This is a genomic window from Hamadaea sp. NPDC050747 (assembly GCF_040654195.1).
Classification (GTDB): domain Bacteria; phylum Actinomycetota; class Actinomycetes; order Mycobacteriales; family Micromonosporaceae; genus Hamadaea.
Genome location: NZ_JBFAHM010000019.1, coordinates 54996 through 97401, shown reverse-complemented (window position 1 = coordinate 97401; position 42406 = coordinate 54996). Strand labels below are relative to the sequence as shown.

34 protein-coding genes, 1 pseudogene and 1 riboswitch (1 of these 36 running past the window's edge) are annotated in these 42406 nt (G+C 69.9%); of the genes and pseudogenes, 25 read left to right on the top strand and 10 right to left on the bottom strand.

The genetic code is table 11. The annotated features are described in order from the left end of the window. Nucleotides 1-198 precede the first annotated feature (198 nt). Nucleotides 199-1464 (bottom strand): serine hydroxymethyltransferase, encoded by a 1266-nt coding sequence (gene glyA, locus AB0H43_RS35845; RefSeq protein ID WP_360007146.1) that lies wholly within the window; start codon nucleotides 1462-1464, stop codon nucleotides 199-201. 38 nt (nucleotides 1465-1502) lie between these two features. Then, a riboswitch (ZMP/ZTP riboswitch) is annotated at nucleotides 1503-1595 on the bottom strand. A 130-nt stretch (nucleotides 1596-1725) separates the two neighbouring features. On the opposite strand from glyA, the gene AB0H43_RS35840 reads away from it, so the two are divergent. Beyond that, nucleotides 1726-3699, top strand: a complete 1974-nt coding sequence (locus AB0H43_RS35840; protein WP_360007143.1) for a cellulase family glycosylhydrolase — start codon at nucleotides 1726-1728, stop codon at nucleotides 3697-3699. Nucleotides 3700-3861: 162 nt separating this feature from the next. Here AB0H43_RS35840 and AB0H43_RS35835 read toward each other — a convergent pair. The 3 genes and pseudogenes from AB0H43_RS35835 to ilvD all read right to left on the bottom strand — a co-directional run. Next, nucleotides 3862-4659, bottom strand: a pseudogene (locus AB0H43_RS35835) (dolichyl-phosphate beta-glucosyltransferase); the annotation flags it as partial. Between the two features lie 79 nt (nucleotides 4660-4738). Further along, on the bottom strand, nucleotides 4739-5323 hold the full coding sequence (locus AB0H43_RS35830) for a thioredoxin family protein (protein ID WP_360007140.1): 585 nt from the start codon (nucleotides 5321-5323) through the stop codon (nucleotides 4739-4741). A gap of 150 nt (nucleotides 5324-5473) precedes the next feature. Next, nucleotides 5474-7321: a dihydroxy-acid dehydratase gene (gene ilvD / locus AB0H43_RS35825; protein WP_360007137.1), complete on the bottom strand. Its 1848-nt coding sequence runs from the start codon at nucleotides 7319-7321 to the stop codon at nucleotides 5474-5476. Between the two features lie 152 nt (nucleotides 7322-7473). On the opposite strand from ilvD, the gene AB0H43_RS35820 reads away from it, so the two are divergent. The 6 genes from AB0H43_RS35820 to serA all read left to right on the top strand — a co-directional run bounded on the left by AB0H43_RS35820 (nucleotide 7474) and on the right by serA (nucleotide 16770). Further along, entirely contained in the window at nucleotides 7474-9783 is a 2310-nt protein-coding gene (locus AB0H43_RS35820; RefSeq protein ID WP_360007134.1) for an EAL domain-containing protein, read from the top strand. 143 nt (nucleotides 9784-9926) lie between these two features. Further along, nucleotides 9927-11747 carry an acetolactate synthase large subunit gene (locus tag AB0H43_RS35815; RefSeq protein WP_360007131.1) on the top strand — a complete coding sequence of 607 codons (1821 nt, stop codon included), beginning with the start codon at nucleotides 9927-9929 and terminating at the stop codon, nucleotides 11745-11747. Continuing rightward, complete coding sequence (gene ilvN / locus AB0H43_RS35810; protein WP_253760931.1) at nucleotides 11747-12268, top strand: acetolactate synthase small subunit; 522 nt, start codon at nucleotides 11747-11749, stop codon at nucleotides 12266-12268. Before AB0H43_RS35815 ends, ilvN begins: the two co-directional genes overlap by 1 nt. Before the next feature lie 169 nt (nucleotides 12269-12437). Beyond that, entirely contained in the window at nucleotides 12438-13448 is a 1011-nt protein-coding gene (ilvC, locus tag AB0H43_RS35805; RefSeq protein WP_360007128.1) for a ketol-acid reductoisomerase, read from the top strand. Nucleotides 13449-13614: 166 nt separating this feature from the next. Then, on the top strand, nucleotides 13615-14904 hold the full coding sequence (gene mpgS, locus AB0H43_RS35800; protein WP_360007125.1) for a mannosyl-3-phosphoglycerate synthase: 1290 nt from the start codon (nucleotides 13615-13617) through the stop codon (nucleotides 14902-14904). A gap of 267 nt (nucleotides 14905-15171) precedes the next feature. Continuing rightward, a complete protein-coding gene (gene serA, locus AB0H43_RS35795; RefSeq protein WP_360007122.1) occupies nucleotides 15172-16770 on the top strand; it encodes a phosphoglycerate dehydrogenase in 1599 nt (532 codons plus the stop codon). A gap of 681 nt (nucleotides 16771-17451) precedes the next feature. On the opposite strand, the gene AB0H43_RS35790 is transcribed toward serA, so the two are convergent. Then, nucleotides 17452-18363 (bottom strand): hypothetical protein, encoded by a 912-nt coding sequence (locus AB0H43_RS35790; RefSeq protein ID WP_360007119.1) that lies wholly within the window; start codon nucleotides 18361-18363, stop codon nucleotides 17452-17454. Beyond that, the gene (locus AB0H43_RS35785; protein ID WP_360007116.1) at nucleotides 18360-19124 is read right to left on the bottom strand and encodes a hypothetical protein; all 765 of its coding nucleotides are present in this window, start codon (nucleotides 19122-19124) and stop codon (nucleotides 18360-18362) included. Before AB0H43_RS35785 ends, AB0H43_RS35790 begins: the two co-directional genes overlap by 4 nt. A 118-nt stretch (nucleotides 19125-19242) precedes the next feature. Between AB0H43_RS35785 and AB0H43_RS35780 the strand changes: the two genes are divergently transcribed. Beyond that, complete coding sequence (locus tag AB0H43_RS35780; RefSeq protein WP_360007113.1) at nucleotides 19243-20274, top strand: 3-isopropylmalate dehydrogenase; 1032 nt, start codon at nucleotides 19243-19245, stop codon at nucleotides 20272-20274. Nucleotides 20275-20436: 162 nt separating this feature from the next. Next, nucleotides 20437-21522 (top strand): branched-chain amino acid aminotransferase, encoded by a 1086-nt coding sequence (locus tag AB0H43_RS35775; RefSeq protein ID WP_360007110.1) that lies wholly within the window; start codon nucleotides 20437-20439, stop codon nucleotides 21520-21522. Nucleotides 21523-21881: 359 nt separating this feature from the next. On the opposite strand, the gene AB0H43_RS35770 is transcribed toward AB0H43_RS35775, so the two are convergent. Beyond that, on the bottom strand, nucleotides 21882-22637 hold the full coding sequence (locus AB0H43_RS35770) for a bifunctional DNA primase/polymerase (protein WP_360007108.1): 756 nt from the start codon (nucleotides 22635-22637) through the stop codon (nucleotides 21882-21884). 240 nt (nucleotides 22638-22877) lie between these two features. Here AB0H43_RS35770 and AB0H43_RS35765 point away from each other — a divergent pair, with 240 nt between their 5' ends. The 12 genes from AB0H43_RS35765 to AB0H43_RS35710 all read left to right on the top strand — a co-directional run bounded on the left by AB0H43_RS35765 (nucleotide 22878) and on the right by AB0H43_RS35710 (nucleotide 34219). Next, the gene (locus AB0H43_RS35765; protein ID WP_360007105.1) at nucleotides 22878-24110 is read left to right on the top strand and encodes a helix-turn-helix domain-containing protein; all 1233 of its coding nucleotides are present in this window, start codon (nucleotides 22878-22880) and stop codon (nucleotides 24108-24110) included. After that, nucleotides 24107-24646: a flavoprotein gene (locus tag AB0H43_RS35760; protein ID WP_360007102.1), complete on the top strand. Its 540-nt coding sequence runs from the start codon at nucleotides 24107-24109 to the stop codon at nucleotides 24644-24646. Before AB0H43_RS35765 ends, AB0H43_RS35760 begins: the two co-directional genes overlap by 4 nt. 78 nt (nucleotides 24647-24724) lie before the next feature. Beyond that, nucleotides 24725-25726: a glyceraldehyde 3-phosphate dehydrogenase NAD-binding domain-containing protein gene (locus AB0H43_RS35755; protein ID WP_360007099.1), complete on the top strand. Its 1002-nt coding sequence runs from the start codon at nucleotides 24725-24727 to the stop codon at nucleotides 25724-25726. A gap of 115 nt (nucleotides 25727-25841) precedes the next feature. After that, the gene (locus AB0H43_RS35750; RefSeq protein ID WP_360007156.1) at nucleotides 25842-26678 is read left to right on the top strand and encodes a Nif3-like dinuclear metal center hexameric protein; all 837 of its coding nucleotides are present in this window, start codon (nucleotides 25842-25844) and stop codon (nucleotides 26676-26678) included. A gap of 104 nt (nucleotides 26679-26782) precedes the next feature. Continuing rightward, a complete protein-coding gene (locus tag AB0H43_RS35745; protein WP_360007096.1) occupies nucleotides 26783-27523 on the top strand; it encodes a C4-type zinc ribbon domain-containing protein in 741 nt (246 codons plus the stop codon). Next, nucleotides 27520-28605, top strand: coding sequence for a histidine phosphatase family protein (locus AB0H43_RS35740; protein WP_360007093.1), 1086 nt, complete (start codon nucleotides 27520-27522; stop codon nucleotides 28603-28605). The genes AB0H43_RS35745 and AB0H43_RS35740 overlap by 4 nt, the downstream gene beginning before the upstream one ends. 13 nt (nucleotides 28606-28618) lie before the next feature. Then, the gene (locus tag AB0H43_RS35735) at nucleotides 28619-30484 is read left to right on the top strand and encodes a DUF2142 domain-containing protein (RefSeq protein WP_360007090.1); all 1866 of its coding nucleotides are present in this window, start codon (nucleotides 28619-28621) and stop codon (nucleotides 30482-30484) included. 115 nt (nucleotides 30485-30599) lie between these two features. Then, nucleotides 30600-30845, top strand: coding sequence for a DUF3311 domain-containing protein (locus AB0H43_RS35730; RefSeq protein ID WP_360007087.1), 246 nt, complete (start codon nucleotides 30600-30602; stop codon nucleotides 30843-30845). Beyond that, entirely contained in the window at nucleotides 30845-32473 is a 1629-nt protein-coding gene (mctP, locus tag AB0H43_RS35725) for a monocarboxylate uptake permease MctP (protein ID WP_360007084.1), read from the top strand. The genes AB0H43_RS35730 and mctP overlap by 1 nt, the downstream gene beginning before the upstream one ends. A 167-nt stretch (nucleotides 32474-32640) precedes the next feature. After that, nucleotides 32641-33216, top strand: coding sequence for a nucleotidyltransferase (locus tag AB0H43_RS35720; protein ID WP_360007081.1), 576 nt, complete (start codon nucleotides 32641-32643; stop codon nucleotides 33214-33216). Next, entirely contained in the window at nucleotides 33216-33494 is a 279-nt protein-coding gene (locus AB0H43_RS35715; protein WP_360007078.1) for a hypothetical protein, read from the top strand. The genes AB0H43_RS35720 and AB0H43_RS35715 overlap by 1 nt, the downstream gene beginning before the upstream one ends. After that, entirely contained in the window at nucleotides 33494-34219 is a 726-nt protein-coding gene (locus AB0H43_RS35710; protein ID WP_360007076.1) for a metallophosphoesterase, read from the top strand. The genes AB0H43_RS35715 and AB0H43_RS35710 overlap by 1 nt, the downstream gene beginning before the upstream one ends. A gap of 77 nt (nucleotides 34220-34296) precedes the next feature. On the opposite strand, the gene AB0H43_RS35705 is transcribed toward AB0H43_RS35710, so the two are convergent. Beyond that, on the bottom strand, nucleotides 34297-35367 hold the full coding sequence (locus AB0H43_RS35705) for a glycosyltransferase family 4 protein (protein ID WP_360007074.1): 1071 nt from the start codon (nucleotides 35365-35367) through the stop codon (nucleotides 34297-34299). Nucleotides 35368-35632: 265 nt separating this feature from the next. Between AB0H43_RS35705 and AB0H43_RS35700 the strand changes: the two genes are divergently transcribed. Together AB0H43_RS35700 and AB0H43_RS35695 are read left to right on the top strand one after the other, a co-directional pair. Next, nucleotides 35633-36022, top strand: a complete 390-nt coding sequence (locus tag AB0H43_RS35700) for a heavy metal-binding domain-containing protein (protein WP_360007072.1) — start codon at nucleotides 35633-35635, stop codon at nucleotides 36020-36022. Nucleotides 36023-36050: 28 nt separating this feature from the next. Next, nucleotides 36051-36377, top strand: coding sequence for an STAS domain-containing protein (locus tag AB0H43_RS35695; protein ID WP_360007069.1), 327 nt, complete (start codon nucleotides 36051-36053; stop codon nucleotides 36375-36377). 2 nt (nucleotides 36378-36379) lie between these two features. Here AB0H43_RS35695 and AB0H43_RS35690 read toward each other — a convergent pair whose 3' ends face one another. Further along, complete coding sequence (locus tag AB0H43_RS35690) at nucleotides 36380-38485, bottom strand: glycogen debranching N-terminal domain-containing protein (protein ID WP_360007066.1); 2106 nt, start codon at nucleotides 38483-38485, stop codon at nucleotides 36380-36382. A 96-nt stretch (nucleotides 38486-38581) separates the two neighbouring features. On the opposite strand from AB0H43_RS35690, the gene AB0H43_RS35685 reads away from it, so the two are divergent. Further along, nucleotides 38582-39802 carry a glycosyltransferase gene (locus tag AB0H43_RS35685; protein WP_360007154.1) on the top strand — a complete coding sequence of 407 codons (1221 nt, stop codon included), beginning with the start codon at nucleotides 38582-38584 and terminating at the stop codon, nucleotides 39800-39802. A 173-nt stretch (nucleotides 39803-39975) separates the two neighbouring features. After that, nucleotides 39976-40803 carry a SigB/SigF/SigG family RNA polymerase sigma factor gene (locus tag AB0H43_RS35680; protein ID WP_360007065.1) on the top strand — a complete coding sequence of 276 codons (828 nt, stop codon included), beginning with the start codon at nucleotides 39976-39978 and terminating at the stop codon, nucleotides 40801-40803. A gap of 4 nt (nucleotides 40804-40807) precedes the next feature. Here AB0H43_RS35680 and AB0H43_RS35675 read toward each other — a convergent pair whose 3' ends face one another. Continuing rightward, on the bottom strand, nucleotides 40808-42406 hold the 3' portion of the coding sequence (locus tag AB0H43_RS35675) for a SpoIIE family protein phosphatase (RefSeq protein ID WP_360007063.1). Its footprint extends 798 nt past the window's final position; the window shows 1599 of its 2397 coding nt (coding positions 799-2397); the start codon falls outside the window, past its right edge; it ends in the stop codon at nucleotides 40808-40810.

Sequence of the window (42406 nt, the reverse complement as noted above, 5' to 3'; positions counted from 1 at the left end):
AGCACGCCCTACGACGAAGCCACCGCCTGGACCAGCAACCAGCAAGACCAACAACTCGCCGCTTGACAGTCCAGCCGCATGGGATGTCTAACCCATCTCAGATACCCCGGAGACGGCGCTGGATCAGGGATCCGGGTCGAATCTTGGGTCAAGATTCGGCCGAGATCCCTGATCCAGCGCCGAAAGAACGGAAAGCGGTCAGGCGGTGTAGCCGGGCATCGGGTACCCGGCGAGCAGGTCGCGTACCTCGCCGGCGATCCGGTCGAGGGCGGCGGTGTCCTCCTTGACGGCGGCCGTCACCGTCTGGTCCATCCACTCGGCGACCTGCGGCATCTGCGCCTCGGTGAGGCCCCGCGTGGTGAGCGCGGCGGTGCCGAGGCGGATGCCCGACGGGTCGAACGGGCGGCGCGTGTCGAACGGCACGCCGTTGAAGTTCAGCTCGATCCCGGCCGCGTCCAGCGCCTTGGCGGCCGGCTTGCCGGGGATGCCCTTGCTGGTCAGGTCGATGAGGATCAGGTGGTTGTCGGTGCCGCCGGAGACCAGGTCGAAGCCACGCTCGTTGAGCGCTGCCGCCAGGGCCGACGCGTTCGCGACGATCTGGTGGGCGTACCCCTTGAAGGACGGCTGGGCCGCCTCGTGGAGCGCGACCGCGATGCCGGCGGTGGTGTGGTTGTGCGGACCGCCCTGCAGGCCGGGGAAGACGGCCTTGTCCACCGCGGTGGCGTGCTCGGCCTTGGCCATGATCATGGCGCCGCGCGGGCCGCGCAGGGTCTTGTGCGTGGTGGTCGTGACGACGTCGGCCAGGCCGATCGGCGACGGGTGCGCGCCGCCCGCGATCAGGCCGGCGATGTGTGCGATGTCGGCCATCAGGATCGCGCCGACCTCCTGCGCGATCTCGGCGAACGCGGGGAAGTCGATGGTCCGCGGGATGGCGGTGCCGCCCGCGATGATCAGCTTCGGCCGCTCGGCCAGGGCCAGTTCACGGACCTTGGTCATGTCGACGCGACCGGTCTCGGGCTCGACGCCGTAGTGCACCGGGCGGAACCACTTGCCGGTGATGGAGACCGGCGAGCCGTGCGTGAGGTGGCCGCCGTGGGCCAGCGACATGCTCATCACGGTGTCGCCCGGCTGCAGGAAGGCGAGGTAGATCGCGAGGTTAGCCGGCGACCCGGAGTACGGCTGCACGTTGGCGTGCTCGGCGCCGAACACGGCCTTCGCGCGCTCGACCGCGAGGCTCTCGATCGGGTCGATGAGCTGCTGGCCCTCGTAGTACCGCTTGCCCGCGTAGCCCTCGGAGTACTTGTTGGTCAGGACCGTGCCGGTCGCCTCGAGGACGGCGGCGGAGACGTAGTTCTCGGAGGCGATCATGCGCAGCTTGTCGTGCTGGCGCTGGGCTTCCTGCTCGATCAGGTCGGCGAGGGCGGGGTCCTCGGCCGCGAGGTGCGAGATCTTCGGCTCGTGCATGGGTCAACCTCCTGGCAGGCTGCTGGCAGACGTAACTCGGCCCGCACCCAGGCGCACGGTGCGTTGTGGCCGATCGGATCGCTCCCCGGTGGTTCTCCACCCGAAGTTCCGCGCCAGTCGCGACCTGTCGAAGTTTAGGCCACCTGCCCAGCGGCCCCGTCGGCCGCCTCCTGGGCGGTTCGGTCGTGGTGTTGACACTTAACCGGTTCAGTGATGTGATGGCGCTCTCACGGACCACCCGACGCCTCAAGGAGTACGCCCATGCTCCGGCGCTTCTGCCTGCTGCTCGCGGCATGCCTCGCCGTCGTCCTGCCCGTCACCCCGGCGTACGCGTCGGACCCGGGCTACGTCACCCGTCAGGGGACCCAGCTGAAGCTGAACGGCAAGCCGTTCAAGTTCTACGGCAGCAACAACTACTACCTGATGTACCAGTCGCCGGCGATGGCCGACGACGTCTTCGCCGACGCGCAGGCGGCCGGGTTCACCGTGCTGCGTACGTGGGCCTGGCTGGACATCGGCAACGCCGACGGCAGCGACTCCGTCGCCGGCAAAGCCAACGGCGTGTACCTGCAGTACTGGGATCCGGTGACGGGCGCGCCCGCGTACAACGACGGGCCGGACGGGCTGCAGCGCCTCGACTACGTCCTCTACCGCGCGAAGCAGAGCGGGATCAAGCTCGTCCTCGCCTTCACCAACAACTGGAGCGACTTCGGCGGCATGGATCAGTACGTGCGCTGGGCCGGGCTGTCGCACCACGACGACTTCTACACCGACGCCCGGATCAAGGGCTGGTACAAGGACTGGATCAGCCACGTGCTGAACCGCACCAACAGCTTGACCGGCGTGAAGTACTCCGACGATCCGACGGTCATGACCTGGGAACTGGCGAACGAGCCACGCTGCCAGGGCTCGGGCGTCTACCCGACCTCCGACGCCTGCGGCATGCAGCACCCGGAGACGATCACCGCGTGGGCCGACGAGATGACCCGGCACGTGAAGTCGATCGACCCCAAGCACCTGGTCAGCGTCGGGGAGGAGGGCTTCACCTGCGCCAACCTCGGCACCGACGACTGGACCACCAACTGCGGGCCGGGCACCGACAGCGCGGCGCTCACCGCGTTACCCGCCGTCGACGTGATGTCCTTCCACCTCTACCCGGACGGGTGGGGCAAGACGGCGTCGTGGGGCACCCGGTGGATCTCGGACCACATCGCGACGGCTCACCGCCTCGGCAAGGCCGTGATGCTCGGCGAATTCGGCTACAAGGACAAGGCCACCCGCAACCCGGTCTATCGAGAGTGGACAGACACGGTGCGGGCCGCCGGTGGCAACGGCTTCCTCTACTGGATCCTCTCGGGCTCCCAGGACGACGGCACGCTCTACCCCGACTACGACGGGTTCACGGTCTACTGCCCGAGCCCCGTCTGCACGACGATCGCCAACGGCGGCGACGAACTCGTCCACGGGCAGAGCAGCCGTCCGCCGGTCGCCGACCACGACACCGCCGTCACCGAGTTCGACACTCCGGTCACGCTGCACCCGCTCGCCAACGATGTGGCGTACCGGACGTATCTGCGGGTGGCGTCGCTCGATCTCCAGCCCGACGTAGCCGGGGTCCAGGGCTCGGTCACGGTCGGCGGTGGCGTCTTCACCGCGGCCTCCGGCGACGTGAGCTTCGTGCCCACCTCCGGGTTCGTGGGCAAGACGACCGCGCACTATGTCGTACGCGACGCGGCGGGCCGCCTCTCGAACGTCGCCGACCTGGTGGTGACCGTCAAACCCGATCCGACGGCGGCGATCGCCATCGAGTCGTGGGAGTCCGGGGTGGACGGATGGGCCGCGGGGAGCTGGCAGGCCAACGCCGGAACCGTCGCGCAGACCGCCGACTTCCACACCGACGGGGCGTATGGGTTGCACGTGGCGGCCGCCGACGGCGGGTGGTTCGGCAACACCGCGGCCCAGCCGTTGAACATCGCAGGCAAGGCGACCCTGAAGTACGACATCCGCGCCGGGGCGGCCGCAGGCACCTCGACGACGGTCGCGTTGCAGGTCGGCGCGGGCTGGGCCTGGTGCCAGGGCTCGTGGACCTGGGTGCCGCAGGGTGCGTCCACCACGATCGAGATCGACCTGTTCAACGGGGTGTCGTGCGACCAGACCGCGCTGGGCGAGGTCCACGGCGTCCTGATCTACCTCAGCTCGGGCGACTTCGACCTGGACAACGTCCGGGCCGAGTGAGGCCGGGCGCTTCAGCGGCGCCGGCCGGCGTAGGAGTGGGAGCCGCCCGGCCGGCGCTTCCTGATCATTGCGTCAGCCATGCTGCTTCGGGCGGCGAAATGCCCGAAGCACCAGCATGGCTGACGCAATGATCACGCCTGGGCGGGGGGCGTATGGGCGACCCCGGCCGAGCCGTTCGCGGAGGTGCGCCAGCGGCAGCGCACCGGTCAGCAGGCTACGCCCGACGCGGGCGATCCCGCGCAGGTCGGCCTTGACGGTCGCGACGATGTCGACCCGGCTGTCGGGGTCGTCCACCCAGTCGACCGGCACCTCGTGGATCCGCATCCCCGCGTTCTGGGCGAGCACGAGCAGTTCGGTGTCGAAGAACCAGCCGGTGTCCTCGACCAGCGGCAGCAACTCCCGGGCCACGTCGGCCCGGATCGCCTTGAACCCGCATTGGGCGTCGGAGAACGACGCGGCCAGGGTTCCCCGGAGTAGCAGGTTGTAGCCCCGGGAGATCACTTCCCGCTTCGCGCCCCGCACGACGCGGGACTGCCGGGCCAGCCGGCTGCCGATCGCCACGTCGGAGTGGCCGGTGATCAGCGGCGCGATCAGCGGCAACAGGGCCGCCAAGTCGGTCGACAGATCCACGTCCATGTACGCCAGCACGGCGGCGTCCGAGGCGGACCAGACGTGGCGCAGGGCACGGCCCCGGCCCTTCTCCTCCAGGCGTACCACTCGGGTGTGCGGAAGGTCCGCCGCGAGCCCGGCGGCGACCAGCGGCGTCGAGTCGACGGACGCGTTGTCGGCGATCGTGATCCGGAAGGTGTAGGGCAGATGCCGGGTGAGGTACGCGTGCAGCCGCCGGACGCTGGGCCCGAGGTCGGCCTCCTCGTTGTAGACCGGGATGACCACGTCCAGGACGAGTTGCCGCTGGTCGGCGGGGTGCGCGATACCGGGTGCAAGGGTCGGGGCTGTCATGGCGTCCAGGCTGGCCGGGCCGGGTCAGCGGCGGATCGGCCTGGCCTGGACGGCACCTGTGAGTCGGGCTCGCCGGAGGTCAGGCGGGCTCGTTGCCCGGCTTCCACTTGATCGAGCAGCCGGTGCTCGGCCAGTGCGGCTCGGGCACGGACTCGCCTGCGAGCACCGCGTCGACTGCGGCGGCCAGCGACTCCCCGGTCGCCTGCGCGCCGTTCTTGGGTCGCGAGTCGTCGAACTGCCCCCGGTACGCCAGCGGCCGCCGTCCCTCGGCGTCTGCCGGACCGTAGAGGAACAGGTCCGGGGTGCAGGCGGCTCGATAGGCGGTCGCGACCTGCTGGCTCTCGTCGTGCAGGTACGCGAACTGGAAGCCGGCCCGCTCGGTCTGCTCCACGAGCTTCGCCGGGGCGTCGTCCGGATAGTTCTCGACGTCGTTCGCGCTGATCGCGACCGTGGCGAGACCGAGCTTGGCGTACCGGGTGGTCAGCTCGCCGAGCGCCGCCTCGATGTGCCGGACGTAGGGGCAGTGGTTGGACAGGAACGCCACGAGCAGCGCCGGGGACTCCCGGTAGTCGTCGAGCGAGACGGGCTCGCCGGTCGCGGCGGAGGGCAGAGTGAAGGCGGGCGCGGGGGTGCCCAGCTCCACCATGAAGGAGTTGACGGCCATGCGCCCCAACGTATCCCGCTCATGTGAACGCGGCCGCCTGGGCACCGGCCCGCTTGAGCGCTGGATCAGGGTTCTCGGTCGAATCTTGACCAAGATTCGACCCGGATCCCTGATCCAGCGCTCAAGGCTGGGCGGCGGGAAGGGGTCAGGTCAGTCGGGGACGCGCCGGTACGCCCCGTCGCTGGCGCTGGTCGTCATCGACGCGTACGCCCGCAGTGCCGCGCTGATCGGCCGGACCCGGTCGACCGGCGTGTACGGCTTGTCCCGCTTGTCCTGGGCGACCCGCCGGGCGTCGAGGACGTCCTGCGGTACCTCCAGGACGATGCTGCGGGCCGGGATGTCGATGCTGATGATGTCGCCGGGCTCGACGAGCGCGATGAGTCCGCCGCCGGCCGCCTCGGGCGAGATGTGCCCGATGGACAGCCCGCTGGTGCCGCCGGAGAACCGGCCGTCGGTGATCAGCGCGCAGCTCTTGCCCAGGCCCCGGCCCTTGAGGAAGGAGGTCGGGTAGAGCATCTCCTGCATGCCCGGCCCGCCCTTGGGGCCCTCGTAGCGGATGACCACGACGTCGCCGGGGACGATCTGGCCGGCGAGGATGCCGGTGACCGCGTCGTCCTGGGACTCGAACACCTTGGCCGGTCCGCTGAACCGCCAGACCTCCTCGGGCACGCCCGCCGTCTTGACCACGCAGCCGTCCTCGGCGAGGTTGCCGTGGAGCACGGCGAGCCCGCCGTCGGCGGTGTACGCGTGCTCGACCGAGCGGATGCAACCGCCCGCCGCGTCGGTGTCCAGCGTGGCCCACCGGTTCTGCGTCGAGAACGGCTCCGTCGTACGCACTCCGCCCGGAGCGGCGTGGAACAGTTCGATCGCCGCGTCGCTCGTGGATCCGCTGCGGATGTCCCACTCGGCCAGCCACGACGTCAGGTCGGGGGAGTGCACGGAGTGGACGTCGCGGTGCAGCATCCCGCCGCGGTCGAGTTCGCCGAGGATGGCGGGGATGCCGCCGGCCCGGTGGACGTCTTCCATGTGGTACTTCGGCGAGTTCGGCGCGACCTTGGCCAGGCAGGGCACCCGGCGGGAGACGGCGTCGATGTCGGCGACGCCGAAGTCCAGCTCGGCCTCCCGGGCCGCGGCCAGCAGGTGCAGCACGGTGTTCGTCGAGCCGCCCATCGCGACGTCGAGCGCCACGGCGTTCTCGAACGCCTCACGGGTGGCGATCGCCCGCGGGAGCACCGAGGCGTCGTCGCCGTCGTAATAGCGCTTGCACAGGTCGACGATCAGCGAACCCGCCCGCTCGAACAGCTCCTTACGGGCGGCGTGGGTGGCCAGCGTGGATCCGTTGCCGGGCAGGGCCAGGCCGATCGCCTCGGTCAGGCAGTTCATCGAGTTCGCGGTGAACATGCCGGAGCAGGAGCCGCAGGTCGGGCAGGCGGACCGCTCGATCCGGTCGAGGTCGGCCTCGCTGACGGAGTCGTTGGAGGCGGCGACCATCGCGTCGATCAGGTCGAGCTTCTCGTGGACGACGCCCTCGATCGCCACCGTCTTGCCGGCCTCCATGGGGCCGCCGGAGACGAAGACCGTCGGGATGTTGAGCCGCAGCGCGGCCAGCAGCATGCCCGGCGTGATCTTGTCGCAGTTGGAGATGCAGACCAGGGCGTCGGCGCAGTGCGCCTGCACCATGTACTCCACGGCGTCGGCGATCAGCTCGCGGCTGGGCAGCGAGTAGAGCATGCCGGCGTGGCCCATCGCGATGCCGTCGTCGACCGCGATGGTGTTGAACTCGCGGCCCACTCCGCCGGCCGCCGCCACCGCGTCGGCGACGAGGCCGCCGAGGTCCTTGAGGTGGACGTGACCCGGTACGAACTGGGTGTAGCTGTTGGCGATGGCGACGATCGGCTTGCCGAAATCGTCGTCGGTCATGCCGGTGGCGCGCCACAGCGCCCGTGCGCCCGCCATAGTCCGGCCGTGCGTGGAGGTCCTCGACCGCAGCTCAACCATGCTGAAAAGTCTGCCACCGCGATTCCGGAACGGCTCGCCGCGCACCCGGCCCGGTCCATCTGTCGGGAACCCGTCCCTCGAACGCCGAATTGTTAACTCCGAATCGCACAGCGGGTGCGGAAAGGATCTTTTCGGTACGGCAGAGTGGAATCGTGCTCCTCCCCCCGGGACTGCCGGCAGCCGCTCCGCTGGAGCGGCCGCTGGCGCTCGCGGCCACGGTGAGCGCCATCGTCGCGCTGCCGGGTGCCTGGTCCCTGTGGCGAGCGGCCCGCGCCAGCGGCCGGTCCTCCCGCGGCCCCCGGCTCCTCGCCGTCGGGGTCGTGGTGGTCCTGGCCGGGCCGCTCCTCGCAACCGTCGCCGCGCTCGCCTTCCTGGCCGACGGCTGGCAGGACGATCGGCACGGACGCATGATGCTCGGCGGGCTGATCGCCCTCGGCGCCATCCTCGGCGCTCCCATCCTCGGCTGGGGACTGCTCCGGCTGCCGGGCATCGGCGACACCCCGGGCGTACGCACGAGGCACCTGCTCGACGGGCTGACCATCGGCGCGGCGTTGTTCATCTGCGGCTGGGTGCTCGTGGTCAACCCGAACTCGGCCTTGTTCCCGCTGCCGAGCCGGGGCGGCTGCGTGCCGATCGCGGTCGCCGCGGTGCTGACCCCGTTGACCGCCGGGCTGGCCTTGACCTTGTCCACCCGCGTGCAGCCGCCCCGGCGGCCGATCGCGCGGGCGGCCCTCGGCGCGGCGCTGGCCGTGATCGCCGAGACCGCCCTCGGCACCGGCATCTGCTACGGGTTGAGCTGGATGATCCTGGTGGGCGGCGGGCTGCTGCCGCTCGGCGTCGGGCTGATGGCGTACCGCCCGCGCTGGCGCGACGTCCGGGCCGAACTCGAACTCCCCGCCCCGACCTCCGGCCTGCTCACCGCGCTGACCCCGGTGTTCGCCATCCTCGTGGCGACGACGTACCAGGCGTCGCGGAACGAGGGCACCCTCGACCTGCCGACCATCATCGCCGGCATGGTGGTCGGGCTGCTCCTGGTCGCCCGGCAGCAGCTCGGCTACCTCGATGTGAAGCGGTACGCCACCCGCCTGGCCGACAGCGAACGCCACTTCCGGGAGCTGGCCCACACCGATCCGCTGACCGGGCTCAGCAACCGGCGCGGCCTGCTGCGGACGCTGTTCGAGGACGCCGTCGGCGGCCCGCCGTGCACCCTGCTCGCCATCGACCTGGACGGCTTCAAGAACGTCAACGACATGCGCGGCCACGACGTCGGCGACGACGTGCTGGTCGAGGTCGGCCAGCGGCTGCGGCTCAACCTGCGCCCCGGCGACGTGGCGGCCCGGCTCGGCGGCGACGAGTTCGCGGTGCTCATGTGGGCGCGCCCGGCCGAGGCGATGCTCGTCGCCGAACGGCTGCTCGGCGTCTTGTGCCGGCCGTATCAGGCGCGGCAAGGCATGGTCTACCTCTCGGCCAGCATCGGGCTCGCCGGCTGCAAGGAGGCCGACAGCGTGCCGATGCTCATGCGCAACGCCGATCTGGCGTTGCGCTTCGCCAAGCAGCGGGGCAAGAACCGGGTCGAGGAGTACTCGCAGGAGTACGACGAATGGCTGCGGCGGCATACGACGCTCGAGCACGAGTTGCGGGGAGCGATCGAGCGCGACGAGTTGCGAGTGGTGTTCCAGCCGGTCGTGGCGCTGCCGTCGATGCGCCCGATCGGGGCGGAGGCCCTGATGCGGTGGCACCATCCGGAGCTGGGCGCCATCCGGCCCGACGAGTTCATCCCGATCGCCGAGGAGTCCGGGCAGATCGTCCAGCTCGGCACGTGGGTGCTCAACGAGGCGTGCCGCCAGCTGTCCCGGTGGCTCGCCGACGGCCACGACGTCTGGGTGTCGGTCAACGTCTCGCCGCGCGAACTGCACCCCGCGGAGTACGTGACGCGCGTCGCCGAGGTGTTGCGGGCGCATCGCGTACCGGCGTCGCGGCTCGTCTTCGAGGTCACCGAGCAGGCCGTCGCGACCGACCTCGACGAGCTGAAGGCCCGGCTCGCGGCGCTGCGCGACATGGGCGCGCGGATCGCGCTCGACGACTTCGGCTCCGGCTACTCCTCGCTCGGGCAGCTGCGCCATCTGCCCGTCGACATCCTCAAGATCGACCACAGCCTGGTCTGGGACACCGGCGTCCGCGAGTCGCAGCCCGCTCCGATGGTGGACGTGGTGGTACGCATGGGGCACCGGCTCGGGCTGGAGGTCATCGCCGAGGGGATCACCGACAAGGGTCAGCGCGCGACGGTGGAGCGCGCCGGGTGCCGATTCGGACAGGGCAGCCTCTTCGGCTGGGGAGTGCCGGCGGAGCATATGGAAGCGCTGCTCGCCTCGGCTCAGCCGTCGATGCTGCCGGCACAGCCGACACCGTTGTCCCAGAAGCTGGGAGAAGTTGACTCAGCGGCTGAGATGCGTAAGAGTTGACGCCATGTCGACCCGGCACGTCGCCCGAGTACTTACCTGAGCGCACTCTCAGCAAGATCGAGAGTGCGCTAGCCCCGTGCATACAGCACGAGGGCTTTTTTATTGGGTTCAGACGGCCGTTGGGGTTACCGAGAGGCAGAGGAATGACCAGACCCACACCGGAGGCGCTCGCTCAGCGGGCCGCCGCCCATCGCACGGCGGCCACCCCGCCGCCGCCCGCACCCGTCTCGGTGACCGGCGCGCAGAGCCTGGTCAAGTCGCTGGAGGCGCTCGGAGTAGAGGTGATGTTCGGGATTCCGGGCGGCGCCATCCTCCCGGCGTACGACCCGATCTTCGACTCCTCCGTCCGGCACATCCTCGTCCGCCACGAGCAGGGCGCGGGGCACGCGGCGACCGGGTACGCACAGGCCACCGGCAAGGTGGGCGTCTGCATCGCGACGTCCGGCCCGGGTGCGACCAACCTCGTCACGCCGATCGCCGACGCGTACATGGACTCGGTGCCGATCGTCGCGATCACCGGGCAGGTGGCGCGGCCCTCGATCGGGTCGGACGCCTTCCAGGAGGCCGACATCCAGGGCATCACGCTGCCGATCACCAAGCACAACTTCCTCGTGCAGGAAGGCGAGGACATCCCCCGCATCCTGGCCGAGGCGTTCCACCTCGCCGCGACCGGCCGGCCGGGCCCGGTGCTGGTCGACATCCCCAAGGACGTGCTGACCAACCAGACCACCTTCAGCTGGCCCCCGGTCCTGGACCTGCCCGGCTACCGGCCGACCCTGCACCCGCACGGCAAGCAGATCCGCGAGGCCGCCCGGCTGATCGGCCAGGCCAAGCGCCCGGTTCTGTATGTGGGCGGCGGCGTGCTGAAGGCGCAGGCGACCGACGCGCTGAAGGAGCTGGCCGAGCTGACCGGCGCGCCGGTGGTGACCACCCTGATGGCGCGCGGCGCGTTCCCCGACTCGCACCCCCAGCACCTGGGCATGCCCGGCATGCACGGCACCGTCGCGGCGGTGTACGCCCTCCAGCGCTCGGACCTGCTGATCGCCCTGGGCGCGCGGTTCGACGACCGGGTGACCGGCAAGCTGGAGACCTTCGCGCCGGACGCGCAGATCATCCACGCCGACATCGACCCCGCCGAGATCGGCAAGAACCGCACGGTGGACGTGCCGATCGTGGGCGACGCCAAGCACGTCATCGAGGAGCTGTTGACCGCGCTCGCCGGGCAGGACGAGGCGAGCCGCAAGCGGCTGGCCGAGTGGTGGAGCCAGCTCGACCAGATGCGAACCACCTATCCGCTGGGCTACGACGAGCCCAGTGACGGCACCCTCGCCCCGCAGTACGTCATCCAGCGCATCGGTGAGATCGCCGGACCCGAGGCGATCTACGTCGCCGGTGTCGGCCAGCACCAGATGTGGGCCAGCCAGTTCATCAAGTACGAGAAGCCGGGCACCTGGCTGAACTCCGGCGGCCTGGGGACCATGGGGTACGCCGTTCCCGCCGCCATGGGCGCGAAGGTCGGCCGGCCCGGGACCGTGGTCTGGGCGATCGACGGCGACGGCTGCTTCCAGATGACCAACCAGGAACTCGCGACCTGCGCCCTCGAAGGCATCCCGGTCAAGATCGCCGTGATCAACAACGGCAACCTGGGCATGGTCCGGCAGTGGCAGACGCTGTTCTACGGCGAGCGCTACTCCAACACCGACCTCGGTACGCACAAGCACCGCATCCCGGATTTCGTGAAGCTCGCGGAGGCGCTCGGCTGCATCGGGATGCGCTGCGAGAGCGCGGCCGACGTCGACAAGACGATCGAGGCCGCGATGGCGATCGACGACGCCCCCGTCGTGGTGGAGTTCGTGGTCGGCAAGGATGCCATGGTGTGGCCGATGGTGGCCGCGGGCACGAGCAACGACGAGATCATGTTCGCCCGGGGCGTGCGCCCCATCTTCGACGAGGACGACCTGTGATGGCCACGAAGCACACGCTGTCGGTTCTGGTGGAGAACAAGCCGGGCGTGCTCGCCCGGGTCTCGGGGCTGTTCTCCCGGCGCGGGTTCAACATCGACTCGCTCGCGGTGGGGGAGACCGAGCATCCCGAGATCTCCCGGATCACCATCGTGGTGGACGCGGAGACCCAGCCGTTGGAGCAGGTCACCAAGCAGCTCAACAAGCTGATCAACGTGCTGAAGATCGTGGAGCTGGAGCCGGCCGCCTCGGTGCAGCGCGAACTGCTGCTCGTGAAGGTGCGGGCGGACCGGCCGATCCGGTCGCAGGTGCTGGAGACGGTGCAGCTGTTCCGGGCGCGCGTCGTGGACGTCGCGGCGGACGCTCTCACCATCGAGGCGACCGGGACCTCGGAGAAGCTCGACGCGCTGCTCCGGGACCTGGAGCCGTTCGGGATCAAGGAGATGGTGCAGTCGGGCCGGGTCGCGATCGGCCGGGGCTCGCGCTCCATCACCGCCGCTCCGGCACTCCGCTCCGCCGCCTGACCCGTGTCGTTTGCGCTGGATCAGGGTTCTCGGTCGAATCTTGGACCAAGATTCGACCCGGAACCCTGATCCAGCGGGTTCACATTGTGAGACGTCCCGTCCCACCGTACGGGCCAGCGACGGCCCGGCGGCAGGATGAGCAAGGTTTGCCCAGGAAGGAAGAGTTCAAGTGACCGAGGTTTTCTACGACGACAACGCCGACCTCTCGGTGATCGCCGGCCGCAAGGTCGCGGTGATCGGCTACGGCAGCCAGGGGCACGCGCACGCGCTGTCGCTCCGTGACTCGGGCGTCGACGTCCGGGTGGGCCTGCCCGAGGGCTCGAAGAGCCGGGCCAAGGCGGAGGAGCAGGGTCTGCGGGTCGTCACCCCGTTCGAGGCGGCCGCCGAGGCCGACGTCATCATGATCCTCGCGCCGGACACCGCCCAGCGGAAGATCTACGCCGAGTCCATCGAGCCGAACCTGACCGCCGGCAAGGCGCTCTTCTTCGGGCACGGGCTCAACATCCGGTACGGCCTGATCAAGCCGCCCGCCGACGTCGACGTGGCGATGGTCGCGCCGAAGGGCCCGGGTCACCTGGTCCGGCGGCAGTACGTCGACGGCAAGGGCGTGCCGTGTCTGGTCGCCGTCGAGCAGGACGCCACCGGCGGCGCGCTCGCCCTGGCCCTGTCGTACGCCAAGGGCATCGGCGGCACCCGCGCCGGCGTCATCCAGACCACCTTCACCGAGGAGACCGAGACCGACCTCTTCGGCGAGCAGGCTGTCCTCTGCGGCGGTACGGCGGCGCTGGTGCAGACCGGCTTCGAGGTGCTCACCGAGGCCGGCTACGCGCCCGAGATCGCGTACTTCGAGTGCCTGCACGAGCTGAAGCTCATCGTGGACCTGATGTACGAGGGCGGCATCGCCCGGATGCGGTACAGCGTCTCCGACACCGCCGAGTACGGCGATGTGACCCGCGGCCCGCGCGTCATCAACTCCGCCGTCAAGGAGGAGATGAAGAAGATCCTGGGCGAGATCCAGTCGGGCGAGTTCGCTCGCGAGTGGATCGCCGAGGACGACGCCGGTCGCCCGAACTTCACCAAGCTGCAGCAGCAGGGCGCGGACCACCCCATCGAGGAGGTCGGCAAGAAGCTGCGCGGAATGATGAGCTGGGTCGACCGGCCGATCACCGAGACCGCCTGAGAAATTCGGGACCACCGAACCTTCAGGTAAGAGACGGGCCACGCCGGGGCGATCCCTCGAAGCGTGGCCCGTTTTGTCGGTCTGCGTCACAGAGTGTTCATCCGCTTGGCGTCAACTGAAACCGCAAGGGTGGGTGCTTTATCGTCCGTTCAGGTATCGTCCGGCCATGCGGTTGGAGTATTCGTACCGAACGGAGCGGTTCGGCGCCGTCCGAATCAGCCCGTTGCAGCGAGTCGTCGAGATCGACGCCTCCGCGGCCGATGACGAGGTCGAGCGGGTCCAAGGGGACGGCTCGACCCGAGTGGTCGGCCGGGACACGCTCCGGGGAATCGAACGCGACATGGTCATCGTCGTCCCCTGCATGAACGAGCCGCGCCGGGTGATCGAGGGAGTCCTCGCGGGCATTCCGCACGACTGCCTGATCGTCCTCGTCTCGAACAGCGACCGGACCCCCGTGGACCGGTACGACATCGAGCTGCGCTCACTGGAGGAGTACTGCCGGTTGGCCAATCGGCCGGCGTTGGCGGTGCATCAGAGCGATCCCGGGGTGGGCGCCGCCATGAAGGCGGCGGGCATGCCCGAGATCGTCGACGAGACCACCGGCGGCGTACGCGGCGGCAAGGGCGAGGCGATGATCCTGGCCATGGCCCTGGCCGCGATGAGCGGCCGTCGCTACATCGGCTACGTGGACGCCGACAACTACGTCCCCGGGTCGGTCCACGAGTACTGCAAGGTCTACGCGGCCGGGCTGGCGTTGGCCGACAGTCCTTACTCGATGGTCCGCATCGCCTGGGACTCCAAGCCGAAGGTCCGTGACGGGCGGCTGTTCTTCAGCAAGCGCGGGCGGACGTCGGAGGTCACCAACGACTTCCTCAACCGGCTGCTCGCCGAGTACTCCGGGTTCGGCACCGACGCGATCGTCACCGGCAACGCCGGTGAGCACGCGCTGAGCCTGGAGCTGGGGCTGCGGATGCGGATGGCCGGCGGCTTCGCCGTCGAGCCGTTCCAGTTCGTCGAGCTGTTCGAACAGTTCGGCGGCGTGCTGCCGGACGCCTCCCCGGTCCCGCCCGAGGTCGGCGTGCCGATGCTCCAGATCGGCACCTGCAATCCCCACTTCCACGACAACAAGGGCGACGAGCACGTCCAGTCGATGCGCTTCCAGGCGCTCAACGTGCTCTACCACTCCCCGGTGTGCCCGCCCTCCCTGCGTACGGAGATCCTGGATTTCCTGATCCTTCAGGGGGCGCTGGAGCCGGGCCAGGAGCCGCCGCGGGAACGCGTCTACCCGCCGGTCGGCACGCTCGCCCTCGATCGCCTCTACGACGTCCTGGCCGGTGGGGCGACGTCGTTCCGTCAGTTCGGTCACAAGGTGACCGCTGTGACTCCGCGCACGGTCGTGCCGATCGAGCGGGGTGTCGTACGCGACACGGTTCGGGAGACATCGGTGCTCGCATAGGCCGTTGCCCGCCCGGGACGCGCCCGATAGCGTCCCGGGACCCGGGTGACGTGATGACCGTCACGCCGTGCCAGCCCAGCGCCGGATGCCCGGCAAGCCGTACGATTCGCCTGGTAGAGCCCGAGCGCGGCGTTGCGTTCCGGCGGTCCTCCCCACCCGGAGCGGCCGTCTGCGGCGTGCCACCATCACACGTCATGTCGCGGGCCGGTTCTCTCTTTTCTGCCCTGGCCCGTCCGGCCTGGATCACAAGAATCCCGTGAGGCAACAGTGACTCCCGTCGTTCTCATCGCCGAAGAGCTCGCTCCTGCGGCCCTCGACGTCCTCGCTCACGACTTCGACGTCCGCCACGTCGACGGCACCGACCGCCCGGCCCTGCTCGCCGCGCTGGCCGAAGCCGACGCCGTGATCGTCCGAAGTGCCACCAAGATCGACGCCGAGGCGATCGCGGCCGGTTCCCGGCTCAAGGTCGTGGCCCGTGCCGGGGTCGGCCTGGACAACGTCGACTCCGCCGCCGCGACCGCGCGGGGCGTGATGGTCGTCAACGCGCCGACCTCCAACATCGTCTCCGCCGCGGAGCAGGCCGTCGCGCTGCTGCTCGCGGTCGCCCGGCACACCGCCGCCGCGAGCGCCTCGCTCAAGAAGGGCGAGTGGAAGCGCTCGAAGTTCACCGGCGTCGAGATCCAGGGCAAGACGGTCGGCGTGGTCGGCCTCGGCCGGATCGGCGTCCTCTTCGCGCAGCGGATGGCCGCGTTCGGCACCCGGCTCATCGCGTACGACCCCTACGTCCAGCCGGCCCGCGCCGCTCAGCTCGGCGTCCGCCTGGTGGGCCTGGAGGAGCTGCTCCGCGAGTCCGACTTCATCTCGATCCACCTGCCGAAGACCCCGGAGACGCTCGGCCTCATCGGCGTCAACGAACTCAAGATGGTCAAGCCGGGCGTACGCATCGTCAACGCCGCGCGCGGCGGGCTCATCGACGAGGCCGCCCTGGCCGACGCGGTCGCCGACGGCCGGGTCGCCGGCGTGGGCCTGGACGTCTTCGCCAAGGAGCCGTGCACCGACTCGCCGCTGTTCGCCTTCGACAACGTCGTGGCCGTCCCGCACCTGGGCGCGTCCACTGCGGAGGCACAGGACAAGGCGGGCCTGGCCGTGGCCAAGAGCGTGAAGCTCGCCCTCCAGGGCGAGTTCGTGCCGGACGCCGTCAACGTGCAGGCCGGCGGGGTCGTGGCCGAGGAGGTCCGCCCGCTGCTGCCGCTCGCGGAGAAGCTCGGCAAGGTCTTCACCGCGGTCGCCGGCGGGGTCGCCGCCAGCGTCACGGTCGACGTCCGCGGCGAGATCATCGCCCACGACGTGTCGGTCCTCAAGCTCGCCGCGACCAAGGGCCTCTTCGGCGCCGTCGTGGAGGAGCAGGTCACCTACGTCAACGCGCCGCTGCTGGCGGCGGACCGGGGCGTCGAGGTCGAGCTGGTCACCGCAGCCGAGGTCGTGGGGCACAAGAATCTCGTGACGGTACGCGGAGCGAAGCCGAACGGTCGCGTCGTCACCGTCTCGGGCACGGTCGTGTCGAACGGTCTCCGCGACCAGGTGAAGCTGACCGCAGTCGACGACTTCGACCTGGAGCTGGACGCGGAGGGCGTGCTCCTCTTCTTCCGGTACGCCGACCGCCCCGGCATCGTCGGCACCATCGGCACCTTCCTCGGCCAGGCCGGGGTCAACATCGCCTCGATGCAGGTCGCCCGGCGGGCTGCCGGTGGCGAGGCGCTGATGACCCTGACCGTCGACAGCGGAATCGGCGCCGAGCTGCTGCAGCAGGCGGCCGCGTCCATCGGCGCGACTGCGGCGGCGGCGGTCGACCTCACCGAAGAGTGACCGGATGCTTGCTTTGCGTTGCGACGCCCGCTAACCTGCTGAAGTCCCCAGTGGACTTCGGGTCCGTCTTCGGGTGACGCGACCCGCATGTGCTCAAAACCGATGGCCGGGACGATTGCCGCGTCCCGGCCATCGGCGCACCTTCCCCGGGTCCGCCTCCCGCGCTTTCCCGCTCCCCGTTCTTTCGGCGCGCTCTCCCGCCCCGCTCTTTCCGCGCGATCATGAACCTTCGGTCGTGATCGGCCGGCGTGTCGTGTCCCGAGCGCCCTGATCGATCCCGCGGCGTACTGATCAACTCACCGTCGCGGCCGGTCTCGATAAGCGCTCGATTCGGAAGCGCGCTGCGGCGAGATCAAGTGCCCTGGGTCTGCGATCTCCGGCTCGAATCGGAGATCATGTTCCCGTGGTATGCGCTGGAGGGGCCCATTCCGCATACCACCGGAGCATGATCTTGGAAATCGGCGTCGCAGAGCTGCCCACGGGCACTTGATCATGCGCTGCGACCGCGCCACCGCGACCGTGCGCGACTGCGACCGCGCGCCACCGCGACCGCGCGCGACTGCGACCGCGCGCGACTGCGACCGCGCGCGACTGCGACCCCGCGCGACTGCGACCCCGCGCCACCGCGACCGGGACCGCGGTGACCGGGGCGACCTGTGCGGCGACTGCGCCGGGTAAGGGCTAGCGCGCGGCCGTGCCGGCGAGGGACGCCGAGTGCAGTGCACGCGCCTTCGCCACGACCTCGCTGATCGGCTCCCGCATCGAAACCGCCGGGATGGACAGCACGCCCTGGAGGTGGCGTACTTGCCAGCGCCGCCACGGCTTCGGCTGGGCCCGCCGCAGGACGCCGTCCGCGTCGCGTAGGCGGAAGGCCAGCGACATCCCGTGGCCGAATTCCACTCGGTCGACCTCGGCCCAGCCGAAGGCCAGCCCGAGGTGGGGGATCGTCACCCCGTCGGCGTCCAGCGCCACCAAGGCGCCCCGCCCGCGGGGAATCATGGCGGCGGTCGCGAGATGGATCGCGCCGAGTGAGACGCCGAAGGTGATGACGACGCTTTCCGCCCAGGGGGTCAGCGTACGCAGGATGGCGGGGCTGTCCTCGGCCGTCATTTCGCCGACGCTGTCGAGCATGCTCAGCGTCATCGTGGCGGCGAAGACGCCCCAGGTGACCACGCCGAGGTCGTAGCCCGGGACGAGCAGCCGCCGGTGTGCGGTGAAGGGTTCGGTCGCCGGACGATGTACCGCGTTGAGCAGCGCCTCGGTGTTCACCCGTTCGACCCGCTCGGAGTGCCGGACGCTGACCGTGAACCAGATCGCCCCGACGAGGACGAGGATCTCGGCGCCCCGTATCCAGGCACCGAGGAGGAAGTCGACGACGCCCGACGCTCCGTATCGCCACGACGAGGGCAGGAAGGTCGGCAGCACCGCCACCGCCATGAGGGGAAACAGCCAGACGAGGAGGCGGCGGACGCGTACGCCCCAGTCGGCCGCCGCCCGCTGGATCGCGGGATCCGGGTGCGGGTAACCCTTCTGGGCGAGCCGTCGAACTTCGTCCCGCGTCGTCCGCGGAAGTTCACCCCACCGCATCGTCAACTGCCCTCCATCGACGCTCTTTTGAACGCGTGCGCTGTTCGGAGCAGGTCCACCAGCGGGGCCTGAAGCCAGTTCTCCCGCAGCAAGACGCAGCCGCCGTTCCGGGCGACGGCGCGGCGCTGCCGGCGGCCGGGCAGGGTGGTTTGCGGGTCCGCCAGGTGCAGAGCCAGTCCCAGGCGACGGGTGCCGGAGTCGGGGATCGGCCAGATCGCGTCGATCTCCGGCCAGCGCAGTGTGAGCCGGGCCTTGGGGAGTTCGACCCCGGCCGGGGTCAATCGCATCGCCACTCCAGGCAGTCGGGGCATGAACGGGTTGGCGTACGCCTCCGCCGCGACGAAGACGGCGATGACAGCGATCGTGATCGCAGTGACCGGGAGGCTGGCCGCCTGGTTGCCGACCCATGCGAAGACGGCGGTGTAGGCCAGCCAGATCGGCGGAAACGTGTTGTCCAGATGCCACCAGCGCGTTCGCACCTCGGACCGGACCGTCGCCGGGTCGGCGACCGCGGGACCACCGGCGAGGCCCAGCGTATGCAGCGCCTCGACCACCCGGGGGAGGCTGGAATCGCGTTTGACGCCGACGGCGAGGCTGCCCAGCACCAGCGCGAGGAGCGCTATCCCGAGATAGAGCGGGGCTTCCAGCCACCACATCAGGACGAGGCCGGCCATGCCGGCGGCCGCGACGAGGGAACCACGGCGCTCGATCGTCCGATAGGCGTGGATGGCTTCCTCGGGGGCCAGCGACTGCGGGGACAGCGGCATGGCGTCATTGTGCGGGCTGCCCGCCACGCGCGGGGGGCGTATCAATTAGTGAGACGCGAGTACCGCTTTGTAGGACGGAGCCCGTACAGTCGAGCGTACCCAACGGAGTGGAGACGTCGTGCGCATCGCAGTCGTGGCTGGTGACGGCATCGGGACCGAGGTGGTCGCCGAGGGACTCAAGGTGCTGCGCGCCTTGCTGCCCTCCGTCGAGACCACCGAATACGATCTCGGCGCGGCACGATACCACCGGACCGGCGAGGTGCTGCCGGCCAGTGTCCAGGAGGAGCTGGCCCAGCACGACGCGATCCTGCTCGGCGCGGTAGGCGACCCCAGTGTGCCGCCGGGCGTCCTGGAGCGCGGCCTGCTGCTGAAGCTCCGGTTCGACTTCGACCAGTACGTGAACCTGCGGCCCAGCCGGCTGTGGCCGGGCACCGCCGGGCCGCTGGCCGGAGTGAAGCCGGGCGAAATCGACTTCGTCGTGGTCCGGGAGGGGACCGAGGGTCTCTACACCGGTGCGGGCGGCTCCATGCACCGTGGCACGCCGGCCGAGGTGGCGACCGAGGAGAGCCTGAACACCCGCCACGGCGTCGAGCGCGTCATCCGCGACGCCTTCGAGCGGGCCACCCGGCGGGAGCGCCGCAAGGTCACGATGGTCCACAAGACGAACGTGCTGACCCACGCCGGCGGGCTGTGGGCGCGTGCCTTCGACGCGGTCAAGGCGGAGTACCCGGACGTCGCCACTGAATACCAGCACGTCGACGCGGCTTCGATGTTCATGGTGACGAATCCGCAGCGCTATGACGTGATCGTCACGGACAACCTGTTCGGCGACATCCTGACCGACATCGCCGCCGCCGTCACCGGTGGCATCGGCCTCGCCGCCAGCGGCTGCATCAACCCGCCTTCGGCGTACCCCTCGATGTTCGAACCGGTTCACGGCTCGGCGCCGGACATCGCGGGCAAGGGCATCGCGGACCCGGTGGCCGCGATCCTGTCGGTGGCCCTGTGCCTGGACCACCTCGGTCACCCCGAGGCGGCCCAGAAGATCAACGCCGCGGTGGCGGCGGAGCTCACGCAGCGCACCGGCACCGCGGTCGTGACCGCCGAGGTCGGGGACCGAGTAGCCGGCGCCGTAGTAGGCGCGCAGTAAAACCACGGCCCGGCCGTGGCCGGGCACGAGCATTCTCCCGTTGTCCGGCACAGCCCGGGTCTGCAGTTGAACGACCGTTAGAGGTAAGTTTCAGCCAGACCACGGTGACGCCCGCAGCGCGGCCGCGTCACCCCAGTGGCATCAGATGGAGGGCACGCCGCCATGGGAGACCTGTTCGAGATCCACCCCAACCCCCACCCGGTCGCGCGGGCGGAGCGTGAGGCGCTCCTGGCCAACCCAGGCTTCGGCCGGGTATTCACCGACCACATGGTGACCATCAAGTACGCGGAGGGCAAGGGCTGGTACGACGCACGCGTCGAGGCGCGCGGACCCCTCCCGCTCGATCCCGCGACGGCAGTGCTCCATTACGCGCAGGAGATCTTCGAAGGGCTCAAGGCCTATAAGCTCGCCGACGGCGGCGTGAGCCTGTTCCGCGCCGACGCCAACGCCGCCCGGTTCGTCGACTCGGCCCAGCGGATGGCGATGGCGCCGTTGCCGCCGGAGCTGTTCCTCGGCGCGATCCGCGAACTCGTCACCATCGACCGCGACTGGATCCCGGGCACCGAGGAGGCCAGCCTCTACCTGCGGCCGTTCCAGATCGCCAGCGAGGTGTTCCTCGGCGTGCGGCCGGCCAAGGAGTACATCTTCTGCGTCATCGCCTCGCCGGTCGGCGCGTACTTCACGGGCGGCGTCAAGCCGGTCTCGCTGTGGGTCTCCAGTGAGTACACCCGGGCCGCGCCCGGCGGCACCGGCGCGGCCAAGTGCGGCGGCAACTACGCCGCCTCGCTCGCGCCCATGCTCGAGGCGGCGGAGAAGGGCTGCGACCAGGTCGTCTTCCTCGACGCGGTGGAGCGCAAGTATGTCGACGAACTGGGCGGCATGAACGTCTTCCTCGTCCTTGACGACGGCACGCTGGTGACGCCGCCGCTGACGGGCACCATCCTGCCGGGCATCACGCGTGACTCGCTCATGACGCTGGCGCGCGCCGACGGCCGGGTCATCGAGGAGCGGCCGATCAGCATGGACGAGTGGCGCGACGGGGCGCTGAGCGGCCGCGTGGTGGAGTCGTTCGCCTGCGGCACCGCGGCCGTGGTCACGCCGATCGGCACCATCCGGTCCGAGGCCGGGGACTTCACCATCGCCGACGGCGGCACCGGGCCGGTCACCGCCGAACTGCGCAAGCGCATCCTGGACATCCAGTGGGGCCGGGCCGCGGACCCCTACGGCTGGTCGGCACGCATTCTCTGAGCCAGACCTCAGATTCAGGGATACGCGGAAAGCCCGCGTATCCCTGATCTGTTTTGGACAGGCGGCAGGGTGTGACAGGGAGACGGCAGTCAGCGACGCGGCGGACGGGACGACGTCGGCCGCGCGCCCGCCGGGCGGGATCCGACCGGCCGGGACCCGGCGGGACGGGTTCCGGCCCAGCTCATCGAACGGGTGACCCCCGTCAGGGTGTCGACGTCGGGGCCGGGGAGTCCTAGGTTTGCGGGAGTGCTGTGGTGTGCCATGTCAAACTCCTTCGATACCCCGACCAACGACAGCAGACGGGGCCGGACACTGGCACACCCTCCGCAATCGGACATTCTGCAGGGCATCGCGGACGTTCAGGCGGCACGGCGTAGAACTTCCACAGCGGCGTCCGCAGTAGACCGTGCGGATCTCCGCAGTGTCATGGGGTACACGGTGGCCGCGGGAGCGTGCGGCGCGGGTGTGATCGTCCGGCTGTGCCGGGAGTCCAGCAACGAGGCGTCCAACGCCACCATCGCCGCGATCAGCGCCTGCTGCGCCTGGTCGCTGGTCGGCAACCGCCAGCCCACGTCATCCGGGGAGACCTCCCAGCGGACGGGGCCGCTGCGCAGGCGGGTCGGCGGCAGCGGCACCCACGAATTCGCGGCATGGCACAGGACGTCGTCTCGGCAGGACAGTTCCGGGCGCAACCGTGCGGTCCGCCCCCGGCCGGTACGCACGAAGAACATCCAGCGGTCCTGGGGAGTGACGGCGACGGGGCCGCGCAACGAACCGGTGACCGACGGCCGGCCGGGCCCGGTGACCGGACCGCAGACGGCCCGCGCGCCGAGCAGCGCCGGAACCTCGATGACCTCGATGCCGTGCCCGGTGGCCAGCAGCAACGAATACGGCGCGTCTTGCCACCACTCCTCGATCTGCGCCGGATCGGTCGTCGCGTCGGCGTCCCAGTGGGCCAGTGCCGGATGGCACGAACTGGTGACGCAACCGGGCCGTCCACATTCGAATCGGGACGGCGCCTCGTCGCCCGCGGGTTCGAGCCAGGCCCCCGGAGTGACGGTCCAGTTCTCCTCCGCGAAGCGCATCGCGGCCCGCCGCAGTCGGAAGTGGGACACCCATCTGTCGATGGCCCAGTGCATCTCGTCGAACCCCCTATCCGTTGACCTGCTGTGCTTTCACCTGGTGTTTCCGACGTTGCCGCACTGCCGAACTTCACTATGCGGTATGGCGTCACCGGTACGGCGTACATCTCGTTGGACCAGGCAACAGCTTGTGCAACTTGCATCGAAAATTACGAGCGAGAGCGGTAACCTCAGCGCACATGGTGTGCGACTAGCCCCGGGGAGGTCGAGCACGTGGACGAGCTGCCGATAGGAAGACGGGTCGCCTACTGGCGCAACCGCCGGAAGATGTCCCAGCAGGTCTTCGCCGATCGCCTGGGCAAGTCCAAGAGTTGGGTCGACAAGGTCGAGCGCGGCGTACGCCGGCTGGACAAGTTCTCCGTGGTCTACGAGATCGCCGATGTGCTTCAGGTCGACGTGCAACTGTTGCTGGGCAAGGAACCTGAGCGCCGGCCGGAGTCCGTCAACTGCGTCGACGCCGTCGAGGTCGCCGAGATCCGCGCCGCGTTGGAGCGTTACGACGCGTTCAGCGCGTTCTTCTCGCCGGCTGCCGAACCGCCGCCCGTCGCGGAGATGCACAAGGCGGTCAATCACGCCTGGCTGACCTTCCAGCACGCGCGTTACGGCGTACTGGCCCGGAGTCTGCCGAAGCTGCTGCGGGACGCGCAGGCCGCCGACACCGCGTACGCGACGACGGACCAGGCGCGCGACGTGGCGAAGCTGCTCGGGCAGGTCTACCAGATCTCCTCGTCGGTGCTCCGCAAGCTCGGCGAGCTGGAGCTGGCCTGGCTGGCCGCCGACCGGTCGATCGCCGTGGCGCAGCGTGCCGGCGATCCGTTGCTCGCGGGCACCGCGACCTATCGGGTGGGCTCGGCCTTGCTGGCGCTCGGGCGGGCGCGCCCGGCGTTGGAGATCAACGTCAACGTGGCGAATCGTCTCGCTCCCGGTGGCGGTGGCGACACCACCCCCGAACAGCTGTCCGTCTACGGCATGCTGCTGCTCCAGGGCGCGATGGCGGCCGCCCGGATCGGCGACAGCGCCACGATGCGCGACCTGCTCGACGGGGCGGCCGACGCCGGTCAGGCCGTCGGCGAGGATCAGAACCACTACTGGAGCTGCTTCGGCCCCACGAACGTGCTGCTGCACCGCGCGGCGGCCAGTGTCGAACTCGGCGAGGGCGGCCTCGCGGTCAACGTGCACGAGCAGAGCATTCCGACGTCGTCGTTCACGACGCTGATGCCGGAACGGCGTGCGCATCACTACCTCGACATGGCTCGTGGCTTCGCCCAGGTCGGCGACGTCGACCGCGCGGGGGAGATGCTGCTGGAGGGTGACCGTCTCGCAGCCGCCGAGATCCGCTGCCGTCCCATCGCGCACGAGGTACTCTCGGACGTCCTCCGCCGCACCAAGGGCACCCCGACGGCGCCCATCGCGGAACTGGCCGAGCACATGGGAGTCGGCGTTTGACCGTCCTATATGTAGTCACGTGCGGCTCACCCGCCGCACGGGACGTGGCACGCCTGGTGACCGGCGCGCAGGAGATCGGCTGGGAGGTCTGTGTCGTCGCGACCCCGGACGGCCGCAAGTTCATCGACGTGCCGGCGCTCGCCGAGCTGACCGGATACGCCGTCCGCAGCACCTTCAAGAACCCCGGTGAGCCGGACCTGCTCCCGGCCGCCGACGCGATGATCGTCGCGCCCGCGACCGCCAACACCGTCGCGAAGTGGGCCGCCGGCATCGCCGACACCCTCGCCCTCGGGCTGCTCTGCGAAGGGCTCGGCCGCGGTCTGCCGATCGTCGCCGTGCCTTTCACGAACTCCGGCATGGCCGGGCACCCGGCGTTCGCCGAGGCGCTCGACCGGCTCCGCGGTTGGGGCGTGACCGTCCTCTGGGGACAAGACGTCCTGCCCGCCTTCCGCCCTGGTGAGGGGGAGGCGCATTTCGAGGCGATGCCGTGGGACCTCGCGCTGAGCGAGATCCGCAAACGCCTTGATGTGGCCTAGTCTGCGACGATCCCTCTCGGATACTGTGGGGTCGCTGAGCGTTAACGCCGGCGTCGACACTCCAAGGGGGACGATCTGGTGGCGGTCAGGGTCGGCATCAACGGCATGGGCCGCATCGGGCGAACCTTCTGGCGTGTGAGTCTGTCCCGGCCCGAGCTGGACGTGGTCGCGATCAACGACATCGCGCCCGCCGCCAACCTGGCGTACCTCATGAAATACGACTCCGTCCGGGGCCGGCTCCCGGCCGACATCACCAGCACGCCCCGGGCCGTCATGGTCGACGGGCTGCCGATGGCGGCGTACCAGGAGGCGGAGCCCGACCGGGTGCCCTGGGGCGACCTCGGCGTCGACGTCGTCCTCGAGGCGACCGGGCAGTTCTACTCGGCCGATCTCGCCGCCGCCCACCTGCGCGCCGGCGCCGGTCGGGTGCTCGTCTCAACGGCCACTGTGGACGCTGACGCGACCGTCCTCATGGGAGTCAACGAGGAGGGCTTCGACCGCGATCGGCACCGGATCGTGTCGCCCGCCTGCTGCACGAGCAGCGCCGTCGTCCCGATCCTCGCCGTCCTGCGTCATCTCGGCGAGCTGAAGGAAGGCACGCTGACCACCGTCCACGCGTACGACGCGACCAAGAGCGCGCTGCTGGACTCGCCGCACTGGAACCCGCGGATGGGCCGGGCGGCGGCCGCCAACCTGATCCCGGTGCCGCTCAAGCCGGGGAGTCTGCACGCCATGGGACTGGCCGTTCCGGAGATCGCCGGGCGGCTCGACGGGCTCCACGTCCGGGTGCCCGCGATCATCGGCTGCCTCGCCGACCTCGTCGTACGCATGCCGAACGCGCCCTCGGCGGAGATGGTCAACGCCGCCCTCGCCGCCGCGGCGGCCGGGCACTTCAAGGGCGTCCTCGGCTACACCGAGGAGCCGGTGGTCTCCTCCGACATCGTCGGGGCGGCCGAGTCGAGCATCGTCGACGGGCAGTTCACCACCGTCGTCGGCGACACGGTGAAGGTCGTGGCCTGGTACGACAACGAGTGGGGTTTCGCCCACCGCCTGGCCGACGTCACCGGGCTGCTCGGGTAGCGTCATCCGGATGAGTCCCGAAAACGGGTCGCCCAGCGACGCCGCCGACCGCGAGAACACGGTTCCCGGTCGAATCTTGGCCCAAGATTCGACCCAGAACCCTGATCCAGCCGGTATGGCGACGGCCGCTGCGGCGGGACCGCCGACGGTCGGCGCGGTGATCGCCGCACTGGACGGGTGGTATCCGCCCGTGACCGCCGCGAGCTGGGATCGAGTCGGTCTGGTGCTCGGCGAGCCGACGGCCGTCGTCGAGCGGGTGCTCTGCGTCGTCGACGTCGTGCCGGAAACCGCTCAGCAGGCTCTCGACCTGGGCGTACAGCTCATCGTGTCGCATCATCCGCTGCTCTTCCGGGGTGTCTCCTCCGTCGCGCCGACCACGTACGCCGGTCGCATCGTGCACGACCTGATCCGCGGCGGCGTCGCGCTGCACGTGGCGCACACCAACGCCGATGTGGCGCCGGACGGGGTGAACGAGGCACTCGCCGACCTGTTCGGGCTGACCGACCGGGAGCTCATGACGCCGGAGGGCATCGGCCGGGTCGGCACGCTCCCGGCACCGCTGTCGCTGCGCGAGCTGACCCAGCGGACGGCGCAGGTGCTGCCGGTGACCGCGTGGGGCGTACGCGCCGCCGGCGATCCGGATCGGGTGATCACCCGGCTCGCGGTCAGCTCGGGTTCGGGCGCCGAGCACCTCGCCGACGCCGTCGCGAAGGGGGCCGACGCGGTCGTCACCTCCGACGTGAAGCACCACTACGCGAGCGAGCACATCGCCGCCGGCGGCCCGGCGATCGTCGAGGCGGCCCACTGGGCGACCGAGTGGCCGTGGCTGCCCAGGGTGGCCGGGTTGCTGCGAAACGCCTTCGGTATTGAGACGATCGTCTCCCAGATCCGGACCGACCCGTGGAACCTGTACGCCTCCGGCGGAGAATTGATCAGTGAGCCACGTGGTTGATCATGGCGCTGCGGACACGACACACCGGCCGATCATGGCGATAAGTTCATGATCGGCGCACCAGAGCGGGACCAGCGCGACAAGCGGGCGAAGAGAGGGAACGTATGAAGGCCGACCCGGAAGACCAGCGCCGCCTGCTCGACCTGCAGGCCATCGACACGACCCTGGCCCAGCTCGCGCACCGGCGTAAGACGCTGCCGGAACTGGCCGAGCTGGACCGGCTGGCCCGGGAGATCTCGTCGTTGTCGGACGAGCGGGTGCGGGCGCAGGTGGACGTCGACGACCTCGATCGGGACATCAGCAAGCAGGAGCGCGAGGTCGACACCGTACGCCAGCGGCTGACCAAGGATCAGCAGCGGCTCGACGACGGCCGGCTGCCGGCCCGCGAACTGACCGCGATCGAGCATGAGATCACGGCGCTGAAGCGTCGCCAGTCGGATCTCGAGGACGTCGAGATCGAGCTGATGGAACGCCGGGAGCAGGCACAGAGCACGCTCGACGGCGTCGAGCAGCGGCTCGCCCAGGCCAGGCAGGACCGCGCGGCGACCGAGACGAAGCGGGACGAGGCGGTGGCTGAGATCGCCAAGGAGGCGGAGTGGAAGGCGGCGGCCCGCAAGCCGCTCGCCGCCGATCTTCCGGCCGATCTGGTCACGCTCTACGACAAGATCCGTGAGGTCTCCGGTGGTCTCGGCGCGGCCCTCGTCCAGCACGGCCGCTGCGGCGGCTGCCGGATCGAACTGGCCGGGGCGGACCGCGTACGGGTGAAGTCCGCTCCGCCGGACGAGGTGGTGCGCTGCGAGGAGTGCCGCCGGATCATGGTGCGGACCAGCGAGAGCGGGCTGTGAAGGTCATCGTCGAGGCCGACGGCGGGTCCCGGGGCAATCCCGGCCCGGCGGGCTACGGTGCGGTCGTCCGCGACGCGGGGACCGGAGCGGTGCTCGCGGAACGGTCGGCGTCGCTCGGGATCGCGACCAACAACGCGGCCGAGTACGCCGGGCTCATCGCGGGCCTGACGGCGGCGGCCGAGCTGGGTGCGACCGAGGTCGACGTCCGGATGGACAGCAAACTCGTCATCGAGCAGATGGCCGGACGCTGGCAGATCAAGCATCCCGGGCTGCGCCCGCTCGCGGCGCAGGCGGCCGACCTGGTCCGTGGCTTCGCGTCCGTCCGCTACCAGTGGATCCCGCGCGAACGCAACCAGCACGCCGACCGGCTCGCCAACCAGGCGATGGACGCCGCGACGCAGACCGAGCTCGCCGAGGCGGCGACCGAGCAGAGCTGGGAGCCGCGCGAGGATCCGCCGACCCGGCTCATCCTCGTCCGGCACGGCGAAACCCCGCTGACCGCCGAGAAGCGCTACAGCGGTCGCGGTGACGTGCCGCTCGCGCCGGTGGGCGAGGCACAGGCCCGGGCGGCCGCCGTCCGGCTCCAGGCGCTCGGCCCGCTCTCGGCCGTGGTCTCCTCGCCACTCCAGAGATGTACGCAGACCGCCGCGTACATCGCGGAGACGGCTGACGCGGAGATCCCGGTCGAGGTGATGCCGGACCTGATCGAAGTCGACTTCGGACAGTGGGAGGCGCTGACCTTCGCCGAGGCCCGGGAGCGGGATCCGGCGGCGATGCAGGCGTGGCTGAAGTCCACCGCTGTCGCCCCGCCGGGCGGGGAGTCCTTCCAGCGGGTCGCCCACCGGGTGCGCCGCGCCGTCGCCGAGGTACGCCAGAAGCACACTGGACAGACGGTGGCCGTCGTCTCGCACGTCTCGCCGATCAAGCTGATCCTCCGGGACGCGCTCGCGGCCGGGGACGCCTTCCTCTATCGGCTGTATCTGGATCCGGCCGGGATCAGCGTGGTGGACCTCTACCCGGACGGCGGCGTGGCAGTGCGTTCGGTGAACGAGACCGGTCACCTACCGCCCAGGGAGGCGTGATTCACTTCCCTGCGTGACAGGGGAGACCGTTGCGCCGCTTCGCCTTCGGGCCGTCCACGCCGCCCTGCTCCTCGGGGCGTACGCCGTGGTCACCTTGGAGCTGCTGAGTGCTTTCGACGCGCTGAACCGCTGGTCGATCGCGCTCGTGTGGCTGCTCTTCCTCGCCGGGTTCCTCGGCTGGTGGGTGCGCCGGGGCCGGCCTGTGATGCAGCCCGCGCGCCGGTGGTCCATGGCTCGCGCGTGGTGGTCTGCGGCACCCAGAGTGGAGCGTCTGCTCGTCGCGGTCATCGGCGGACTACTGCTGATCGAGTTGGTCATGGCGATTCTGGCCGAGCCGAACAACTTCGACTCGCAGACCTATCACCTGTCCCGGATCGAGCACTGGGTCGCCGACGGCAACCTGCAGGCGTACCCGACGGCGATCCAGCGACAGATCAGTCTCGCTCCGGGCGCAGAGTACCTGCTGGCCCATCTGCGTCTGCTGACCGGCGGGGACGCCCTCTACAACCTCGTGCAGTGGAGCGCCGGGGCGTTGTGCGTCTTCGCCGCGTCCCGGATCGCGGCTCAGTTCGGCGGCGGCCGTCGCGCTCAACTCCTGACCGCGTTCGTCGTCGCGACCACGCCGATGGTGACCCTCCAGGCGAGCAGTACGCAGGTCGACCTGATCGTCGCCGGCTGGGTCGTCTCGGTGGCGACGCTCGTGCTCGACGACGCCAACCGCAAGGCGACGCTGCGTACGGCGGCCTGGATCGGGCTGGGCTTCGGGCTGGCCGCCGTCACGAAGGCGACGGGTCTGCTGGGCGCCGCGCCGATGCTCGTCCTCTGGGGACTCGCCCAAATCCGCCTCGCCAAGGTACGTGGCCTCGCCCGCGTCGCCGGGACGTCGGTGGCCGTCCTCGCCGTCGCGGCCGTGCTCTGCGCTCCCTTCTACTACCGGAACTACCAGGAGTTCGGCAGCCCGCTCGGCTCGTCCCGGCTGACCGACTCCGTCCCGATGCAGCGGCACGACCCGGCGGCGATCCTGGTCAACGGGCTGCGCATCGGCCAGACCGCGTTGGATACGCCCATCCCACCGCTCAGCCACGCGGTCGCGTCGGCGATCGAGGGGATCTCCCGGGCCGTCGGCGTCGACCCGCAGGATCGGGACATCACGTTCGGGGTCACCCACTTCCCGGTCGTCGCCTGGTATCCCGACGAAGACCGGGTCTCGCTGCCCATTCAGGGCACGCTGGCGCTGCTCGGGCTGCTCTTCTGCGCGATCCGGCCCCGTCGCTTCACCGAATCCGCCGGGCTGCTCCGGGCGTATGTCTTAGTGGTCGCGTTCGCCGGGTTCCTCTATGTCGCGACCGTGAAATGGCAGCCCTGGGGCAATCGCCTGATCGTCTTCGCGCTGGTCCTGGCGGCGCCGCTCGCGGGCCTGTGGCTCGACAAGGCGCTGGCGCGGCGCTTTCCCGCGCGCTTCGTGGTCGTGACCGTCGTCGTGGCCGCGTTGTCCGCGACCCTGGCCGTGGGGTACGGCTTCCCGCGGCGTCTGGTCGGGAAGGGGTCGCTGTTCACGACGAGCCCGGTCGACACGCGATTCCTGCGCCGTCCGCAGTGGACCGGCGACTTCCTGTGGGCACGCGACCAGATCGAGGCGTCCGGAGCGCAGCGGATCGGGCTGGTCCAGCAGAACGACAACTGGGAATACCCGTGGTGGGTCCTACTGCCCGGACGCGAGTTCGTGGCGCTGCAGTCGGTGATCCCGAAGCGGCCGCCGGCCCGCCCGGCCGACGTCGACGCCATCGTCTGCACCGGTGACCTGACCGTCTGCCGCAAGATCGTCCCCAAGGACTGGACGCTCACCACACACGGTTACGTGGCGTACGCACACCGCTGACAACCGTTCGGCGCAGCGGGGTGACCGTTCGGCGCTCAGCGGCGTACGCGCGACTGTCGGCCCCTCTCAAGATCTGGTCTCCTTCGCGCGACCCGCGATTCCAAGGAGGCGCTCCATGGGTGAACCTGCCCAGCCCACCACCGATTCGGCAGGCGATCGCAGCGTCTGGAACTGGCTGCTGATCATCCCGATCGTGGTGCCGCTCATCCCCGCCCTGTTCAACGCGAAGGAGCCGGAACTACTCGGCTTTCCCCTTTTCTACTGGCTCCAGCTCGCCTTCATCGTGCTGGGCGTGACCACCACCACCGTCGTCTACCAGATGACCAAGCGTCGCGGCACCGTGTCTGGAGGTGACCGCTGATGTGGAAGAACATCCACGTAGTGGAGCTGGTCGTCTTCGCGGTGCTGTTCGTCGCGGTGAGCGCGATGGGTTTCGTCGCGGCCCGCTGGCGCCGCCCGGCCACCATGGAGCACCTCGACGAATGGGGTCTCGGCGGCCGTAACTTCGGCTCCTGGATCACCTGGTTCCTCATCGGCGGTGACCTATACACGGCGTACACCTTCGTCGCCGTCCCGGCCCTGGTCTTCGGCGCGGGCGCGCTGGGCTTCTACGCCGTGCCGTACACCATCGTCCTGTACCCGATCTTCTTCCTGATCCTGATCCGGCTCTGGTCGGTGTCGCACAAGCACCGGCTGGTCACCCCGGCCGACTTCGTCCGGGTGCGGTTCGGCTCGCCGACGCTGGCGCTGCTGGTCGCGATCACCGGCATCGTCGCCACCATGCCGTACATCGCGTTGCAGCTCGTCGGCATCGAGGCGGTGCTCAAGACGATCGGCCTCACCGGCGACTCCACGGTCGCCCGGCACCTGCCGATCATCATCGCGTTCGCCATCCTGGCGGCGTACACGTATCAGTCGGGTCTGCGGGCGCCGGCCCTGATAGCCTTCGTCAAGGACTCGCTGATCTACGTCGTGATCCTTGCGGCGATCTTCATCCTGCCGAGCAAGCTCGGCGGCTGGGACGGCATCTTCGCCGCCGCCGACGCGAAGTTCCAGGCTTCGGCCAACCCGGCCGACGGCATCCTGCTGAACGCCAACAATCAGCTGCAATACATCAGCCTCGCGTTGGGTTCGGCGTTGGCGCTGTTCCTCTACCCGCACTCGGTGACCGGGGTGCTGGCGTCGAAGAACCGCAACGTGATCAAGCGGAACATGTCGGCGCTGCCGGCGTACTCGCTGCTGCTCGGGCTGCTGGCGTTGCTCGGGTTCGCCGCGATCGCCGCCAAGGTGACGCCGCTGCCCGGGACGAAGACGCCGGACACGAACACGGTCGTGCCGCTGCTGTTCCAGGGCCAGTTCCCGGCCTGGTTCGCGGGCGTCGCGTTCGCCGCGATCGGGATCGGCGCGCTCGTCCCGGCCGCCATCATGTCGATCGCCGCGGCGAACCTGTTCACCCGCAACATCTACAAGGAGTACCTCAACAAGGAGGCCACGCCCGCGCAGGAGGCGAAGGTCAGCAAGATCACCTCGCTGGTGGTCAAGGTCGGCGCACTGCTCTGCATCGTCCTGCTGGACCCGCAGTTCTCCATCGACCTTCAGCTCATCGGCGGCGTGATCATCCTGCAGACCCTGCCGTCCGTCGCGATCGGACTGTTCACCCGGTGGTTCCACAAGGGAGCTTTGATCGCGGGCTGGGTTGCCGGAATGGCGTTCGGCATGTGGATGTTGTACAACGTCAGCAACGCCACTAGGGACCACTTCGCCGGATCGAACTTCCCGTTGTCGAAGCTCGGCTTCGACACGAAGATGACGATCTACGCGGGGCTCGTCGCGGTCGCGGTGAACCTCCTGGTGGCGGCGCTCGGCACGGTTCTGCTACGGGCGTTCAAGGTGGCCGACGGAACGGACGGCACGGCCAGGCCGGACTACTTCGTCGACGAGGACGAGCCGCAGGGCTCGGTCACGCCGACCGAGGCGGCCGTGGCCTGACCTGCCGCTGAAGACTCGACCTGGGGAGGTCGATCAGGGGCCGGTGCTCTTCGGGGCGCCGGCCCCTTCGCTCGCGCAGCGGCGCTCACCGGCGCTCACGGGTGCTGGTCGGCGGTCGCTGGTGCTGCCGCGTGTACCCCGCCCGTGATCAGGGTATGCCAGCCGATGTGACCAGAGCCGAAGACGAGGTGCTGATCGAGGCCCTGAAAGTGGCGGCGAGCGTGCTCAAGAGCGCGGAGATCCCGTTCGTGCTGGCCGGGGGGTACGCCGTCTACGCACACGGTGGCGCGTCCAGCGACCATGACGTCGATTTCCTGATCAAGGCGGAGGACGTCGACCGGTCCCTGGAGGCGATGACGGCCGCCGGTCTGAAGACCCACCGTCCCCCGGAGGACTGGCTGGTCAAGGCGTACCACGAGGGCACTCTGGTGGACCTGATCCACCGTCCGGTCGACCGCGAGGTCGACGACGACACCCTCGCCGACTCGACCGTGATGAAGGTCGCCGCGCTCAGCATGCCGGTGCTCTCGCCGACCACGCTGATGGTGCACAAGCTGCTGACCTTCAACGAGCACTACTGCGACTACTCCAAAGGGCTGCCGCTGGCCCGCTCGCTGCGCGAGCGGATCGACTGGAGCCGCGTACGCCGGGAGACCAAGGAATCTCCCTACGCGGCGGCCTTCATCCGCCTGGCGGAGCTGCTGGAGATCACCCCGCCGCAGTTGGAGACGGGAGACGCCTGATGAAGGACGAATATCTGCTGGCCCAGGTGCAACGCCTGCTCGCCGAGGACGGTGGCGAGCTGGGCATCGACGCCGTCCGCCGGGACGACGTGCTCGTGCTGCGGGGCGAGGTGGAAAGCGAGGAGCGGTGCCGCGAGGCCGAGCTGCGGATCGCCGAGGCCTTTCCGGAGCTGACCATCCGCAACGAGCTGACCGTGCCGCGGGTGCACAAGCCGCAGGAGTCGGAGGAACTGACCGGCCGCCCGGTCGCGGGCGCGACCAGTGAGGATCGGCACTGATGGGACGCGTACGAGTTGGAGCGGTCGGTGACGTACACATCGACAAGGACGTCGTCGGCCGGTTCCGGCCGGCGTTGGACGATGTGGCCGAGCATGCCGACGTCCTGCTGCTCGCGGGCGACCTGACCCGGCACGGTACGCCGGAGGAGGCCGAGTGCGTGGCCCAGGAGTTTGGCGGGCTGGACGTTCCGGTGGTGGCGGTCCTGGGCAACCACGACTACCACAGCGACCGGGTCACTGATGTCACCGGGATTCTGCAGGCCGCCGGGCTGACCGTGCTGGAGGGGGAGGCGACCGTCGTCGACACCCAGAACGGACGGCTGGGCGTCGCCGGGGCCAAGGGCTTCGGCGGCGGCTTCGCCGGTCGGTGCGCGACGGCGTTCGGCGAACCGGAGATGAAGGACTTCGTACGGCATACGGAGTTCAGTGCCAGCTTGCTCACGAAGGCGCTGGAGTCGCTTGAATGCGACGTACGCGTAGCGCTGACGCACTATTCACCCGTGCCGGACACGCTGCAGGGCGAACCGCTGGAGATCTACCCGTTCCTCGGCTCCTACCTGCTGGCGGAGGCGATCGACGCGGTGCCGACTCAGCTGGCCGTTCACGGGCACGCCCACGCCGGCGTGGAACGCGGAGTGACCCCGGGCGGCGTACGCGTGCGGAACGTGGCCCACCCGGTCATCCGGCAGGCGTACAGCGTGTTCACGATCGACCAGACCTGCTGAGTTCACCGGACAACCACAGCGACACAGAACGCGGCCCGCGGTGTGCACCTCCGCGGGCCGCGTGCATCAAGGGAACGTCAGACGAGGGCGAGCCGGTTGGCCGACTCCACCGCCTGCTGGTACACCTGCGCGTACCCGCGGGCCATCGCCTTGGCGCTGAACATCTCCGACACCCGGCGGCGGCAGGCGGCCGGGTCGATCCGGGTCACGTCGTGCAACGCCTCGGGCAGTTCGTCCGGGTCCTCGCAGATGAGGCCGGTGACCCCGTGCTCCACGACTTCGGGAACCGACCCGGAGCGGAGCGCGACGACTGGCGTGCCGCAGACCATGGACTCGATCATCACCATGCCGAACGGCTCCTGCCAGGTGATGGGGAACAGCAGGCAACGGGCGTTGACCAGCAGTTCCCGCTTCTGTGCGGCGTCGGCGACGCCCATGGCGACGTCGTCCGGGCCCAGCATCGGCTCGATGACCTCCTCGAAGTACTCCTTCTCGACGGCCTCCATCTTCTTGCCCGCCATGATGAGCGGCAGGCCGGCCCGGTGCGCGGCCTCGATCGCGAGGTGCGCGCCCTTGGTCGGGTGATAGCGGCCGAGGAAGAGCGCGTAGTCCTGTTTGCGCTCGGAGTACGGCCAGTCGTTCGGGCGTAGTCCGTTGTAGACCGTGCCGACCCAGTTCAGCTCGGGCGCGAGCCGCCGTTGCTGACCGCTGATGGAGATCAGCCCCACGTCGGTGCCCAGTGCCCGGTAGAACCGGCGGTTCTGCTCGTGGGCCGGACCGTGCACCGTGGTCAGCGCCGGTACGCCGAGGTCGGCGTAGATCGCCCCGTTGAGCGGGCCCGAGAAGGTGTGGTCATGCACCACGTCGACCGCCCGGCGGGCGATCAGTTTCTGCACGGCCCGGCGGGTCATCAGCGCGATCTCCACCTCGACCGCCGAATCCCCGAGCCGGTCGCCGAGCGTGCCCGGCCAGACGGGGATCAGTTCCCCGAGTGTGCCGTTCCGCCCCGCGCCGACCAGTGTCACCTTGTGTCCGGCGGCCATCAGGCCGTCCGTCAGATCGGCCACGACCGCCTCGATCCCGCCGTATCCGGCGGGCGGTAGATCGAAATAGGGCGGCGCGACCATCACTATGCTGAGCGATTCCACGACGGCGTCCATACCCAGGTAAAACGCCGGTATGCAAATTGCCCCTATTGCGAATTGGACCCATGTCTGTCACGGCGTGTCGCGCTGGAAACGCCGAACGACGGTCACCCGAACGGGGTGGCACGCGTAGCGGGGGCGTCACTCACTCGGGCGGTTTGCGTCAGCCGCCGGTGGGTATTGGCCGTTTTTCCCTAGAGCGGTGCTTTTCCGCAGTTCGTAAGCGTCCCCGGGGCGATGGGCAGGTTTGGCGATGGAAGTGGCTGGGATGCGATCCGGGATCGTCGTCGTGACGACCGAGTGGATCGCCGGATACGAGGTCGAGACGATTCTGGGCGCCGTCGTCGGGGTATCCCCGCATTCGATCAGCCCGTACCTGGAAGGCATGCGATCGCTGGCGGATGGGCAAGGGGTCTCCAACACCGAACGTATGGACCTCATGCGGCGATGCCGGGAGGAGGCGATCGAGATGATGGCGTACCACGCCCGCCAGATCGGGGCGAACGCCGTGATCGCGATGCGGATGGACCACCGGCAGGTCACCGAGGTCTGGAACGAGATCTGCGCATACGGCACTGCGGTTCGTGCGGTTCCGGCGGTTCCGGCTCCCGCTTCCCGGCGCAAGCGGGTAAGTTCGGTCGAGACTATGCGCCTCTAGAAGAAACGGATGTGCGCCGATTGCGGCGATGCGTATGGATGACCTGGATTTCGCGGTAGAACGAAAGTCGGAACCGGACGCCACCGCGGTGATCGTCCGGGGTGACGTCGACCTGACCACCGTCGCCCAACTGGCCGACGAACTGCACTCGGCGACCGAGGAACGACGCGATGTCGTCATCGACCTGGCCGGCGTCACGTTCATCGACTCCACCGGCGTACGCGCGCTCGTCGAGGCGTACCGGTCGGCCCGGCAAGCCGGACTGCAGCTGTCGGTCCGGGGCGCGCGGCACTGGGTGGCCCGGGTGCTGGAGGTCACCGGAGTCGCGACGATGCTGTCACCGCAGACGCGCTGACCTCACGACCGGACCACCGTCCACTCGCGAGGCAGTCCGCTGATGTGCGCTCCGCTCGCCGAAGCGCCCACTCGTAGGTTGTAGTCGCCGAGGCGCAACCGCCCCAGGCTGACCCGGCCCCAAGACGGCGGCAACGCCGGGGCCAGGCGCAGCCGCCGATTCGGCACGTCCGGGTCCAGGCCGAGGAACGAGCGCACCAGCAGCAGGGGAGCCGCACTCGCCCACGCCTGCGGCGAGCACGAGGTCGGGTAGGGGATCGGCGGGCTGAAGGCGTCGGCGGAGAACCCGCAGAACAACTCCGGCAGCCGTCCGCCGAACGCCTGGCCAGCCCGGACGAGGCCGTCGGCGAGCCGGTGGGCGAGCGTGACGGCGCCCGGGATGTGGGCGTACCGCATGAGGCCGGCGACCGCGATCGCGGTGTCGTGCGGCCAGATCGAGCCGTTGTGATAGCTCATCGGGTTGTACGCCCCCATGCGCTCCGACAGCGTCCGCAGCCCGAAACCGGAGTCCAGCTCGGCCAGGCCGGACACGATGCGTTCGGCGTGCTCGTCCGGCACGATGCCGCTCCACAGGCAGTGCGCCGGGTTGCTGGTGATCGAGTCGACCGGGCGTTTGTGCCCGTCCAGGGCGATCGCGTAGAACCCGTCCTCGGGCAGCCAGAACCGCTCGGTGAACAGCTGCTGCAGCTTCTCCGCCTTGGCTCGGCAGGCCGACGCGGTGGCCCGTTCGCCGACCGCCTCGGCCAGCTCGGCTCGTGCCAGCCACGCCGCGTATGCGTACCCCTGCGCTTCCGCGAGCGCGATCGGCGGCTCGGCGAGCCGGCCGGTGGCGTCGTTGATGCCGTCCCAGCTGTCCTTCCAGCCCTGGTTCTCCAGGCCGCGATCGGTGGCGCGCTGATATTCGAGGAAGCCGTCGCCGTCCCGGTCGCCGTGCCGCTCCATCCAGGACAGTGCCGCGTCGGCCGCCGGGAGCAGCGCGCGGACCGTGCTCTCCGCGGCGCCCCACCGCCAAACCTCGCCCAGCAGCGCGACGAACAGCGGCGTCGCGTCGACCGTGCCGTAGTAGTTCATGCCGCCGAGCGTCTCGACGTTCTGCGGCCCGAGTCGCATCTCGTGCAGGATGCGCCCGGGCTGCTCCTCGGTGCGCGGATCATGTTGGGTGCCCTGGAGGGCGGCGAGCGTCTGCAGCGTGCCGACCGCCAGGGTCGGGTCGAGCGGCAGGGTCATCCAGCTGGTCAGCAGGCTGTCGCGGCCGAACAGGGTCATGAACCAGGGTGCTCCGGCGGCCACGTAGATCCGTTGCGGCTCGTCCTGGTCGATCATGCGCAGCGCTTCCAGGTCATGCACCGTCCGCCGGAGGATCCGAGCCAGCCCCGGATGATCGACTCGCAGCTCGGTGGCGCGGTCGCGCCAGCCCGGCTCGTCCTGCTCGGCCGGCAGGTCGCGAAAGCGCGGCTCGATCCGGCAGTTCGCCACCACCGGCTGCGCGATCAGCTCCACCGTCCAGCTCTCCCGCGGCGGGATCACCACCTGCCACACCAGGCCCGCGGCGCTCACCGTCGGCTCGCCGGCCGCGTGCACCAACAGGCCGCGCGACCCGTCCTCCCGGCTGAAGAACAGCTCCATGCCAGATCTAGTCGTACGCGGAGAGGGCGCGCCGGGGCGACCTTCCTTGACGGCGAACAGGTCGGCGAAGTCGGTGTCCACCTGCAGCTCGACGCCGACGGCGGTGGCCTCCCGCGCGACGTTGGTCAGGGTGATCACCTCACGCATCCCCCGGCCGAGCCAGCGCTGGCGATCCACCAACATGGTGCTGTCGTGCTTGCCCGGCACGGCGGGACGGCGGCCGATGAACCGGGCGGTGAAGGCGTCGCTGTCGACCACCGACAACGGCTGCGGAGCCTGCCCGTCGAGCCGCAATAGCCACCTCGACAAGATCCGGGCGTCGCGGAAGTAGAGCCCTTGCAGGCCGTTGCCGACGATGTCGCCGGTCGCTTCGCTGATGCAGAACGTGGTCCCCTCAACCAAGGTCACGACTCCGCGTACGCCGCTGAGCACGGGCGGTTCGGATGCGTCGAACGGGTCCGGAGCTGCCAGGCCTTCGGTCACAGATCCGGGCGTACCCGGGCGTGTCGGGGTTTATGCCCCGAGGACCGGGGTACGCCGCCGAACATGCCGATCTCGACCCGATCGGGGCCGCGTGCCTTGCGCGTTGCCCTGGTCTCGGAGCACGCGAGCCCGCTCGCCCAGCTCGGCGGGGTGGACGCCGGCGGGCAGAACATCCATGTCGCCGCGCTGGCCACCGCGCTGGCGCGCCGGGGCCACGAGGTCGAGGTCTTCACCCGCCGGGATGATCCGGAGCCGCCGGAGACGGTGGAGGCCGGCGGGTTCCGGGTGGTACACGTCCCGGCCGGACCGCCGCATCCGGTGCCCCGCGACGATCTTCTGCCGTACATGACCGAGTTCGGCGAATGGTTGGCCGCGCGCTGGACCGGCGCCCCACCGGACGTCGTGCACTCGCACTACTGGATGAGCGGAGTGGCCGCCATGCGAGCCGGGGCGGGCGCTCCCGAAGAAGGCCGGCTCCCGCTGGTCACCACGTTTCACGCGCTGGGCACCGTCAAGCGGCGGCTGCCGGGGCTGGCCGACACCAGCCCGGTCGAACGCGAGGAGCTGGAGCCCCTGGTCGCCCACCGCGCCGACCGGGTCATCGCCCAGTCCGCTGACGAGGTCGGTGAGCTGCTGAAGATCGGCCTCGGGCGGGGGCAGATCGCGGTCGTCCCCTCGGGCGTCGATCTCGACCGGTTCCGGCCCGGCCCCGGCGGCCCCCGGCTGCGGTCACCGGAGGAAACGCCCCGAATCCTGTCGGTCGGGCGGATGGTCCCCCGAAAGGGCTTTCTCGACCTGATCAAGGCGCTTCGCCGGGTTCCGGGGGCGTACCTGACGATCGCGGGCGGACCGCCGAAGGAACGGCTGCGGGAGGACGCCGTCGCGCGGCGGCTCGTCGAGACGGCCGAGGGGCTCGGCGTGGCGGACCGGGTCGAGCTGCTCGGCGGCGTACCCAACGATCGGATGCCGGAGCTGTATCGGTCGCACGATCTGCTCGCCTGCACACCGGCGTACGAGACCTTCGGGATGACTCCGCTGGAGGCGATGGCTTGCGGCACACCGGTTGTGGCGTACGCCGTCGGCGGGCTCGCGGACTCGGTGGCGCACGGCGTGTCCGGGCTGCTGGTGGCGCCCGGCGACGTCGACGGCCTGGCCAAGGCCATCCGCGAGCTGCTGACCGTCGAGCCCCGGCGGTACGCGTACGCGGTGGCCGGGATGAGTCAGGCACAGGCCCGCTATCCCTGGCCGAGGGTAGCCGAACAGGTGGAGGCGGTATACCGATCGGTGATCGCCCGTCAGCTGGTCAGCTTGCGCTGACAGCTGAGGGGACTAGACTGTGGTCGCGTCAAAACGCCTGACGCGACAGCGGCGCGGTGAGCCGTGGCGCTGTGCGGCACTCAAGCAGTCGGGTGCCACCGTTTCTGGACACCGAAGGTGCCACCGGGAGGCCAAGGGCTTTTCGCGTGGGACCGGCGCAGGTGACAGCAGTCATGTCCATGACCCAGGAGAAGGTCAGGTTCCAGCACAGCACGCACAACTCCGAGTCGACGGTGGCCTCGGGCGACTTCGAGGAGATGACCTCGGACGCCTTGGCTCGGATGCAGAAACTCGACGCCGACGACCCTGAGCGGGCGCGACTTCGCGAGTCGGTTATCGAGGCGTGCGTTCCCCTCGCGCGGCGCATCGCGCTGCGCTTCGGCAACCGCGGTGAGGAGATGGACGACCTGACACAGGTCGCCCTGGTCGCCGCGATCAAGGCCGTCGATCGGTACGACACCGATCGCGGTGAGTCGTTCCTGCACTACGTCGTGCCCACCATGGTGGGTGAGCTGAAGCGGCACTTCCGTGACCGGGGTTGGATGATCCGGGTGCGCCGTCAGCTCCAGGAGCTGCACATGGAGATCAGCCGCACGATTCCGACGCTGAGCCAGTCTCTGCGCCGGGTGCCGACCGTGGCCGATCTCGCCGAACACCTGAAACTGAGCACCGATCAGGTGAGCGCCGGTCTCGAGTGCGCGCGGGCCTACCGTGCCTACTCGCTCAACGCGCCGGTGCGGGGAGCGGACGTCGACGTCGAACTCGGCGACCTCGTCGGGGGAGTCGACAACGAGCTGGAACTCGTTCCGGAGCGCCAGGCTCTCTGGCAGGCGGTCTCCGCACTGCCGGCCCGGGAGCAGAAGATCCTGGTGCTGCGGTACTTCGGAAACATGACCCAAGCGGAGATCGCCAAGATCGTCGGCGTCTCCCAGATGCATGTCTCCCGGTTGCTCACCCAGTCGCTCAACCGGCTGAAGAACGTCCTGCTCGAAGACGCGTGACGCGTCAGCTCTCCGCGTAGGACAGAGCAACGAGGCATGCCTCGTCGGTGCGAGCCGGAGTCGGCACAGTCAACGCCGACTCCGGCTCGCCCGCGCGTACGCCCCGGCCGAGCTTGTTGCTGAGGTTCTTCAACGGGTCCCGAGCCCGCCGGTCCAGCACGCCGTCGGTATAGAACACCAAGGTGTCGCCCGGCTCCAGCTGGGCGGTGTTGCTGCTGAACACCGCCTCGGGCAGCAGGCCCAACGCCGGGCCCTCCGGCGACTTCAGCGGCGTCGCGGTGGCGGTGCGGCGGCGTACCAGGATCGGGGGCAGGTGACCGGCCTGCGCCCAGGTCGCGATCTTCGTCTCGTGATCCACCCGGGCCAACGCGAGGCTGGCCAGCGGCGGATCGGGCAACCGGTGCAGCTCGGTGTTGAGCACGGCCAGGATCGCCTCCGGCGCCAGCCCGGCGATGCCCAGTGCGACGACCGGCGACATCAGCCGTGCCACAGCGGAAGCGGCGGTCAGCCCCGAGCCGAACATGTCGCCGACCACCAGCAGCAGGTCGCCGTTCGGCAGCAGTTGGGCGTCGCAGAAGTCTCCCCGAAGGGGCGCGGTGCGATCGGTGGCGAAGTGCCGCCCCACGACCCGTAGCGGGCCGCTGCTGTGGTCGAAGGAACGGGCCGGATACAGCAGGTCCATCAGTGCTCTGGTGAGCTCGTGCTCGGCCGCGAGGCGTACCCGCTGGGCCGAGGCCTGGGCCTGCGTGCGCCGCAGCTGCTCGTCCAGCTGGAGTTGCTCGGAGATGTCCTGGACCAGAAGCCGCACCGTGCCGCGCGGATCGGTCTCCTCGGGCCGTGGGCCCTCACCGGCGGCGAACGCGCGCAACCGGACCAGCTCCTCGCCGCCCCGCCGCAGATCGATGTCCACTGTGGCCTGACCGCCGTGCGCCGCGCGGCGCAGGGCCTCGGTCAGGATCGGCCGGGACTCCGGCTCGGCCAGTTCGACCAGGGCGGTACGCGACAACGGCCCCCGACGCGGCGACACTCCGAGCAGCCGATACATGCCCGGCGACCACCACATGCGCTTGCCGATCGGATCCCACTCGCACCAGCCGAAGCGGCCGAGCTGCTCCATCTGGCTGGTCTGCTCCTCGAGCCGGGTGACCTCGTCGACGCGGCGCCACGAGGCGATGACCGCCCCGGCGATCGGCGTGGCCCGGCGGGCCTTCACCACGCGCTGCCAGCGGCCGGCGACCCGAGCGTCCTCCGGCTCGGGTGCCCGCTCCCACGTCGTCCCCTCGGCCAAGGTCCGCACATAGGCGTCGAAGACGCCGTTGGTCAGCAACTGCGGGTACGCGTCGAGCAGCCGGCGGCCGAGCGCGTCGGGCTCGTCGGCCTGGGCGAGCGAGCTCATCGCCGCGACGTAGAAGTCGATCACGACTCCGGCGGCGTCCCGGATGGGGGTGAGCAGCTGGGTCATGCCGGAGGTGCCTTCGATGACCCGCTGGATCCAGCCGAGGTCGCCGGTGAGCGAGGCGGCGGTTCCCGCGATCGCCTGAGCCCACACTCGGCCGACCGCCCGGCCCGACTCCTGGGCCAGGCGATCGAGGTAGCTGCGGTC

Bases quoted from the DNA above. Each gene is read 5' to 3' on its own strand.
- AB0H43_RS35815 (WP_360007131.1), top strand. From the start codon at position 9,927: ATGACCAGACCCACACCGGAGGCGCTCGCTCAGCGGGCCGCCGCCCAT.
- AB0H43_RS35695 (WP_360007069.1), top strand. From the start codon at position 36,051: ATGCGTATGGATGACCTGGATTTCGCGGTAGAACGAAAGTCGGAACCG.
- AB0H43_RS35785 (WP_360007116.1), bottom strand. From the start codon at position 19,124: ATGCCGCTGTCCCCGCAGTCGCTGGCCCCCGAGGAAGCCATCCACGCC.
- AB0H43_RS35840 (WP_360007143.1), top strand. From the start codon at position 1,726: ATGCTCCGGCGCTTCTGCCTGCTGCTCGCGGCATGCCTCGCCGTCGTC.
- mctP (WP_360007084.1), top strand. From the start codon at position 30,845: ATGTGGAAGAACATCCACGTAGTGGAGCTGGTCGTCTTCGCGGTGCTG.
- ilvD (WP_360007137.1), bottom strand. From the start codon at position 7,321: ATGGTTGAGCTGCGGTCGAGGACCTCCACGCACGGCCGGACTATGGCG.
- AB0H43_RS35745 (WP_360007096.1), top strand. From the start codon at position 26,783: ATGAAGGCCGACCCGGAAGACCAGCGCCGCCTGCTCGACCTGCAGGCC.
- AB0H43_RS35715 (WP_360007078.1), top strand. From the start codon at position 33,216: ATGAAGGACGAATATCTGCTGGCCCAGGTGCAACGCCTGCTCGCCGAG.
- AB0H43_RS35750 (WP_360007156.1), top strand. From the start codon at position 25,842: ATGGCGACGGCCGCTGCGGCGGGACCGCCGACGGTCGGCGCGGTGATC.
- AB0H43_RS35775 (WP_360007110.1), top strand. From the start codon at position 20,437: ATGGGAGACCTGTTCGAGATCCACCCCAACCCCCACCCGGTCGCGCGG.
- AB0H43_RS35830 (WP_360007140.1), bottom strand. From the start codon at position 5,323: ATGGCCGTCAACTCCTTCATGGTGGAGCTGGGCACCCCCGCGCCCGCC.
- AB0H43_RS35710 (WP_360007076.1), top strand. From the start codon at position 33,494: ATGGGACGCGTACGAGTTGGAGCGGTCGGTGACGTACACATCGACAAG.
- mpgS (WP_360007125.1), top strand. From the start codon at position 13,615: ATGCGGTTGGAGTATTCGTACCGAACGGAGCGGTTCGGCGCCGTCCGA.
- glyA (WP_360007146.1), bottom strand. From the start codon at position 1,464: ATGCACGAGCCGAAGATCTCGCACCTCGCGGCCGAGGACCCCGCCCTC.
- AB0H43_RS35730 (WP_360007087.1), top strand. From the start codon at position 30,600: ATGGGTGAACCTGCCCAGCCCACCACCGATTCGGCAGGCGATCGCAGC.
- ilvN (WP_253760931.1), top strand. From the start codon at position 11,747: ATGGCCACGAAGCACACGCTGTCGGTTCTGGTGGAGAACAAGCCGGGC.
- AB0H43_RS35700 (WP_360007072.1), top strand. From the start codon at position 35,633: ATGCGATCCGGGATCGTCGTCGTGACGACCGAGTGGATCGCCGGATAC.
- AB0H43_RS35680 (WP_360007065.1), top strand. From the start codon at position 39,976: ATGTCCATGACCCAGGAGAAGGTCAGGTTCCAGCACAGCACGCACAAC.